Origin of the sequence: Acinetobacter sp. 22512 (assembly GCF_052044755.1) — a bacterium.
Taxonomy (GTDB): domain Bacteria; phylum Pseudomonadota; class Gammaproteobacteria; order Pseudomonadales; family Moraxellaceae; genus Acinetobacter; species Acinetobacter pittii.
Window position 1 is genome coordinate 57,672 of the sequence record NZ_JBQENP010000008.1, and the last position, 57,671, is coordinate 115,342.

Genomic DNA, 57,671 nt, shown 5'->3' on the forward strand with positions numbered 1-57,671 from the left:
TGCGTCACCTGAAAAACGTATTGAGCATAAAACTTTAAGCACGGAGGCAGTATAAAATGGCTTGGTCACGTAATGAAATGGCACAACGTGCTGCAAAAGAACTTGAAGACGGTTTTTATGTCAATTTAGGTATTGGCTTACCTACCCTAGTTGCTAATTATATTCCTGAAAATATTAATGTTTGGCTTCAATCTGAAAATGGTCTATTAGGCATTGGTGAATTCCCGACTGAAGAAACTGTCGATGCCGATTTAATTAACGCCGGTAAACAAACGGTTACTGCTCGCCCTGGTGCTGCTTTTTTCTCAAGCTCAGAATCTTTTGCCATGATCCGCGGTGGCCATGTCAACATTGCAATTTTAGGTGCAATGGAAGTTTCCGAAAATGGTGACTTAGCGAACTGGATGATTCCTGGCAAGAAAGTCAAAGGTATGGGCGGTGCAATGGACTTGGTTGTTGGTGTCCAAAAAGTTGTAGTGCTTATGGAACACTGTGCAAAAGATGGTACGCCAAAGATCGTTAAAAACTGTAGCCTACCTTTAACAGGTAAAGGTGTGGTTCATCGCGTCATTACTGACTTAGGTGTAATGGACATTACACCACAAGGCGTAGAGCTGATTGAACTTGCTAAAGATGTCACGCTTGAACAGATTCAAGCTGCTACAGGTGTTGAGTTTTATAAAACCTTAGTCGCGTAAATTTTAATTTTTAGTAAGCCAGATAAGACTTAAGTTAGAAAGTGAGCTTAAGTCTTAGCCCTTTTAAGCACCGGATGTGCTGTCTATAAATAAGAACGAGAAGGATTTTTTCAGCTATGGAAAAACAGCAAGGAATTTTTGAAAGATTTGCTCTTCGGATTAGTGACTGGTCTGAAAAATGGTTTCCTGATTCATATATTTTTGCATTACTTGGCGTCATTATTGTGTCTATTGCCGCTTTAGGTATTGGTGCGCCTATTCACGATGTCGCGACTTCCTTCGGTAACGGTTTCTGGAGTCTTATTCCCTTTACTCTGCAAATGACGATGCTCATCATTGTAGGTTATGTCGTTTCTGTATCTAAGCCCGTAAAATACCTCATTCAAAAAATGGCACGTATTCCAAATTCTGGACGTGGTGCTATTGTTTTAGTTGCAACCGTCAGCTTGTTAATTTCACTGGTCAATTGGGCAGTAAGCACGATTCTTACTGCACTTTTAGTGATCGCATTAGCGAAACGTAAAGAGCTGAATATGGATTACCGTGCAGCAGCAGCGGCGGCAATCATTGGTATGGGAGCAACATGGGCACTGGGAATTAGCTCTTCGGCAGCACAGCTTCAAGCGAATAAAACTAGTCTGCCTGAGTCAATTTACAACCTAACTGGCGTTATTCCATTTACTGAAACGATTTTCCTTTGGCAATCAATTGCGATGACCATTATTTTGGTGATTGTTTCAATTGCAATCGCCTATTGGTCAGCTCCAAAAGGTAATAATGTTAAAACGATTGATAGTTTTGATGTTCAATTTGAAGAAGACAAACCCCATGATGAAAAATCTAATCGTCCAGGTGACTGGTTAGAAAACTCACCTATCTTAACAATTATTGTGGTCGCATTAGGCTTAATCTGGATGTTTTTTGAATTTTCAAAAAGTAATCCAATCATTGCTATTTCAAGTTTAAACACCTACAACTTTGTGTTCTTAATGCTTGGTCTAGCCTTGCATGGCACACCACGAAACTTCTTAAATGCTGTTTCAAAGGCAGTTCCAGCTGTATCAGGAATCTTAATTCAGTTTCCACTTTACGGAAGCATCGCTTTTATTATGACGCAAGCTTTAAACAGTCAAGATTTATCGCTGTCGCATTATATAGCTGAGTTTTTCGTTTCAATCGCTTCAAAAGAAACCTTTGCAATTGTGATGGGAATTTACTCTGCCATCCTTGGGTTCTTTGTCCCATCTGGCGGTGGAAAATGGATTATTGAAGCCCCATATGTCATGCAAGCAGCAAATGATTTAAAAGTTCATTTAGGCTGGTCTGTACAAATTTATAATGCAGCCGAAGCTTTACCGAACTTAATCAATCCGTTCTTTATGCTTCCAATGTTAGGCATTCTAAAACTAAAAGCAAAAGATGTGATTGGTTTTACAGTCACTCAGCTCGTTGTGCATTTTCCGTTAGTTTTATTTTTATTATGGTTCTTTGGAAGAACTCTTAGCTACACCCCACCTACTTTTTAATTTACTGGCGCCTTTAGTTTCGGCTAAAGGAAAATTTAGCGAATACATCAATAAGAGATATTAAGATGAGTTCAATTGTTATAGTTTCAGGTAGCCGTACTGCAATGGGCGGTTTTCAAGGCAGCCTATCGGCTTTAACTGCACCAGAACTTGGCGCTGCTGTTATCCGTGAATCGATCCGACGTGCAGGTGTTTCCCCTGAACAAGTAGATGAAGTTATTTTTGGTTGTGTATTGAGTGCAGGTATTGGTCAAGGCCCTGCTCGTCAAGCCATGCGTAAAGCTGGCGTGCCTGACCATGTGGGAGCTGTGACCATTAATAAACTTTGTGGCTCTGCCATGAAAGCGGTTTTAATGGCATCAGATACTCTAAAAGCAGGCAGTGCCAATATTATTGTAGCTGGCGGTATGGAATCTATGACCAATGCACCTTATATTTTACCGAAAGCTCGCGGTGGTTACCGTATGGGTCATGGTGAAATTAAGGACCATATGTTTTTAGATGGTCTTGAAGATGCAGAAACAGGCCGCTTAATGGGTTCTTTTGCTCAAGACATGGCAAATACCAAAGGCTTTACCCGTGAGCAAATGGATGACTTTGCAATTTCTTCACTTAAAAAAGCGCAAACTGCGATTACGGAAGGTTACTTCAAAGAAGAGATTGTTCCTGTTGAAGTAAAAACACGCAAAGGTGTTGAAATTATCGATCAAGATGAGCAACCACTAAAAGCGAATCTTGAGAAAATTCCAACTTTACGTCCTGCTTTTAGTAAAGACGGTACAATTACAGCAGCTAACTCAAGCTCAATTTCTGATGGTGCTGCTGCATTAGTACTCACCACTGAAGAATATGCTCAAAGCTATGGTTTAAATACTTTAGCAAAAATTGTTGCAACTTCTACTCACTCACAACATCCAAGCGAATTTACCATTGCTCCAATTAGTGCAATTCAAAAAGTACTTGAGCATGCTGGCTGGTCTGTTGATGAGGTAGATGCTTGGGAAATTAATGAAGCTTTTGCAATGGTAGCAATGGCGCCAATTCATGAACTCGGGATTGACGAAGCAAAAGTAAACGTCCATGGCGGTGCTTGTGCTTTAGGCCATCCAATTGGCGCAACTGGCTCAAGAATTATTCTTTCTCTTATCTATGCTTTAAAACGCCTTGGTAAGAAGAAAGGTGTTGCTGCATTATGTATTGGTGGTGGTGAAGCTACAGCTGTTGCAATTGAAATCTAAAAATTAAAGTGCCCGGAAGATGTAAGAATTTTTCTTACATCTTCTTTTTTTAGACTTTAAAAAGTTCATAACAGGTTTGACGGAACCATTTATGACTACTTTTATGATGGCAAGACATATGCCAATGTTGTTTAACATCATAAGTTGGAAAGTCTAGAGGTGCCGGTAAAATCTGTAAATTTTCTCTCACCAATAAGACTTGGCTTAAATAATACGGTACCGTTGCGATTGCATCTGTTTCTTGTACGACTAATCCCACTCCAAGATAGCTCGGTAATCGAATTAAAATATTTCGATCCAATCCTTTGTTCTGTAATTCATTTTTAATATGGTAATGCCCAATTCCCGCGTCAATATCGATATGATACTCGCGCATATAATCATCTAAAGTAAAATTATTTGGGTCTAAACGAGGATGGCTCTTAGAGCTAATCACAACATAATGTTGTTTAAAAAACTTTTGTTGATAAAAGCCTTCTTCTAATTGGGGTAAAAAACCAATTGCAAGATCAATCTCACCATTTGCCATTTGATAGCTGGTTTCTGGCGTAATCGGCCTAATATTCAAGCGAATTAAAGGGGCTTTCTCTTTTAAATAGTTTGTTAATTGTGGTAATAAAACTAGATGAGATACATCTGTCATCGCAATTGTAAAAAGCTGATCTGAAGTTAGCGGATCAAAATTCACACTAAAATTATTAATGCTTTCCACTTTATCAATAACTTCACTAATGAGTGGAAAAATCTCTTTTGCTAATTCGGTTGGGATCATCTCATTCCCAACACGAATAAAAAGTGGATCATTAAAATGCTGACGGATTTTGTTCAGTCCATTACTAACGCTCGGTTGTGTAAGGCCAATAGCATCAGCAGCCATTGAAACACTTTTAAACCGATAAATATGATAAAAAATATTTAGTAATCTACTATCTAGATCAAACAAAATTGTCTCCGTCTGGATCAAATAATCCATTCAAAAGGAATAAAATCAGGCACAACATATCTAAAAATGCTCACTAGATTTCTGAATTATTGATATATGGACTAAATTAACAAAGAATCTAGACCATGAGCAATGCTTTATAAAGCCTTTAATCACAAAGACAAAGGTATGAGCTCTTTGATTGATTACTTTGTATGTAAATATCTTGAGGACATTACATATCATTATAAATTTTAATCATGTTGAGTTTGGAAGCCCTTCCAGATTTGCTGAACTGATTTGTTATCACTCAAGTTATTTTTAAAAATATAAATATCTTGTGGCAGACAATATTCGTTATGGTCCAACATGACCAATTTTCCGGTAGCGAGATCTTCCTCTACATTAATTTTTGGAATCCATGCTACACCTAAACCTTGTAATACAAGCTCTTTCAAGTTGGTGGCATTGTCAGTTTCATATAAGGTTTTGTAGATCAGTTTACCTTCAATTAATTGATCGACCAATTTGCGCAAATAAGCATGTTTACTATAAGCAAGTAATGAAAAATTACTGTGAATTGTATGCTTAGGCGTATGATCTGCTTCGGTAGCTGAGACTGGAACAATCTCTGTTTCAGCGATCTTGATACCACTTAAAATATCATCGCCAACTCGATTAATATTAGATCGATCTGCATAGCAAATCATAAAATCGCAGGCACCTTCTTTTAAAAGAGATAAGCCTTCACCACTATTCGTTGCGACAATTTCAATTTTTAAATCACGCATAAACGTTGGGAATTTTTTTAAAAAAGTGGTTAAAAAACCTGAGGCTAATGAGTGTACAACACAGAAACGAATCGTAGATTCGGTTTCATTTTTGATGTTTTTAATCAGCTTTGCTGTTTCTTCTACCTGCTTTTCAATATTTTTAGACATCACCAGCATAATCCGCCCAATGTCTGTAAATTCAATATTATTTTTATTATTTCGAATAATAACTTCAGCTCCGATCATCTCTTCTATTTGCTGAATTCTACGCGTAAACGCAGATTGACTAATAAATCGTTTTTCGGCTGCTTTTGAAATAGAACGCTCACGCTCAAGTGTCAAAAGGTCTTCTACCCAACGTACTTCTAAGTTCATTTTATGCATTCCCTTTTTATATTTATGTCCTTAATCTGTCTGGTTGGGAAGCTGAATAAATAGCTGAATAGATGAATAAAAACTATAAAACATGGGAGTACCTGCAAAAATGCGATGGAGGGTTGGCAAAGCCAAACAATAAAAGTAAGTATTTAAATAATTTTGACATAGAAAAGAGCGTAAGAGAATAAAAGACTTTGATTTAACTCAATAACTCATACAAATATAAAATTATTACTCTAAAAATTATTTTAAATCAAAAAGTAAGGAGCATATAACGCAAGTAAATAACAAGTTTTAAGTTAATAAAAAAAAGAAATAATCCTATGCTTTACTCATGTTTTATTTTTTATAAAAAAAGTCCGCACCTTGGGGAAGAATACGGACTGTAAAACTGAAAATGACTATCTAGCTTATTTCAGGAATTAAGCTCTCTGACTCAATAAACTCATTTAAATCAGAAGATATGCTTGCAGTATAGCTCAGTCCATAAAACCTGACTATTCTACTAAAGTATTTAACTTAAGATTGAATAAAAACCGAATTTCTAATATTCGCCAATGAGGTAATATAATTTTCTTGAAATTTCAACCATCATATTAGAAGTATATTGAGTAATTTCAAAAACTTGCTTTTTCTGGGGATTGAACACCATATTGTCATTTTCATCACTAAAAAAGATATAAGTGGTGTATTTATCCATATGGTGGATATGCTCTTTTAAGCTTAATTTTTCCCCAGAATTGGGATCATAGGCGATAAACTTCATTCTCATGAATTTTGTCTCTATACATACAGTCTTTTACCCAAATTTTAAAAAAATCTAGATAAAACAATATTTTGATGGATAATATGAAATAGTTAACCTAAGAACTGAGGCTACTTGTAAGATATGGGCACAATACTATTAGCTTTGTTTACCGAGGTTTCAGCAGAAGCGATTGATTGCTCTGCTTCTTTAAGCAGACGAGAAGTTTTAGACTCACTTTTCTCTTCACCGTGGAAAAGCACATAGTATGTAAAACTTCCCAAAATAATTAATGCGGCTGTGACTTTTAACATAAACTTAAAACTAAGATTTTTTCGTATTATAGTGTTTTTTATGTGAAATGCATCACATTTTTATATGAATTTGTTAGATAAGCTTCACTTTAAAAGCTAATAATAAAGATAATTAAGTTGATATTTCATTTAAATTAATCAGTCTTAATTTTTACAATGGGTTTCTTTCAAAAATTAGATGACCATTCATTGTATCAAGAAAATTTTGAAATTAACTTCATCTCAATATTAAGTTATTAATTTATATATTTAAATTAATATTTTAAAAAGAACCCTCCAAGTTAGTTCACTATAAAATTAAAAAAATGATATGCAAAAAATGCATAATCAACTTGATAAATGCATTAGAAGTGAAGCATTTCGAAATCTAATATGAATTATCTTCTTTACTAATTCGAAGTTTAATGATGAACGCTGAAATTACCACCCGTATTGAGAAGGATCTTATTGGTTATAGAGAGATCAATAATAACGACTACTACGGAGTTCAAACATTACGTGCTCTAGAAAACTTTAATTTAACTCAAAGCAAGGTCGGAAATTTCCCTCACCTTATTAAAGCTTTAGCAATGGTAAAGCTTGCTTGTGCTGAAGCGAACTATAATCTTAAAAGCTTAGATCAGACTAAATTTGAAGCGATTGAATATAGCTGTAATCAACTTATTCGTGGTAATTTTCACGACCAGTTCCCAATTGATATGATGCAAGGCGGTGCTGGTACTTCAACCAATATGAATGCAAATGAAGTATTAGCAAACGTCGCTTTAGAATATATGGGACACGCAAAAGGCCAATATCAATATTTGCATCCTAATAATGACATTAACATGTCACAGTCAACAAATGACGTGTACCCTACTGCGATTCGCTTAGGTTTGTTATTAAGCTTAGATGAACTAAATCTTCCTTTTAACAACTTAATCTTAAGTTTCCGCAATAAATCTCAAGAATTTGCTCATATTCTAAAAATGGGCCGTACACAGTTACAAGACGCTGTGCCAATGACATTAGGTCAAGAGTTTGGTGCTTTTGCAGTAACTTTACAAAAAGACCTTGAACAAATTAACACGCTTATTCCAAATGTTTTAGCGTATATGAACCTTGGTGGCACGGCGATTGGTACGGGAATTACTACTGAATATAGTTACCGTGAACTTGCGATTCAAGCACTTGGAAAAATTTCTGGTAAGAAAATTAAGTCTGCTCCTGACTTAATCGAAGCAACTTCAGATATGGGTGACTTTGTTCTTTTATCTGGTTTATTAAAGCGTACCGCAACTAAACTTTCAAAAATTGCCAATGACTTGCGTTTACTTTCAAGTGGTCCACGTACTGGTATCAATGAAATTAATTTAGAAGCTCGCCAACCGGGTAGTTCGATCATGCCGGGTAAAGTAAACCCTGTTATTCCGGAAGCGATGAACCTTGCTTGTTTCCAGATCATTGCAAATGACTTGGCTGTAACTTTGGCTGCTGAAGCGGGCCAATTACAGTTAAATGCAATGGAACCACTTATTGCATTCAAACTGTTTGAATCTATGGATTTGCTTGGTAAGGCAATGGCAATGTTCCAAAGTAAGTGTATTGATACAATTACGGCGAACCCTGAGCATTGTAAGGCTTTGGTTGAAAACTCGATTGGTATCGTGACTGCACTTAACCCATATCTAGGTTATGAAACTACAACTCGTATTGCTAAAACTGCAAACGAAACTGGACAAAGCGTATTGGCACTCGTTCAGAACGAAGGCTTATTATCAGCACAAGTGCTTGATGATATCTTGTCGATTAATAATATGGTTAAACCAAAAATGTCGGCTTAATTCCTGAAATAAAAAAGGAGCTTTTATAAGCTCCTTTTTTATTTGTTCTATAACTTTTAAAAACTAAAAGTTGTAGAGAACTGAGCTGTACGTGGGTTACCTAAGAATAGATAGTCATCACCCATAAATGCACCTACATCACGCCAATATTTCTTATTAAACAAGTTATCAATATTGAATCTAAAAGTTGTGTCATGCCCAGCAAAATTTGTTTTATAGGCCGCACCAATATTAAAAACGCTGTAACCGCCTACTTTTGCAGTTCCCTCTTTGTTTGCATATTTACTGCTACTGTATTGCATACCACTCAATAATCTTAACCCTTCAACTGACGGAACTTTATAAGATAACTGTGCAGTTGCGCGTACTTTCGGTACATTTTGAGTTTGATGACCTTTGTAGCTGTCATTATCAATATCAACTAGACGAGATTTGGTATAGGTAATACCTGAACTTACATCGAGTGTATCAGTTAAAGCACCTGTTAAACCTAATTCAATACCTTGATTGTGTTGTTCACCTTGTGAAACAAAATCGAAAGTTCCTTCTGCATTCACTTTGCTATATTGATTGTCTTGTTTTAAGTCAAAAATAGCTGCTGTTACTAAGAAGTTCCGAATTTGTTGCTTAATACCAACTTCATATTGTTCAGAGTTTTTAGGAGATAGAACTTCTAGAGCATTATTAGCGAACCACGGTGCTTCACCACCATCTGATAATCCTTTGGCATATGAAGCATAAAGATTAGTCTTAGCAGTTGGGCTATACATAAGCGCTAATTGCGGTAAGAACTTATTTAAATCGGTGTCTCGGCTTTGCTGTCCATCTGACGTATAGGCTTGCTCATCAAGATGAATAAGCTTCCCACCCAATAAAGTTGACCACTGATCGTTAAATTGAACTCGGTCAGATAGAGTAAATGCAGTCTGATCACTTTCTAGCGCTTTGTAACGATCACCTAGGCTTTCCGATGACGGACTATAGTCAATTGTATCTTGATAAATATTGCCTGTTCCTACCGCTACATTCAGTGGTGTATGGTGCTTTAAGGTTTTATATGTACGTTGTAATTCGAAAGCGATTTGATGCTGGATATTAGCAGTGTTGAATTGACCATTTAATCCAGCAGCGAACTGGTTAGTAATACGTGTATCATCTGGGCTGCGGAAGTCATAAATGTCATAATTTCCGTGTTTATCAAAAGTATTGCCCAAACCAGAATATTCACAAATATCGTTATAACATCCCCATGGGAAAGCACTATTATCATCAATCACAACACGGCTTTGCGATGCACTTAAGCTAGCATTCCATTGATCATTAAATGCATATTTATATTTCAAACTTGCATTTACACTGTTATTTACAACAGGTTTACTCCAAGACTGATAACCCAATAAACGGTCTTGATCTACATTTGTTGGTACTTCTTGCCCATCAAGCAGTTGATAACCTGGTACTGAACGTTGACTTTGATGCTGAGCTTCAATATCAAACAATAATTTAGAACGATCATTAATTTTCCAGTCTAAAGCAACTGAACCAAACTCTCGTTTACCATTTGCGTGATCAACATTTGGATGGATGCTTTCATGGGCTAAATTGATTCGATAACCAAAACTATCATTAACAAAGCCGCCGACATCTGTTGCCAGTGTATAGCCGCCTTCTGAATTTGCATCTACAGTAATGTTTTTAACATCGGCAGGTCTTTTGGTGACATAGTTAACAACACCACCTGGTGTCGACATTCCACTTTGAATTGCAGAAATGCCTTTTAAGATTTCAACTTGTTCTTTATTTTCTAAAGCCACATTTTGTTCGCCACGTATAGTATGGCCATTAATAAGATAACTTGAGCCTAAATCAAGCGCAAAACCACGTGCTACAAAATTTGGATAGTAGCCAATTGCAGCGTAGCCATCCCCTAACGAAGAATCGTTTTTAATAACATCAGTTAAAGTTTTTGCGTGTTGGTCTGCTATACGCTCAGAGGTAATGGTTGTAATAGATGCAGGAACTTTCTTTAAATCATCAGTTTGAAAACCTGATAAATTAACTTTCTTTGATGTGTATAGCGCATCATTATTTTGTGTAGCGTTCACAGTAATGGTTGGGAGCTGCGAAACCTCCGCTTCATTTGCATAGACGACAGATGTTATGAGTGCAATAGATGAAGCCAATGCTGTTTTAGAGCATGTCATGAAGTGAAGATTTAACGAACGTCTTTCCATTGAATAACTACCTGCCATACCGTGCATAATTCTAAAGCGCTAGAAATGAGTGCGGAGTCTATTTTTAGCCACGCAAGAATACAGCTACATATATTGAGAAACAATACATTCTGTACTTTTTCGATTAAGTGTATTTGATACAAATTTTATGAACTTATCATTATATAAATTTCATTTATTTTATTAGGAATTGACACTATAACTTTTTAAGTATTACCAAATATTCAAAATAAACTTAAGCTCGAAATGAAACTTAAAAGGAGAAATAAAATAGAAAAGTACCGTTGTAAATTAGCTCACTGATTTTAAATAGAATTAATTATTAAGTTAAATGAAAGGAAGTGTTCGATCATTGGTAAAAATCTCTTTAAATCGAACAAAAGGACGTAATCTTACTAGTAACGAATTTTAAAATTAGAAAAAATGAATGGTTAGGAATTTAAGGAAGTGCTCAGGATTGGGTGATATTTAAAGTTTCATTCTATTTTCTATCCAGCATATCTAAAAATTCCTCATTTTTGTCTGCAAAATGATGGAAGAAATATGACATACACTCAGGAAGAAAAACGTAGCAGAATACGTGGGATTGTAGGCGCAGCCTCTGGTAATTTAGTTGAATGGTTCGACTTTTATATCTATGCAGTATTTGCTGCCTACTTTACTCAAGCATTAACAGCACCTGATATGGATAGTACGACTAAATCTATCTATGTGTGGGGCGTATTCGCTGCAAGCTTTTTTATGCGTCCTATTGGTAGTTGGGTATTTGGACGAATTGCAGACCGGCATGGTCGGAAAAAGTCGATGGTCATCTCAATTTGTCTGATGGCTTTGAGTTCTTTTCTATTTGCAGCCCTACCTACTTATGATCAAGTTGGCTTATTTGCCCCTTTTCTTTTACTGGTAGTGCGCTTACTTCAAGGCTTATCGGTTGGTGGTGAATATGGTGCAGTAGCAACATATATGAGTGAATTGGGTTTAAAAGGCCAACGTGGTTTTTACTCATCTTTCCAATATGTCACCCTCTCTGGTGGTCAGTTACTCGCAAGCTTACTTGGTGTAATTTTATTAACGTTCTTAAGTGAACAACAATTACATGATGGTGGATGGCGTATTCCGTTTGTTATTGGTGGTATTGCAGCAATCTTATCTTTGCTTGCACGTAGTCGTTTAGAAGAAACGCTTTCTCATCAAGACAGCGAACGAAAAGAGTCTGGTAGCTTAAGAGAACTCTTTAAAAAGCACTGGAAAACCTTTTTATTGGTGGTTGGATACACTTCTGCTGGTTCATTAACGTTTTATGTAGAGACCGTTTATTCAAAAACCTATTTAACCAATTTAGGGATGGAGGGAAAAACCGTTGGTTATATCATGACCTTCGCCCTATTTGTCTATATGTGTGCTCAACCTGTATTTGGTGCTATTTCCGACCGTATTGGGCGACGCTCTTCAATGCTGGCCTTTAGCTTATTGTCTGCGATTTTTATCTACCCAGTCATGGTGATCGGGATGCGTGCCTATATTGATTCGCCGATCATTATTGCCTTGCTACTTATTTTTATGATGATGTTACTCAGTTTCTATACATCTATCAGTGGCTTGGTAAAAGCTGAAATGTTCCCACCTCATGTGCGAGCTTTAGGTGTAGGATTTTCTTATGCGGTAGGTAATGCGCTGTTTGGTGGTTCTGCACCTTCAGTTGCCTTACAGTTTAAAGCTGCCGGAATTGAAAATACCTTCTTTATATATGTCATTGTCATGCTGATTATCTGTTTCTTATGTAGCCTTGCGCTTCCGAAAAAACCAGATTATTTAGAACATGATCATTAAAAAGTAAAAGATAGATATTCTTCTAGAGATTTTTTAGAAGAATATCTTTTTAAAATAATAAGAAAGTCATTTTTGTTCTGTATGCTATAGCTGCCTAGCACATCTAACTTATTCAATTAACTAAAAGTTACTAGTTTTTGATGTTCTTGATCCGTATGAATCAATTTTTTGATGGGATAAAAAATGGAAAACGAAAAATCCCCTTTACCTGAAAGTATTATTCAAGTCACCTTCTGGCAAGCCTTCTTATTTTGGCTCAAGCTCGGCTTTATTAGCTTTGGGGGGCCCGCTGGACAAATCGCTGTGATGCATCAGGAACTTGTTGAGCAAAAGCGCTGGATATCCGAAAAAAGATTTTTACATGCCCTGAACTACTGCATGTTGTTACCCGGTCCTGAAGCGCAGCAGTTAGCAACCTACATTGGTTGGCTTATGCATAGAACTGCTGGAGGATTGGTTGCAGGTATTCTATTTGTATTACCCTCCTTATTTATTTTAATTGGGCTGTCTTGGGTTTATATAAAATTTGGAGATGTTCCTGTTATTGCAGGTATTTTCTACGGAATCAAGCCTGCCGTTACCGCAATTGTTTTCCATGCAACGTACCGTATAGGTAGTCGTTCGCTTAAAAATAAGTTTTTATGGATCGTCGCGATTACGGCGTTCTTTGCCATCTTTGTCTTAAAGCTTCCTTTCCCGCTTATCGTTTTATCAGCTGGTATTGCTGGCTATTTAGCGAGTAAAAAGTACCCAGAACTATTTTCCTCCGCGGCTGGACATAAAGCCAGTCAAAAAGATTATGGTCCGGCATTTATTGATGATGAGACTCCAACACCAGAGCACGCTAAATTCCATTGGTTGCGTTTAGCTAAACTTATTTTTGTAGCAATCGCTTTATGGCTATTGCCAATTTTAGCTTTAGGCGCATATTTTGGATGGCATCATTCTTATACTCAAATGGCGTGGTTCTTTACCAAAGCTGCTTTACTTACGTTTGGGGGGGCCTATGCAGTTTTACCTTATGTCTATCAAGGAGCTGTAAATCATTTTGGATGGCTTTCACCTACACAAATGATTGATGGTTTAGCTTTAGGTGAAACTACACCGGGTCCACTGATTATGGTAGTGGCTTTTGTTGGCTTTTTAGGAGGCGTCAATCATTCATTACTTGGCTCTGAGCATCTATTTTTTGCTGGAGCACTTGGTGCAGTCATTGTGACTTGGTTTACCTTTCTCTTTTCATTTGTATTTATTTTTGCGGGTGCGCCCATTATTGAATCTACACATAATGAAATTAAATTTACTGCGCCACTCACTGCAATTACCGCGGCTGTGGTCGGTGTAATTTTAAATCTCGCACTATTTTTTAGTTATCACGTGCTATGGCCACAAGGTTTTTCAGGGCATTTTGATATAGTTGCAGCCCTCATTACTTTGGCTGCATTTATTGCTTTATTCCGCTTTAACGTGAACGTGTTATATGTGATTTTTGCATCAGCGTTGGTTGGACTAGCTGTCACTTTTTTTAGTTAACTATTGATTTAAATATTTTTTAAATTCAAAAAATCTTATCAATAAGGCCGAACAGTTTCTTTTCTGTTCGGCTGTTTATATTTTTAACCTGCTAATTGTGCGATTTGTGCTGCTGCATTATCTAAGGCAGCTTGACGTGCTTCTGGGCCGAAAGCGATCCCTTCCGCGCGCACAAAAGTAATATCAGTCACACCAATAAAATTGAAAAACGCTTTGATATAAGTTTCTTGATAGTCTAAAGCTTCGGCTGGTGAACCTTCTGAGTACACACCACCACGCGAAGAAGCAATAATGACACGTTTCCCCTCTACTAAACCTTGAGGGCCGTTTTCCGTATAACGGAATGTTTTTCCAGCAACAGATAGTCGGTCAAGCCAAGCTTTTAACTGTGATGGGAAGCTAAAATTGTACATTGGCGCGCCGATTACAACGATATCTGACGATAAGAACTCGTCCAAATATTGGGTGTTTCGTGCAACATGTTGCTGCGCTATTTCATTATTAGGTTCAACACCTTGCCATGCCAAAAACTCAGCATCAGACAAATGAGGAATTGGTTCTAAAGCAAAATCGTGATGAATAATTTCTGCATCAGGATAAGCTGCGCTGAGCTTTCCAATAACAGATGAGGTGAGTTGGCGGCTAACAGACTGCTCACCTAAAATACTTGTGTCAATTTGAAGTAGTTTCATCGTTTATACCAACAGTATAAAATTGTTACTTGAACTAATTATGTTACTACTATTATGCTTATGCACAAGAAGGCACATTTAGGGAACCAAGTAATATGACTGTAACCATACCTCACGATATCCAAAGTTCAGATTGCCAGAGAGTCAGTCAAGTATTGGCTAGAGTTGGCGAGAAATGGAGTATACTCATTGTAATGACACTCGCATCACGTTCTCATCGCTTTTCTGAAATTAAAAGAAGTATCAATGGAATATCGCAGCGTATGCTTACCTTATGTTTGCGTGGTTTAGAGAGAGATGGATTAGTTAAACGTACGGTTTATCCTGTAGTTCCACCTCATGTTGAATATGAATTAACCCCACTCGGTCATTCACTTACAGAACCTGTAATTGCTTTAGGCCAATGGGCTCAGCAGCACATTGCGGATATTGATGCGGCAAGAGCTGCCTTTGATGCAGCTCAAGATAAACCAATTACATTAGACGTTTAACGTAACTGTGAAGGACTCATACCATAAAACTGTTTAAAGCGATGACTTAAATGGCTTGCTGAACTAAACCCACATACTAGGGCAATATCTTGCAAAGAAAGCTGAGATGACTGAATTAGCCCTTTGGCCTTGGTTAAGCGTCTTTGCATGACATATTGGTGAGGTGCCATATTCATGGACTGTTTAAACATATGAGCAAAATGGTATTCGCTTAAATTCACAACATTCGCCAAATCAGACAAGGTAAGTGCTTGATCTAGATGCCCTTCAATCCAGTCCTGAATATATTTGAGTTTATGAGGAGCGAGCCCACCCTTGATAGTAGGTTGTTGCCATTGAACACTGCTATATCTTCGAATTAAATGGTTCAGCAATAAACTGGCAGTTGTACTCATTTGTAAATGGTTTGCTGAATCTTTCCAATCACAATCTAGCAAGAAAAACTGATAAAGCGCTCGAATCTTTTCGTCATCGTTAAAAACAACTTCGTTTAGTTCAATTTGATTAGGTTCTTTGTCCCATATTTTTTCGGCAACATCACGCAAATGTTGGTCGGTATAATACAAGTGAACGAATTTAAGCCCACCACGTATGTCCCAAGTCGACTCCTGATGCTCAGGCAATAAGCAAAAACGCCCCGGCCCACCGCCGTTTTTCCAGCCTGCAGGGGTTTTTTGATAGCTTTCATAGCCATCTTGAATATAGAGACTTAAAGTGTGGTGATCGCTACAGACACTTACACGATCTTTCTGATTAGACCAAAATGCAAGTTGCATATTCTCATCAAGCACCACAGTTTCGTGAAGCTTGGCTTTAGATTGCTGTAGCTGTTCTAAAGTTTGATAGGCCATGCAAAATTAAAACGAATATCATTGAGCTTAAGTTAACCATATTCAGCAAAATTCAGCTAGTTTAGATCTATAAAAAACGCAAGATCTTGCATGTGCAACACAAGAATATATACGTGAAAAATGAAGCATTCCTAGATACTTAAGCTTGGTAATCGAGGATGAAGTTATGAATATTTTACTCTATGTTGCGGTGGTGTTGATTTGGGGAACAACATGGATTGGAATTGCCGTTCAAAGCCACTATGCAACGCCCGTTGTCGCAATTTTATGGCGTTTTGCTATTTCAGCCTTATTACTGTGGGTTGTTTTACTATTTTCAGGAAAATTACAGCGGATTGCTTTAAAAGATCATTTGTTCTGTATGCTGCAAGGCCTTTGTGTTTTCGGCCTAAACTTTATTTGTTTTTATACCGCCGTTAAATATGTAAACAGTGGTTTAGAGTCTGTCATTTTTTCGATGGCTGTTTTCTTTAATGCTATTAATGCACTTATCTTTTTTAAGCAAAAACCATCGCCAAACTTTGCCCCAGCCGCAATTTTAGGGCTCATAGGTATTGTTTTACTGTTCTGGCATGACCTGATTAATAGTCAGTTTAATGCACAGTTATTGATGGGTATCGGTCTGTGTGCAGTAGGCACTTACGGTTTTTCTTTAGGGAACATGATTAGTGTTAGACACCAAAAACGTGGCCTAAATATTTTTTCAACAAATTGTTATGCCATGACTTATGGGGCATTGGTGATGTTAAGTCTAGCTTTATTTACTGGCCAAGATTTAATGCCTCCAATGAATTTCCCATTTTTAAGCTCGGTACTTTACTTGGCTGTATTTGGTACGGTTATTGGGTTCTCTGCTTACTTTTCTCTTGTTGGACGAATTGGCGCAGCCAAAGCAGCGTATAGCACATTGCTATTCCCTTTAGTTGCTCTAACAGTTTCTACATTCTTTGAAGGATATGTATGGACTATAAATGCTGTATTTGGAATTTTATTAATCTTACTTGGTAACTACTTAATGTTTAGTAAGTTAGAAATTGGAAAAAAGTTATTTAATAGTCAAAAAAATTGTGAGAAGCAGGCCTAAAAGCCTGCTTTTTTTATAAGTAATAATTCATCTCTAGCAGCCCGTTTTAAGCATCAACTCAAAATCTTTTAAAGCCGCGGCTGCTGTGGCTAAAGGCGCAGATGCCCCTCCACTGACAACAAATTCCCCCATTTCTTGCGTTAACGCCCGAATGCATTTATTGGAACCTTGCAGATGAGCAAAAGGATGATTTGCTGAAACTAATCTTAATTCAACACCGGTTTGAATTTGCTGATTCTTAATATGAATAAAACCGACCAGACGAGGAATTACATTTTCTTTTTTCCAATCACGAATATGATCGGCAGTCACATGACTAATTCCTTGTCTTGGAATATCTTGAATTTTTACATCAGCCCCCAAAACAGTATTGGCTAGTATCGTAATTTTGGCAGCAGTATCCCATCCATCTACATCGAAAGAGCTGTCAGGTTCTGCAATACCTTTTGCTTGAGCTTTTTCAAGAGATTCTGCAAACGCACATTCATGTTGCAACATATCATTCAAAATAAAATTCGTGGTGCCTGTAAACAAACACACCTTCTATTTCTAAAATTTGGCAGCCAGCTAAGTTATATTCAAACAAATCAACAGTTGGTAAGGCAGCAGCTGTTGCACCGCTAAAAAATAGTTTTTTATTGTGCTGAGGTGCCAAGTTAACTAATTTTTTACCATCTACGACTAAAGCACCTTTAGATACCGCAATCGCATTCATGCTATGTGTTAAAGCATAATCTAAATAAAAGAGGCCTTTTCCACCTGTTACATAGTCACTTGGCCCTGTCTCAATAATGACATCTGCTTGAACCTGTTCTAAAAACTTCTGCTCAGTTAGGCCTGCTTGATATTGTGTTTTATCTAGCCACTTTGAAGCTTGTAAACCTTCTTGATCAATTAAGCCTGACGATGAGTTACAGACACCCACTAAACGGGCATCAATTTGATATTTTTGTTTATAGTAGGTCGTTCGATTTAAAAGGAGCTCTGCAATTTGTTGTCCAATCCGTCCAAAACCGCAAATTGCCAAGTTAACTCGCTTCATATCACTTTCTCAAAAATTTATATGGTTTAAATCAAATTTCCAAAGAGAATTTCAACATCTCGTCTTTGGAAAATTGCTAACTACAGAGATAGTTAAAATACTATATTACTTAGATATTTGTTAGATTAACTATCTTAATGACCATATAAATTGCGACAGCAAAAACCATTAAAGCAAAGACTTTTTGCACAATTGCAGACGGAATAAAACGAATAGCTCTGCGCCCTAATAACATACCAACTGCACATGCGAGCGCAAACGCACTAGTAATGCCTACTGGATAGTGAAAACCCTCTGCAATATGCATCACAATACTCACTCCACTAATGAGAAAAATAATCATAAGTGACGTTGCCACAATGCTATGCATATCCAAATTTGTGACTTTTCTAAGCGCTGGTACAATTACAAAGCCGCCACCAACCCCTAGCATGCCTGTTAAAAGCCCAGCAATAATTCCGATGCTGGCAAGAACGCTTCCCGTTTTAAAATTCCAGATAAAGCGCCCCGTACTTGGGTTAACCTGACACGGCGGGTTATGAAAGTCTGATACTCGGTTACTAATAAGTCGATAGCCCACTGTAAACATGACCAAGCTAAACATTAACATGAGCCAAATAGGTGAAATCGTGTTAGCTATTAAAATGCCGATATGTGCCATAGGAGCACCAATTAGGGCAATCCAGATTGCAGCGCGATAACGCACAATCTTTTTAAATAAGCCTTCAATGGTTCCTATGAGAGTAGATAGCGCAACCGCCAACAACCCAATCGGTGCAGCTTGCGCCACACTCCAGCCTTGACTGGTCATAAGCGCGGGTACAGCAAGAATACCCCCACCAGCACCAGTAAGACCAAGTAAAAAACCAATCACGATGCCTTCAACGACAAGTAATAACATATCAAAAGCCTAAAATTGCATATACATTATTTGCAGTAGACTGCTGGTTAATGAGTGAATAAATCTGCGAAGCTTTAGTCGCTTCTTAGAGTAAAGATTATTAATCTCTGCTTATCCTCTTCCGCTCAAACACAGCTTTCGCCTTGCGCTCGTACAAAGCGTTGCTTTGTTTAACCTCTTAACTCGAACATAGTTCTCGTCTTGCGCTCGTACAAAGCGTTGCTTTGCTTAACCTCGCTCAGGTTTGACCATCCACTCGCGGCCCTTGAGCATGCCTTGCCAATAAATCGGCGGTAAAATCTGCTCTTTAAGTAACCATGCCAAACGAGATGGCTTTTGCCCATCAATCACCCATTTCGGAAAGCTTGGGAGTAATTTGCCGCCGTAACCGAACTCAGCCAGAACGATTTTTCCACGTTCTACAGTAAGTGGACATGAGCCATAGCCGTTGTATTCACATAAATTTTGCTCACCGTTCAGTTGTGCGAGAACATTTACTGCAACGATAGGAGCTTGTGCTCGTGCCGCAGCAGCAGTTTTGGCATTAGGCGCATTCATCACATCACCTAAAGCAAAAATATTGGCATGCTGTGTATGTTGTAGGGTTTGAGGATTCACGCTCACCCAGCCTGCTTCATCAGTGAGTGTGCTGGCACGAATAAAGTCTGGGGCTTGTTGCGGTGGAACAACATGCAACATGTCGAAATCAGTCTCGACCAATGCTGCATTTTCATTGTTCACTACCTTAAACCATGCTTTTTTTGCAGGCCCATCTACTTTGACAAGTTGATGGTTAAAATGCAGTTCAGAGCCATATTTTTCGACATATTGCATTAGTGCAGGTACATATTCCTTCACACCAAATAAAACAGCGCCAGTGTTATAAAAATGGATAGAGATATCTTTGAGTTTGCCTTGTCTTAACCAGTAATCGGCTGAAAGGTACATCGCTTTTTGAGGAGCACCGGCACATTTAATCGGCATAGGCGGTTGGGTAAAGATTGCTTTTCCACCATTTAGCTGTTGCACCAATTCCCATGTATACGGCGCTAAATCATAACGATAGTTAGACGTCACCCCATTTTTCCCTAAGGTTTCGACTAAACCTTCAATTCCATGCCAATTCAGTTTTAAACCAGGACAGACGACCAAAGCTTTATATTGAATGGGTTGGCATCCTTCCAAAATAACTTGATTATGCTCAGGGTCGAATCCGGCAACAGCTGCTTTCATCCATTTCACTTTTGAAGGGATCACACTTGCCATTGACCGTGCGGTTACTTGTGGTTTGAAAATACCGCCACCAACCATGGTCCAGCCCGGTTGATAATAGTGGGTATCTGCCGGATCAATAATGACAATATCTAAATGAGGTTCCCGAGACAGTAAGCTTGATGCAACAGAAACTCCAGCTGCTCCAGCGCCCACAATCACAACGCTATAAGAAGGAATTGTCGCTGGTTCATGATCACGTTTTAAAATACGTGGCACCAAGCCTTTCAAATTAAACCCAAGCTTATTACCCGCTTCTACTAACAGCGCTGTATCTTTTGGCTCAACTTCAGCCAAAGCCCACAAACTGATTGCACGCATACCAGAGCGACAATATGCTAAAACGGGCTTCTGAGCATTCTGATAAAGCTGCTTAAACTCGGTAACTTGTTGATCGGTAATTTTGCCACTGGTCACAGGCTGATAGATTACGTTTAGGCTATGCCGCTGAGCTGCTTCTTCAATTTCAATCACATTGGGTTGATCTGCACCTTCTCCATCTGGTCGGTTACATATCAGAGTTTTTATTCCTTGGGCTGCAATTTTTGCAATATCGTTGGCAGTAATCTGGCCAGCAACATAAAAATCTTGATTAACTCGTTTAAGTTCCATATTGCCACCTTATAATTGTGAAATTGAGCCGCAAGCCTGATTGGCAGGAAGTGCTTTATCGATTTGTTTTGGGTATGGCAGATTTAAATTATTCATCAATTTAATAAAATCGTCTCTTGAACGATTCTGACCTAAACGTGAGTTATTTAAACGTTCATTGCCAATCGTTGAAGATAAACGACCTTTGTAGTCGTGTCCTGGATACACAATAGTCTCGTCAGGTAGGCTGAAAAGTTGCTTATGAATACTGTCATAAAGTGTGCCTGCATTACCTTGTTGGAAGTCAGTTCGACCGCACCCATCAATTAATAATGCATCACCAGTGAAAACAATGTTTTCAACCAAATAACTCGTACAAGCATTGGTATGACCTGGTGTATAACGTGCTTCAATACTGAGGTTGCCAACTTTAAGTATGCAACCATCTGTAATTAAAATATCTCCGCAACTTACATCTGAATTACGGTGTAAAACCGATTTGCAATCGAGACGTTCCCGAAGCAAATTCGCAGCGGTAATATGGTCTGCATGAACATGGGTATCTAAGGTATAGATGAGCGTAAATTGATGCTGCTCTAATTCTTTTGTATAAATCGCTATATCTGATGCGACTGGGTCAATTAAAACAACCTCTCGTGTTTCTTCACACCCAAGCATATATGTATAAGTCGAACTTTCTTTTTCAAAAAACTGCTTAAAGAACATGATTTATACCCCAATAATTTATTTCTTTCCTATATTTTGCAAATAAGATGCCAATTATTTAAAATTAAATAATAAATATAAGAATCAAACACTTAATATAAAAAATGAAATTAAAGTTAGAAAACAAACGCAGCTTGATGTTCCTATGAAACTCAAGTATGTTTCAATGAAACGATTGTGAAACATATGAAATGGCAAAGTTAAATTTTGAGTCAGAACAAGATTTTTTTATTTTATTTGAGCAATTAAAAGCTTTATTCCCAAATGCGAGTCTTTTTTTAGCAGATACAACGACTCAAGCAATTCACTATAAATTTAATACAGACGATATTTCTGTAGAGAGTATGGCAGCGCTTACTCAAGATCATCATAATCAGTATCTTGAAATCAATACTCCTAAAATGAGAAAGCGATTCATCTATCAGGAAAATGATATTTACATCGCAGAGCATCGCATTATCGGGAAATTGCATATTCTACAGCCCGTTAGCATAGAGAATGATATTGCTGATCAAGTAGAGCTAACAGAACAATTGCAAGACTTGGCTAAAGTTTTTAATAGTTGTTCACCAGAAATGACTCGCATGTTTTCAATTATTCAAAGAGTGGCAATTACTGAGTTTCCTGTGCTCGTCCGCGGCGAATCTGGTAGTGGTAAAGAACTTGTGGCACAAGCAATTCATGATTATAGCCAACGTAAAAATAAGATTTTTGTAGCGATTAACTGTGCAGCTTTAAATTCTAATATTTTAGAGAGTGAACTCTTTGGGCATGTGAAAGGTGCTTTTACGGGAGCAATTCGTGACCATAAAGGCGTTTTTGAACGTGCCGCAGGTGGAACACTGTTTCTAGATGAAATTGCCGAGATTCCTTTAGAGCTTCAAGCTAAATTATTACGGGTGTTAGAAACAGGTGAATTTACTCCTGTAGGTGGTGAAAAACCAATTCAAGCCAATGTCCGTATTATCACTGCAACGCATAAGGCGTTACGCGAAGAGGCTAAGGCTGGGCGTTTCCGTCATGATTTACTCTACCGTTTACGCGTAATTCCAATTTTTATACCACCACTCAGAGAGAGAAAAGTCGATATTCCTCTTATTGTCGATCAGATTTTAAAAGAAAGCTCCACTCAACTCGACACAATGCCTCGCCATGTTAATCAAAAAGCCATGCAAATTTTATTGAACTATGACTGGCCAGGAAATGTTCGTGAGCTTAAAAACACCCTTCTTTATGCTTTAACCATGGCAAATGGTAAAGATGAAATTGAAGTCGAAGACTTACCAAATGAACTCTTAAATGCGGAGGATTACGTTAAATTACCCGAGACAAATACAGAGCTTAGTCCAGAAAATGTACAAGCAGCTTTAGAAAAATATAACCATAACTTGAATATGGTCGCGAATATTTTTGGTATTAGCCGTACTACTCTTTGGCGATACAGACAAAAGCATAAGCTTTAGCTAGGTATTTAGCTCATCTAAGGCGTATCATATTGCACTTGGTTAGGTTCGTTAGTTCAAAGGCTTTATATGATTGTCCGTGATAAAAGCAATGTATTTAAATTATTATTTGCTTGGAAAGGAACAATTTTGCCGAAGGTTTTGCCTGCACTGAGTTTTGTTGTACTTATTTCAGCATGTGTGGTCTGGCTCTCTTATTATCATTGGATTCAAATTCCTACCGTACCCGCGATCGGATTTACCATCTTTGGTGTGATTCTTTCGATTTGTACGGGTTTTCGAAATAATGCGTGTTATGACCGTTGGTGGGAAGGCCGCAAGCTCTGGGGGGCTTTAATTGCCAATGCCAGACATATTGTCAGAGACAGCCATGTTTTATCTAATGAACAACGTGAACATTTAATCCATCAGGTCTTAATTTTTAGTAATTTATTGCGTGATCGTTTACGTCAACAAACAGTCGAACCCACAAAATTTCTTGAACATGCCTATTTAAATAACTCTTCACTTAATTATTTAAATGAGCATATTAATGCGCCGCAATTTGTACTCGAAAATATTCAAAAAGATTTAGTTAAAATACTCAAAGATGGTGAAATTAGTGACATTATCTATAGCACGCTAAATCGACATATTGTTGAGCTAGGTAATATCCAAGCAGGTTGTGACCGAATTGCTGGGACGCCTTTGCCCTACTCTTATTCAGTACTTTTGCACCGTGCCGTTTATTGTTTCTGTTTCATATTACCGTTTAGCCTTGAAGCAGCTTTAGGCATTTGGACACCACTTATTGTGGGTTTAATCGCTTATATGTTTTTAGGTTTAGATGCCCTAAGTGCTCAAATTGAAGAACCTTTCGGTTTGCAAGAAAATGATTTACCGCTCGATTCTATTGTGCGTTTGATTGAACGTGAGTCTCTAAGCTCTTTAGGGCAGCCATTACCCCCTATTATTGAAGCCAAAAACAACAATTTACTTTAATAAAAAAAAGAGCGAATCATCGCTCTTTTTTTATAGGCTTAAGTGTCTATTTATGGATGTACGATAATCTTAACGGCTGACTCATTGTTATGAATTAAGGTTTCAAAACCTTGTGAAATCAAATCATCAAGTTGAATACGCTGCGTAATAAAAGGTTCCAGATTTATTTTACCTTCTTCAACCAGTTTAATAGTTTCTTGATGGTCATTTACATAGGCAATTGTGCCTCGTACATCAAGCTCTTTCATTACTACACTATGCACATTAATTGATGCTGGATGGCTCCAAATCGAAACAATAACTATAACGCCTGTTGGTTTCACTGCCGCAACCAAAGTATCTAATACCTTGTTAACGCTACTACATTCAAATGCAACATCGACACCATCGCCATTAGTGATTTTCATGACCTCAGAAACAACATCAACTTCTGACGGGTCTAAAATATAATCTGCAACACCCGACTCTTTGGCTTTTTCTTTACGTTTTGCACTTAGCTCAGTAATGATGACCTTAAGCCCTTTCGCTTTTAAAATTGCCGAAAGCAATAGACCAATTGGGCCGGCTCCGCCAACCAGTGCAATGTCACCAGCCTTTGCACCACTGCGCACATAGGCATGATGACCTACCGATAACGGTTCAATTAAGGCCGCCTGATCCAGTGGAATTTTATTGGAAATTGGATGCACCCAACGGCGTTTAACTGCAATTTTCTCCGACAAACCACCACCACGCCCACCTAAACCAATAAAGTTCATATTTTTGGAAAGATGATAATTATCGCCCGGTCCAGTCGGCACATCATCAGCCACAATATAAGGCTCTACGACTACATGCTGACCAATTTCAATATCATCAACACCTTCACCTACGGCATAAACCACACCTGAAAACTCATGTCCCATAGTAATCGGCGCAGATTCGCCTGAAATAGGATGCGGATGCCCACACGGTGGAATAAAAATTGGCCCTTCCATAAACTCATGTAAATCTGTACCACAGATTCCACACCAAGCCACCTTGATACCTACAGTGCCGGGAGTGACTTCTGGTTCAGGGATATCTTCAATACGAATATCGCCTCTGTCATAAAAACGTGCTGCTTTCATTATTATCTCCCTCAAATCAGGATGTCGTTTTAGCGATAGACAATTCCGCCGTCTGTTAAAATGGATTGACCCGTAATATAGTCCGAATCTTCACTTGCCAGAAAAGCAACTAATGCGGCTACATCATCTGGCGTTTGGGCTCTACCTAAGGCAATGCCTTCCACATATTTTTTATAAGTTTCACCAATTGCTGCACCGGTAATTTCAGCAAAACGTTTATCTATTTCCACCCACATATCAGTTCCGACAATTCCGGGGCAATATCCATTTACTGTAATACCGTGACTAGCATATTCTTTTGCCGCAGCTTGGGTAAGTGCTCGTACCGCAAATTTGGTTGCCGAGTAAATACCGAGTAAAGCAAACCCATCGTGGCCTGCAATTGAGCAAGCATTAATGATTTTTCCTTTATGTTGACGTTGCTTAAATTTTGCAGCAGCAGCCTGTATTCCCCACAGCACGCCACCAATATTAATATCAACAATTTTTTGAAATTCATCCGGTGTGATATCCGCAATCGCTTGAACTTGTGCAATTCCAGCATTATTAATTATGACATCAAACCCACCAAGGGTCTTCTCAGCATGATTTATAGCGGCATACACTTGCTCGCGGTCACTTACGTCGGCAATAAATGTACTCGCATTTACGCCTAAAGCCTGAATTTCTTGCTGCACATCATTCAGTCGATCTTGTTTCATATCAACTAATGCGATGTGTGCCCCTTCTTGCGCCAAGCGCAGGGCAATCCCACGGCCAATGCCTTGAGCTGCCCCCGTCACTAAAACGACTTTATTTTTTAATCCCTTAACCATATTCAACTCCTGTAAATGCAGAATTTCTACATATGAATCGCTCGTTGCATTGAAGCCAAAATGGATTCATGCATGGCTTCTGATAATGTTGGATGCGGGAAAATCACTTGAGCTAAACTTTCATCAGTTGCTTCCAAGTATTTGGCAATCGCAAAGCCCTGAATATGTTCAGTCACTTCATGACCTACCATGTGTGCACCAAGTAATTCACCCGTTTCTGCATGAATAATAGTTTTCACAAAACCTGACGCATCTCCAATTGCCAAAGCTTTGCCATTTGCGGTTAAAGAAAACTTGCCGATTCGTATAGGTAGATTCTTAGCTTTTGCTGCATTTTCTGTTAGACCAATACTCGCCACTTGTGGATGAGTAAAAATACAACCCGGAATCTGGCTACGATCGAGTGAATGGACGTTTGTTACACCAGTGATTTTCTTGACACATATCATGGCTTCATGGCTTGCTTTATGGGCAAGACACGGTGCACCAGCCACATCACCAATGGCATAAAGCCCCGCTACGTTGGTTTTACAATAGTCATCAATTGCCACAAAACCTTGTGGGTTGAGTTCTACACCTAAACGTTCTAGTCCTAGCCCCGTGGTATTAGGCTGTACACCAATTGCTGAAAGCACACGGTCGAAAATAATCGTTTGAACGTCATTTGCTGTTTCAATCACACAGTGGACTTGATCATTTTCAATTTGAATACTTTGAACGACAGCATCGGTTAAGACTTTCATTCCTTTTTGTTCAAACTGTTTTCTGACAAATTGAGCAACTTCTGCATCTTCGGTTGGTAAAATTTGTTTAGCCAAATCAATTAAAGTTACCTGACAACCCAAGTCTTGATAAAGACTAGCAAACTCACTGCCAATCGCTCCCGAGCCTACAACCAATAAGCTTTTTGGTAACTGCTCGGGAACCAGTGCTTCTTTATAGCTCCAGACATATATTCCATCGACAGGAAGTTGAGGAACATGTCGGGCTTTAGCTCCAGTTGCCAAAATGATATGTGGCGCACTTAAAACCTGACTGTTACCTTGAGCATCTGTCACTTCAATTTTTTCTTTCGCCGTAAGCTGAGCACGACCATTAAAAACCGTCACCTGATTCTTTTTAAGTAAATAATCGATGCCTTGTACTAACTGAGCTGACACTTGGCGGCTATGTTGCACAAGCTTTTGAATATCAAAATCGAGTTGGGATACCTGAAAACCAAACTGTCCGGCATGTTTAAACTGGGTTGCAAGCTCTGCTCCTGCAAGCAAAGCTTTAGTTGGAATACAGCCCCAATTTAGACAAATTCCGCCTAAATGTTGCTCTTCTACAATTGCGGTTTTTAACCCGAGCTGGGCTGCACGAATTGCAGCCACATACCCACCCGGTCCCGCGCCAATCACAATTAAATCAAATTGAGCTTCTGACATGCGGGTTCTCCTACACCAAAATTAAAGCAGGGTTTTCAACAAACTGCTTAAAGCTGGCCAAGAATTTCGCCCCAACTGCGCCGTCAATGACTCGGTGATCGCATGACAACGTCGCTGTAACAATCTCACGAACCACTACATTGCCATTTTCAACAACAGCACGTGATTCAGAAGCACCTAAGGCCATAATTGCACCTTGCGGTGGATTAATAATGGCATCGAACTGTTTAATGCCTAACATGCCTAAATTTGAAATGCTAAAGCTGCCTCCCTGAAACTCATCAGGTTGTAACTTGCCAGTCTTGGCACGCGTTGCCAAATCACGCATGTCATCGGAAATTTGTGCTAAAGACTTCTGATTTGCAGCTTTTACAATGGGTGTAATTAAACCGTTTGGAATCGCTACAGCCACCGAAATATCCGCTTGAGAGAACTGTAAAATTGATTGAGTCGCCTCATCAAACTGAACGTTTACCTCAGGTACTTTAATCAGTGCCGCTGCCGCTGCTTTAATTAGCATGTCATTAATTGAAAGTTTCACTTGAGGAACCGTTTCATTAATCTGCTTACGTAATTTTTGCAAAGCCTCTACGTTGAGATCGACCACCAAGCGGAAATGCGGTGCGTTACGTTTTGCAGTCTGTAACCGTGAAGCAATCGCTTTACGCATCCCATTCATCGCCACAGTCGTAATTGTAGATTGTGGTTGAGCAACTGCACATTGAGCAGATTGTTCATTTACCGACGTTGGGTTATTACGATAGTAAACTGCCTCAACATCTTCTTTACAGACACGGCCACGAGTACCTGAAACACGGCAGTCATTTAGGTTAATGTCCCACTGCTTTGCTAAACGACGTGCTACAGGCGTCGCTAAAACTTGGCTATCATCGGCCGTAGATTTAACCACTTTAGCTTGAGTTTGCTGCTTAACATCAGGCCATTGACCACCAGCAGCCTGCACAGCTTTCTGGATGTCTTGAACACTAATACGTCCTTCACGACCAGAACCTGTGACTTTTGCCAAGTTCACATTGTGCTTTTCTGCAAGCTTTAACGCATGCGGTGTTGTAAACAATTCATCAGATGTTTGATAGCCTTGTAATGACTCGGGTACAGCGTAGTCACCTTTAGCTACCTTTACAGGAACTGGAGCGCTAGCTGTTGAAGTCTGTGGCTGTTCTGCTTTTTCAGCAACAGGTGCAGATGTTTCCGCCTTACTTTGCTCCGAAGATGCTTCCGGGGCTTTAGCTGCTGAACCACCTAGTGAGGCAATAAACTGCTCAATTTCTGCATCAGAAACTTGGCTTTCAGCACATACGGCAATAAGACCACCGACGGGTAAAGTATCACCATCTTTCGCTAAAATTTTACGGAGCGTTCCAGCAAAAGGCGCTTCTAATACATTGACGATTTTTGTGGTTTCAATTTCACAAATTTCATCGCCCTTATTAAAGCTATCACCCTCTTTAATCAACCATTGGGCGATCGTGCCTTCTTCCATGGATAATCCCCATTTCGGGATCTCCAGCGTTTTAATTTCGCTCATCCTAAGCCTCCAATGTTTTTCGTACAGCTTGCTCAATACGCTCTACACTTGGAATCCATTCTTTTTCTAAAACTGGAGAGAATGGAACAGGCGTATGTGGTGGCGTTACGAGTTCAATAGGTGCTTTCAAATAGTGGAAACCTTTCTGTGCAACTAGTGCAGCAACATCATGTCCAAAACCACAACGTGCAGCTGATTCATCCACAATAACCACACGTCCAGTCGACGCAACAGACTCTAAAATTCCTTCTTCATCCAGAGGTGAAATTGTGCGAGGGTCGACCACTTCAACCGAAATACCATCTTTTGCCAATTTGTCTGCCACTTCATTAGCACGATGTACCATCAAGCCTAAAGCAATAATGGTCACGTCTGTCCCTTCACGGGTGTAATTTGCTACACCAAAAGGAATGGTATAGGCATCATCTGGAACTTCGCCTTTAATGTCATAGAGCATTTTATGTTCACAGAACACCACAGGGTCGTCATCACGAATGGCCTGAATTAATAGCCCTTTCACATCATATGGGCTAGATGGCACTACAACTTTTAAGCCCGGAACCGCAGCAAATACGTTATATGGTGACTGAGAATGCTGGGCTGCCGCAGAAAAACCAGCGCCAATCATGCCACGTACAACCATTGGTGCTTTTGCTTTTCCGCCAAACATATAACGGAATTTAGCGGCTTGGTTATAGAGCATGTCATGGCACACGCCATAGAAATCCATAAACATTAAATCAGCAACAGGACGTAAACCTGTTGCAGCCGCACCGGCGGCCATACCGATAATTGCAGACTCGGTAATTGGTGTATCAATCACACGTTCTGAACCAAACTCCGTCCATAAACCTTTGGTTACACCAAGTACCCCACCGAAGCCTTCAAGCTCGTTCTCTTCGGTATTTTTACCGCCGTGCCCACCACGAACATCTTCACCAACAACAAATACGGTTGGATCACGGCGCATTTCTGATTCAATCGCTTCTTTAATTGCATTACGAAAACTTTTATTTGGCATCTTTACTATTCCTTTAGTAAGAGACATAGACGTCAGTAAGGAGTTGTTCTGGTTTTGGATAAGCCGCAGCACGAGCTTTAGCAACGGCATCATCAACATTTGCCTTAGAAGCTGCATCAATCTCGTCTAGTTTGGCTTCATCAATTTTGCCTTTGACTTTTTCGCGGAAAATTTTCAAAGGATCTTTATTTTCTTTGATGAACTCGACTTCTTCTTTAGAACGAATCAAGCCAGGGTCACCTTCGAAGTGGCCATAAAAACGGTTTGTAATGGTTTCAATCACACTTGGACCTTCACCACGACGTGCACGTTCAATGGCAGTTTGAGCAGCTTCATAGACGGCAAAGAAGTCTGTACCATCAACTTTAACCGCTGTTAAACCAAAACCTGCTGCACGACCAGCAATGTCCTTACTTCCTACAGCGTAATCATGCCCTGTTCCTTCACCAAAGCCGTTATTTTCGAAAACGAAAATTACTGGAAGTTTAAGTACAACAGCCATATTCATCGCTTCAAAAGTAAGGCCTTGGTTTGAGCCACCGTCACCTGTAAAAGACAGTCCGACCCCACCAGTCTTTAAGGTTTTCGCTGTCAACGCCGCACCAATAGCTAAAGGAGGTCCACCACCCACAATCCCATTGGCACCGAGCATACCTTTATCTAAATCGGCAATATGCATAGAACCGCCTTTTCCACGGCATAGCCCGTCATCTTTACCGAAAATTTCCAGCATCATGGCGTGAATGTCACAACCTTTTGCAATACAGTGTCCATGTCCACGGTGTGTTGAAGTGATATAGTCTTTGTCGGTTAAATTTTCGCAAATCCCGACTGCTACAGCTTCTTCACCACTGTATAAGTGAATAAAGCCAGGAATATCACCATTGGTATTTTCTTCGTGAAGTCGATCCTCAAATTCACGAATATCGCGCATGCGTTTATATGCTGCGAGTAATTGCTCTTCCGTTAATTGCATATCCTTTTCCTTTATTATCTTGATTATTAAAAATCAACCAAGTTTCAGCGAGAGTTATATATTTCGCTATAAATAATAAAGCTCAATTTAATTTAATATGCTATTAGACTAAAAAGTTTTAAATGGTTTTTATGGATATTATTTTTTATTTTTCAAAAACTTGTACAGCAAAAATAAAATTAAAAAATTTTAATACATTTCATTGGCTTGTGAAACAAACCTTTAACCAACCTTTATTAATTTATAATATTAGCTGTGTACTACGCTCATTAATAAACTCTATGTCCTTTATTTAAATTATAAGGATTTTTATTATATAGAGTCTAGTTAAATATTATTTAATATAAAATGGAATTTTATATATGGACTTAAAAAGGCAAATAGAAACTGGTATTAAATTAAGAGGAGCGGATAAAGTTGCTCGCATTCCGATTAAAATTTTACCTACAGAAGAGTTACCGACTAAACCTGACTGGATTAGAGCCAAAATAACCGATTTTGAAGAAATTAACCGCATAAAAAATTTGCTACGCCAACAGAAGTTACACAGTGTTTGCGAAGAAGCGGCGTGTCCAAATTTACCGGAATGTTTTGGTGGAGGTACGGCAACATTTATGATTATGGGCGATATTTGTACTCGTCGCTGCCCATTTTGTGATGTCGCTCATGGTCGCCCAAAACCGCTAGATGAAGATGAACCTAAGCATTTGGCAGAAACAGTCGCAAATCTAAACTTAAAGTATGTCGTGATTACCTCTGTAGACCGCGACGATCTACATGATGGCGGTGCTGCACATTTTGTAAAGTGTATTGAAGAAATTAGAAAACATTGTCCAGAAACATTGATTGAGATTTTAGTACCAGATTTTCGCGGTCGTTTAGAGACAGCGCTTTCAACTCTAAGCTTATCTCCTCCAGATGTGTTTAACCATAATATTGAGACGGTTCCTCGTTTATATAAAGCGATGCGCCCCGGTTCAGATTATCAACATTCGCTTGAGTTACTTAAACGCTTTAAAGCATATTGTCCCGATATCAAAACCAAGTCTGGCCTGATGGTTGGATTAGGAGAAATAGAGGCTGAAGTGCTTGCCCTACTCAATGATTTAAAAGACTATCAAGTCGATCTTGTCACGATTGGTCAATATCTTCAGCCTTCAAAATCACATGCGCCTATTCATCGGTTTGTAAATTTACAAGAATTTGAACGATATACCCGACACGGTAAGCGATTAGGTTTTAAAAATATTTGGAGTGCACCTATGGTTCGTTCTAGCTATTTTGCTGATCGACAATATTTCGGAGAAGAAGTGCCAAAGCCTTTCAGCCGACAAGATGTCTTATCTTAATGATTAGGCAATTAACAAAACTTATCCAATAGGATAATGGTCAAGACTTATAAAATTATTTAAGGTAAGGAGATAACTAGGAAATAGTCACAATAAGAAAGTTATAACTGTTGAGCGGCTACGGATACGCCATTTCAATGATAAAGGAATTTCGATATGGATATGTCAGAACAATTATCATCGCCTTTAATAGACACTAGTCCGTCCTTATTTCGGTCGGAATCCTCATCTCATTCTAAACAATTAGGAAAAAAACCATCACTTGACCTTGAAGCAGCACCTTTGTTTGATCTGGGTGAGGAATGGGAACACTCATTATTTGGTCGTTCGATTCACGAGTGCCATCGCAACTTAATGCATATTGCCGAAGATGCCGATATGGCCATTGGTGTGACTGATCCTCATGGTACTCTACTTTGGACATGGAGTAGTCACCCTATGCGCTCATCGGCTGAGCAAGTACACTTTGTTGAAGGTGGTCAGTGGTCTACTCAGGCAGTAGGTCAAAACGCCATTGGTCTAGCATTAAATACACATTCTGCAAGCTGTGTTTACTCACATGAAAACCAAATGAATAGTGTCAGAGACTGGGTCTGTTATGCAGCACCGATTACCGATGCGAATACAGGTCAGTTTTATGGAATTATGAATTTATCGACTAAATATCAAAAACATAATTCACTTGGAGTTTTAGCAGTAGAGCGTTGTGCTGACATTGTTAAACAAGCAATTCAACTTCATCAGAAAAATATCTTATATATTAAAGCCTTCGGTACTCCTAAAGTTCAATATAACCAACACAGCCTTACATTGACTCAACGTCAAATTGAGATTCTGTGCATTCTAACCCTTTGTCCCGAAGGGATTAATCTTGAAGAACTTCACTATGCTTTATATGGTGATCGGCCTGTAAGTACCACCACTTTAAAAGCAGAACTTTCTCAACTCAGAAACTTAATACCCGACGTTATCGAGTCACGACCATATAGACTTAACTGTGAAATTCAATGTGATTTTTTAATGGCCGAACAAGCCTTAAACCTTGGTTTTACATCAACTACGCTTACACTCTATAGAGGAAGTTTCTTAGCTAAATCAGAAAGTCCTTTTTTATGCGCATGGAGAGATTGTTTTGACGCTCGTTTGAGTCATGTGATTTATCAAATTGAAGATATTGATCAATTATTACGAGTGGTCAGTCGTGTACCAGACCGTGTAGATGCCGTTGAACGTTTACTTGAACTATTACCCGAAGAAACACCTTATCGAACTAAACTCTTAAAGTTGCTCGAATAAAATAAAAGGGAGAATATCCATACGATATTCTCCCTTTTTAAGGCTAGATCAAGCAGAGGCTTGAAGCTGTACCCTATAGCAGTCGTCCAAAGCTAATTCATAATATCGCAGCCCTTCTTCAGCAGCATGAAATGCTTTTTGCTGCCAGTCAGGACGGTCATTACATAAGCGTTTAATCAACTCCATAGCTTCATATGGATGAAGATCATCGTAATGTGCATGAGCGCGCAACCAAGCTAAAGAACGTTTATCAATCGTGACTTCAGGATGATTAGTATAGGTATGAATACCTTTATACACCTGAATAGACCAATCTCCAGTTGCCCATTCAATCGCCAAATTTGTTGCAGCCAGACATTCTGCCAAATTGCCTCGATGACTCATATTCCATAGAAAATGGTTTACAGCATTCATAGCAGCAGGTGGTCGTACATGATCAAGTTCTTCAACTGTTAAGCCAAAACCTCCAGCCCAATCGCGATACCATTTTAAGTGTCGCTCTTCTACCTTAATATTTTGAATTAGCCAATCTCGCGCTTCAGTAACTCCCGGTTCAGAAAATCCAGTCGCTTTCCCCAATGCTCCAGCCATATATGACGGGAAATGGGCGACTAATGGATAGAAATTAAGTAAAGCATAACGGAAACTATCTAGGCTCAATCCCCCATTGGCCATTTCCGTAAAAAACGGATGTTTACTCACCCGTTCTTTAGCTGGTAACAGGTCGTCCCAGAACCGTTGTGACCATCCATTATGCGGCGTAATTTCTAAATTCATTCCATATTGATTTAGAGCAGTCATTGCTAATTTTCCTATTTATATGACAGCAATCATCTGTATTTCACGCTATAAGTCTATCCGAAAATGATAAAGATACAATCGTTAATCGACCATTTGTAACTTTTTTCGATGGATTGGGGAACTTTAGATAATTATTAGGCTAATCATTGAAATGTCGTGATTTTTATCACATTTAACATAGATAAAAATCATTACTTTTTTAAAAAATCTGTATTATTATTTTGAATAAACCACACATTATATAATCAATATTTTTAGATGGAACTTTACTTAAAATAAGTCTCATTTTATGACAACTTCCAATATAGAGAGCATTAATTATGAAGTTGCAGGGTTCCAATATATTGGGACAGGAACAAATAGATTTATTAACCACACGAGGATTAAACTTTGTATGGTTTCCAAAGCAGCTTGAAACGATTTATCGTTTTCAATACCAAAACGGTGCTGCCTATGAATTCCGCTACAGAGCGCCTATTATTTTAATATTATATATATTTTTAAGCTTTGGTATATATCAAGTTTTACCAAGTGAACAAGTTTTATCCTGGTTTAGCTATTATTCTTGGGTTGGTGTAATTGTTCTTATCGCTTGGATTTTATCATTTATTAAAAAATTAAATCAGTATTTTGATTATTATGTAGGAGTTGGCTCGGCTTTAGCGGTAGCAATTACTTTTATTTTAATTAACGTTATTGAGAATGGACAAGATAATGTTCTTTTTCATGCTGCGATGATGTATGCAATCGTTATTATTTATGGTGCTGTTGGTATGCGCTTCTATACAGCCATATTTGCTGGATGGATGGGAGGACTAGTTGGAATTTTAGTAAGTAACTACTTAAATGGTGTGATCGACTGGACGTTCTTAAACCGAACTTACACTTTTAGTAGTTTTTTGGGAATGACCCTCGCCTATGCAACGGACCGTCAACATCGAGAAAACTATCTACAAAACTGTATGATTGAGCTGAATCGCATTGAGCTCATGCAACAAGCGCAGCAGTTATCCTTACTTTCTCAGCAAGATGCACTTACTGGTTTAGCCAATCGACGTTATCTAGATGAAACTTTGGATAATGAATGGCGCCGTGCATTACGACATGAAACCCCACTCACTATTATGATGGTCGATATCGATTATTTTAAAGCATACAATGACACGCTAGGACATCTCAAAGGTGATGAATGTTTAAAAGAAATCGCAATTGCTATTTCTTCTATTGCTGCTCGTAGTGGAGATTTAGTTGCTCGTTATGGTGGTGAAGAGTTTTTACTACTATTTCCAATGACAAATTCTCAGCAAGCTTTGATACAAGTCGAACGTTTAATGAATGCGATTAATAAAATTGCGATTAAACACCCATGTAGTGATGTTTCACCACACGTCACTATTAGTGTAGGAGTCGCAACCACAATTCCACGTCTAAACGATTCTATTTCTGCTTTTGTGGCACGAGCAGATCATGCATTATATAAAGCAAAAACCAATGGACGTAATCAATATAAGATTGCTGTAAACGAAGAACAAATTGTAGATTTGACTTAAAATGGAAAATAACTATTGAGGATAACTTTTGACTAGTGATTACATTATTTGCTTTTGATATTAATCTTTTGAATTAAAATAATGAAAGAATTCTCTATTTAGCTTTTCCATCCGTGGTAAAGCTAAATGTAATCTAGATTTAATATGTACCAGATATTGTTGTTTAGTTCTTAATATTAAATTAAGAATGGTTTAGTTAAGATTAAAACATACCTACTCTAAGCTAAAAAATTCCAGTTCTTCAGAATTCTCCTTTTAACTTCTTCCAAAGTTTATTTATAAAATAGAGCAATAAGTTTTGCTCCATCCTTGGAGGTGTTGTCTGAACAACTTCATTTGAAAATGGCAATATCGAGACAATATTCTCATGTATCGTTTCATAGTTCGGATAAGCCTCTTTTTTAATAATCTCTATAATTTTTTGTATTTCATCTACAGATAAGTTCAAGAATTTTTTAATTTCTTGGACTGTCTTTGATTCAATAGATAATAAAGCACAAACTCTAGTTACATTAACAATTTGCTCTGCATGAATATTTTTAAAGTTTGGATAACAAACAAGTTTATATAGAATTTTTGTCTCAAACGGATCTGTAGCAGTTATATTTTCTATTCGTTCTCGATAAGATTTTTTAAAATATTCATTATTTTCAATTTCTAATAAAATTTTTAAAAGCTCCTGATACCTTAAGGGTCTCTTTAATCCATATTGATAACCTTTTAAAAGCTCAGGATTATTACTTAATACAATTTTAATTTTTTTAGGAAGAAGAATATTTGTATAGCCGCTGTCTAAATCAATAATATATATATCTGGATTATCATCACTATATATCCAATTTTCAGATAGCTGAGAGGATAAAGATAAGTCATGAATAACTTTTATCATTGCCTCTAAGTTTTTAGGCAATAGTTTATCCTTTGACATACAGCCAATTCTATATGTACATTGATTCATTGATATTTCCCCAATTTCAATGATGACTTTGAAAATTATTTGTTTAAAGTAATAAAATTTAAATATGTAATAAACTTATATAAAACTAATTTGAATAAAATTAGCTTTAAGATATAAATATCATGAGCAAGTATAAAATTAATAAGACTTTTATTTCTTACTTAAGCAGATAAATATATTCAGAAATAAATCGCGCGTATTATATTTATATAGAGATTATAAGACAAGGAAATAATTTAAAATTTAATAGAGCCCAATGTGATAAAAAATTAAAGCCCCCAAGTTTAAGTTAAATATGGGGGCTTAATTTACTACAGTCAGAATTATGACTATGGTTCAATTGGTGCAAACGGTGGAACAACATCTGCATTTTGTGCACGATGGCGTAGGAAGTGATCCATTAGGACAATAGCCAACATTGCTTCTGCAATTGGAGTTGCTCGTACACCTACACATGGGTCATGACGGCCTTTAGTCAATACATCAGTATCTTCACGGCTTAAATTAATCGTTTTACCTGGTGTTGTAATACTTGCAGTTGGTTTTAATGCAATAGCGACTCGAATGGTTTGACCACTCGAAATACCGCCTAAAATACCGCCTGCATGGTTCGCTAAGAAGCCATTACTCGTCAACTCATCACGTGTTTCATGACCAAATTGCCCAGCAACTGCGAAACCATCCCCGATTTCAACACCTTTTACCGCATTAATACTCATCATGGCATGAGCAATGTCAGCATCTAGGCGGTCAAAAACAGGTTCACCCCAGCCTACAGGGACTTTTTCAGCTAAAATTTCTAGCTTAGCCCCGCAGCTTGTACCTTGTTCACGTAAAGACGTAACCAATGCTTCAAAACGAGGAACAGCATCTACATCGCCACAGAAAAACGGATTATTTGGAACTTCATTCCAATCTAGCTTTTCAGCAACTTCATTACCAATTTGTGTGACATGACCGCGAATTAATACACCAAATTTTTCTGCTAAATATTTTTTAGCAATAGCACCCGCTGCAACACGCATAGCAGTTTCACGTGCACTCGAACGACCACCACCACGGTAATCACGGAAACCATACTTTTGTGTATAGGTGTAGTCCGCATGACCCGGTCTAAAAGTCTGAGCAATATTGCCGTAATCTTTCGATTTTTGGTCAGTATTACGAATGAGTAAACCAATTGGCGTACCAGTAGTTTTACCCTCAAACACACCAGAAATAATTTCAACTTGATCAGGCTCTTTGCGCTGGGTCGCAAATTTTGATGTACCCGGCTTGCGGCGGTCCAGATCTTTTTGTAGATCTTCTTCAGTTAACTCAAGACCAGGTGGCACACCATCAACAATTGCCATTAAGCCAACGCCATGAGACTCGCCACATGTCGTTACACGAAAGAGTTGTCCAATACTGTTCCCTGCCATATGTACAACTCCTTATGCTTGTTGCTGTTCAAATAATTTTCTATAACGACGACATTGTTCTGCGGTTAAAGCAAAAATGCCAGAACCACCTTTTTGGAAAGTAAGCCAGTTGAAATCAATAGTATTGAAGTTTTGGCGCATAGCCCATTCAGAGTTACCCACTTCAATGACAATTAAACCATCTTCAGTTAAATAATCTGCCGCTTGAGCAAGCATTTTACGCACGAGGTCTAAACCATCTTGGCCTGCTGCCAATGCAAGCTCAGGTTCGTGTAAAAACTCTTCCGGTAAGTCAGCCATGTCTTCAGCATCAACATATGGAGGGTTACTTACAATTAAATCGTACTGGTTTTCAGCTGGAATCTTGGCAAATAGGTCTGATTCAAGTAAAGCAACTTGATATTGTTTATTATGGTGTTCAACATTAATCGATGCTACTTCTAAAGCTTCTTTAGAGATGTCCGTTGCATCCACTTCCGCATCTGGATATGCATAAGCCAAAGCTACAGCAATACAACCAGAACCTGTACACATATCTAAAATACGCTGTGGAGTTTTAGGTTTAGCATTTTCTGGCAGGTTGTTAAGTGCTTCACGCATTTGACCATTTTCATCTAAGCAATATGGTGCAAAACGTTGTTCAATTAATTCAGCAATTGGTGAACGCGGAATAAGTACGCGCTCATCCACATAAAATGGCTTATTAAAGAAGTAAGCTAAATTTAATAAATAAGAAGTCGGAATACGGTCATTAATACGACGTTCTAACAAACTTAAGAATTCTGCTTTTTCACTTGGCAAAAGCTTAGCATCTAAAATCTCTGAGTCTGCTGACCATTCAAGAGATAAGGTTTGTAAAACTAATGCAGAACTTTCTGCAAAATAATCTTCAGTACCTTGTCCTAAATGTGCATCATGTTGACGTAATGCTGATACCCCAAAGCGAATAAAATCTCGAATTGTAGATAAATTTTCAGCAGCTTCCTGTAAATGTTCAGGGCTAATCGTCGGTCGCTCCACTTAGGCGTCTCCAAAGGCAAATTTTGCAAAGTGACTATTCTACTGAGTGAGACAAAGCAACGCAACGCTTTGCCTTGTGAAGCAGTGTTTTACACACCTATCTCTAACAATCACAGCTTAAAATCAGAATACTTTGTTTTAATTAAGAAATAATGAACTTTTAACAAGGTATAGATTTCGTCTATGAAATAAAAAAGCGGTCTTTGAAGTTTGACCGCTTTTGATGTTTAGTGGGTTTAAATCTTAAGTTTTTCTGCCACATAATCCGAATCTTTATCTCCACGACCAGAAAGATTAACCACAATCATGGTTTCTTTCGACAGCTTTGGCGCTTCTCGTATTGCCCATGCGACAGCGTGTGAGCTTTCAAGCGCAGGAACAATTCCTTCTACACGAGATAAGGTCATAAAAGCATCCAAACATTCTTGGTCAGTTGCAGTGCTATATTCCACACGGCCTAAATCTTTTAAGAAACTATGCTGTGGCCCAACACCAGGATAGTCCAATCCTGAAGCAATAGAATGCACGGGTAACGGTTCACCAGCTTCATTTTCAAGCACGTAACACGCCATACCATGAATTTGACTTGGTTTACCTAAGGTTAAAGTTGCCGAATGCATGTGAGTTTCTAAACCATGTCCTGCTGGTTCAACCCCTACCAATTTCACATCCGAATCATTTAGAAATGCTGTAAAGGCACCGATTGCATTTGAACCGCCACCAACACATGCGACAACATAATCTGGGTTTTTACCAAAACGATGATGCGTCTGCTCTTTAATTTCATTGCCAATAATCGATTGAAAATCTCGGACCATTTTTGGAAATGGATGTGGTCCAACCACAGAACCAATCGCATAAATAAAATTTTTAGGGTCTTTTAAATATTCCTCAAACGCGCTATCTACAGCATCTTTTAAGGTTGCTGTACCACGTGTTACTGAAACTAAATGAGCACCCAAAATTTTCATTTTGACCACATTAGGGTGTTCTTTTTCAATATCGACTTGTCCCATATGAATTTCACATGGAATACCAACTAAAGCACAAGCCGTGGCTAAAGCAACGCCATGCTGTCCCGCACCTGTTTCAGCAATAACTTTCTTTTTGCCCATATATTTGGCAAGAAGAGCCTCACCTAAACAGTGATTAATTTTATGGGCACCCGTGTGATTTAAGTCTTCACGTTTTAAATAAATTTGTGCACCGCCTAACTGCTCAGAAAGACGTTTTGCGTGAAATAAAGGACTTGGACGACCTACATAATTTGTAAAGAGGTCTGATAGTTCATTTTGAAATTCTGGTGTATGGCGAATTTCCTCATAAGCAACATTAATTTCATCCATTGCTTCTTTTAAATGCGGAGGAATAAATTGGCCTCCATATTCACCAAAAAATCCCTGTTCATTTGGCAAAGCAATACCATTAATTTGATGTTGCATATCATCCCTCTTTTTAAATTATTAAAGTTATCAAGTTTATCGAGAAAGGTAGCGTGTTAAGTCCTCAATGCCTTTTAGGGTCATTGGATACATATGGTTTTCAAAAATCTCTTTAATCCAACCAATGGTTTGAGTGTAATGCCAATACCCTTCAGTTTCAGGGTTTAACCATGCTGTTTTATCAAAATGTTGACGTAGGCGACGTAACCAAACCTCACCTGTTTCATCATTCATATATTCAACCGAGCCACCTACCGATTTCAGCTCATACGGTGCCATACTGGCATCACCCACCACAATTACACGATAGTCGCGTCCGTAAGTATGGAACAGATCCCACGTATTCATGCGGGTTGCTGTTCTTCGGTAGTTATCTTTCCAAACATAGTCATAAAGACAGTTGTGGAAATAAAAGTACTCAAGCGTTTTGAATTCGGTTTTAGCTGCGCTGAAAAGCTTTTCACATTGGGCAATGTGTGCATCCATCGAACCACCCACATCGAACAACATCAGTACTTTGATTCGATTGCGACGCTCTGGCACCATCTGAACATCCAAGATACCTTGTTTGGCTGTTTCTCGAATAGTTCCATCAACGTCTAACTCTTCAGCTGCGCCTTGGCGAGCAAATTTGCGTAAACGTCGTAACGCAATTTGCATCTGACGAGTTCCAAGAACTTGGTCATCATCTAGATTTTGGTATTTCCGCTGTTCCCAGACTTTAACCGCCGAACGTTTACGCCCCGGCCCACCAATTCTGACGCCTTCTGGATGGTCACCAAAAGCTCCAAAAGGTGAAGTTCCACCTGTGCCAACCATACGGTTACCACCTTGGTGTTTCTTATGCTGTTCGCGTAAACGCTCTTCTAGCATTTTCATCAGTTCTTCTAAAGAACCTGCTTTTTGAAGTTCAGCTCTTTGCTCTGGTGTTAAATGCTTTTCGAGAAGTTCTAAATCGAACCAGTCTTTTGGTAATTTATGAACTTGCTTAAGCAACTCATCGATATCAAAAGTTTCAATGCCATCAAAGTAATCTTTCATGGCACGATCAAACTTATCAAAAAATCGCTCATCTTTAACTAAAATAGTTTTAGCAAGCTGATAGAACTCTTCTTGGTCGGCAAAAACCAAACCTTCACTCACCGCACGGTTTAGATCAATGAGTTCACGAGTGGTAACTGGAACACCATATTTACGTAAGGTGTAAAATAACCGCACAAACATGGGTTACTCCCTCCCTTAACGTCGAGACATGAAAGCCAAGCGTTCGAGAAGTTGTACATCTTGCTCGTTTTTGATGAGAGCACCATATAAAGGTGGAATAGCTTTAGAGGTATCTCGATTACGTAATACATCTTCAGGCATATCATCTGCCATGAGCAAGCTTAACCAATCAATTAACTCAGAGGTTGATGGTGGTTTCTTCAAATTAGGAATTTCACGTAGTTTAAAGAAAACCTGTAAAGCTTCGTTCACCAATGTTGCAGAGATATTTGGGAAATGAACCGCAATGATTTCTCGCATTGTGGCTTCATCTGGAAACTCAATATAGTGGAAGAAGCAACGACGCAAGAAAGCATCTGGCAATTCTTTTTCATTATTTGAAGTAATAATTACAATTGGGCGTTGCGTTGCCGTAATTGTTTCATTCGTTTCATAAACATAAAAAGACATTTTATCGAGTTCATGCAACAAGTCATTTGGAAACTCGATATCGGCCTTATCAATTTCATCAATTAATAATACGCAACGCTCTTCACTGGTGAAAGCTTCCCACAATTTACCGGGTTTAATATAGTTCTTAATATCGTAAACTCGGTCATCACCTAACTGGCTATCTCTTAAACGAGAAACTGCATCATATTCATACAACCCTTGCTGTGCTTTAGTTGTAGATTTGATATGCCAAGTAATCAGTTTTAAACCTAAACTTTGTGCTACTTGTTCAGCAAGTAAAGTTTTACCCGTGCCCGGTTCACCCTTAATCAGTAAAGGCTTTTGCAAAGCACGAGCTGCTTTTACAGCAAGCTTAAGACTATCAGTCGCGATATATTGATCTGTACCGGTAAAATGTTGGGTATCAGCAGACATGTAAAGACCTTATTTTTCTATTTCAATGGTTAGATGGAACGCATGATTTTGTTTGTTGAATATTTTGACCAACAATATCCAATTACCAAACCTAGACCAACTACAAACAGAATTAAAGATAAATTTGACCAAATCAACGGACTATCTTTAGTTAAAACACCAAAAAGGAGTCCAAAAATAGCAGGTGCTACAGATGCATTCGGTCCTTCAGACACTGTTGGTGTAACTAAAATAGCAAATACAATCAGCCAGCTAATTGCACCAAAGGTGGTAGGAAGTCGGCGCATTAATCGCCACCAACACCACAAAGCAATAATAGCGCCTATTCCATAAGCTGTTAAAGCAATAACACCTTCAGGAATAACATCCAAAAAAGAGAATAATTGATTCATTATTCTAGTTTGATCTTCACGCACCACGTAAGCCCTCTGGTTCAACTGCATTCGGGTTAATTAACCCTTCTGGCGGCATCTGAATAAAGAAACCTTTTGTTTGTAATGAGTCTAAAACATGTAAAACATTAACACGCGCCAATTTACGTGTTGGAGCCAACTCTAAATGCATGACAAACGTTGCACGACCAAACGCTTGTAAAACAGCTTCAGGAACATTTTCAAACGGATCAGCTTGTTCCGTATTGTCAGGATAGTTTGGACGAGCAATATACATGTACATTTCATCTTTTTTGCTCGATCTATAAATATCACAGTGCATTTCAAATCAACTCTTGAACTAAGGACAGCATACATGAAAAAAAACGACACACACACGCAGGTTTGTTTACGCATCAGTCGTTTTTTTAATTCTTGAGAAATATTAACCTACAACATTGATTAAGGTCGATAATAACTTTGTTCCAAACAGGAGTTATATTTCACAAAAATAATATAAGTTTTTGATTTTAAATATTAAAACACAAAATCTATTTTATTAAAATAAAAGCAGTTCTTGGATTTTAAAAAAGTATTCATCATCAAAGATTTGATAATAGTGTTCTTGCAAGATTTATACTTAAGCTATCAAAATAATAAATTTCTTTTTCACCTATTTAAGAATACACACTTGAGTAAAACTTTTAACTACTTCACTACACATCACCAGACGTTACTTAACTCGTTTAATAGCGAGATATGTTTCAATAATAAGTATATTGTTCATAGATATGGAGGACGAAATTATGCCTCGTGGTGATAAAACTGCTTATACAGCAAAGCAAAAACGTCAGGCCAAACATATTGTTGAGAGTGAAGTAGATAGAGGCCATTCTCAAGAAGAAGCCGAACGAATTGCATGGTCTACCGTCAACAAACAAGATGGTCGCGGTAAGAAAAAGTCCCATTAATATATAAAAATAAATACTTCTTTAGCCCAAACTAAAGAAGTATTTTTTTATTTAAGGACGTGTTAATTTTTTTCTAGAAGACGCGAGAGCTTTTTATATAGTCATCGCTTACTTGATTTAAGGCACTCAAAATAGCGCTATCATCTTGACTTAATAAAGCATCATTAAGACTTTCCATATAAGTGATGAGTTGGGTTTTAGAAGTATGGGCAAATTCGGTCGTTACAGCTTCATCTTCATATAAGATTACATAACTACGTGCGAAACCGTAGATTAGGTAAACTGCTGCTTTTTCTTTTGTATCTTGAGATTCTTTAAGAGACTGCTCACATGCATTTTTTAAGTCTTTAAATGCATCTGTACCAGTAGATTGATTTTTGAAAGATAAAAGTATTGTTTGGAAGTTCATATCCATATTCCACTCAAAAAGTAAAGCTACAGAACAAGATAGAACCTGTCAAATAATATCCTGATTAATATAAATTTAATTGTAAATAAATTTATATTTAATTTCTTTTAACTCACAATATATCATGCAATAAAAAACCACTCTTTTTTAAGAGTGGTTTAGTTAAAACAATCATTCATTAGAAGCTTATTTCAATTGTAATCGTGGTACCGGAGTGCTCAATATCAGTTGAGACATTAAAACCTCTGCTTCTAAGCTCCTCTTCAACCAGTGTAAGATGATCAGGGCTTATAGCATCAACAGGAAACCAGAAAGTTGCTTTTCGTTTCCCCTCCTTAGATTCAGACTCAGTACCAGTTAAAATTTTTTCCAATATGACGTCTTGATTTATTTTAAAGTTTTTAGCGTTTTGACGAGCTTGTTCAGCATTAAAGTTGTTAAGCATATTTATCTCTCTAATTATTAATTTATCTAATTTTATATCATAAAAACGCTATATAAGTTTTAGTGTTGTGTAGTTAAAACCAATCAGAGATATAGGTTTATTGATTGAATAAACTTTCCACCCATTCGATAAATTTTCTGGCATTTCTATTTTTAAGATCCTCCTTATTTGGAATGTAGTAACACAGCTTTGATTGAACAGCTTTAGTTTTAAACTCCCGTAAAAGATTTGCCTTAACAAACCTTTGGGAAAGTGTAGTAGAACAAAATACCAATCCATTGGCAGATAAAGCCTCGTGTATCCCAAAAATTTCCTGATCAAATTTCTTAATCGTCACCCTATCTTGGTTCCATTCATTTTCCTCAAGCCAAGCCTCTAATGGTGGGCTTGGTAATGCCTTATTTTTCCATTCTGTCGAAAATAAAGTTATTGGTTCACTAGAACATTTAAGCAGATCAAGTTTGGATGAACCAAATACATTAAAAGACTCATATTTAACGATATCTTGAGACTGGACCAAAGATACGTCGCCATATCGAATAGGTAATGTATATAAGTGATTGTCTAAAGTTTCACCTGTAGAAAACTCAACTGATATATTGGGATGCAATTGATAAAATTCATTTATGGAAGGAATTAGCAGCATTGCAGCTAGTGAAGACGTACTAGCGACTCTCACTACGTTTCCATTTACTGTTATTTCATCTAGTGCATCTTCAATCTTACGAAACCCCTCAGAAATTGCTGCAGCAAGTCTTTGCCCTGTCGTTGTAAGCGTTATTTTCCTTACCTGTCGATGAAATAAATCAACATTTAATCTGCTTTCTAGATTCGCAACATGATGTGAAATTGCAGTCGGTGTAAGCGAAAGTTCTTCAGCAGCCAACTTAAAACTACCCAATCGAGCGGCTGATTCAAATGCTTTAAGTGCTTGCAAAGAAACTTGCATGCTTCCTCCCCATTTACATTTATGAATGAATTAAAATCATCTATAAATGTAATTTTCTCGTTTGTCTACTTATGTTTTAAAACTCAAAATAAATTAAATCCTAACCTTTTTGGAATTAATGATGAGTAAAATATTACATATAGATGCTAGTGTCAGAGCTGCGATTAACCCCAACTCAAATCATAATTCTATTTCAAAAAATATTGCCAGTCGGTTGATCAACTCTTGGAAACAACAATTGCCTATAGATGAGTATATTTATCGTGACGTAGGAATGAATCCACCACCCTTTATTAATCAAGACTGGATTGATGCTGTATTCACACCTGACAATAAAAGGACCGAAGCTCAACGTGATGTTTTATCTATATCAGATCAATTAATAGCAGAAGTTTCGAGCTCAGATATTCTTGTAATTTCTTCACCTATGTACAATTACGGCATGCCTGCTCAACTGAAAGCATGGTTTGATCAAATTATTCGTATCAATAAAACCTTTGATTTTGACCTAGCTCGTGGAGACTTTCCCTTACAGCCTCTTTTAGCTGGAAAAATTTTAATTATTATCACTTCCAGCGGTGAATTTGGCTTTGAGAAAGATGGGATTCGGCATGATATGAGTCATCTTGTACCCCACATTCGTACACTGAGCAAATATTTAGGCGTAGAAAAAATTTATGAAATTACTTCTGAGTATCAAGAGTTTGGAGATCATAGGCATATAGAATCATTGGAAAATGCTTTCCAAAAAGCTGAAGAAGTTGTTTCTAAACTTGCTGATTCATTTAGATAATATCTGTAGATTTTAATACTCATTTTTAAATTTCATAAAATTAAGTTACTTTAACTAAGCCATATCATTAAAAATAAAAAAGCCTACCCAATTGGGTAGGCTTTTCATTTCTGCACCGAAACAAACTTATAGTTATATATTATATAAATTGAAGTTGTTTTTCTTAAATCCAAGAATATACAGACCTGTATGTTTAATCAATTGAATTTTTCTCATTATATAAGTTAATTTAATTCATTATTGAAATTTCAAATTATATTTACTTTATTACATTATTTTATGAATTTTATTAGACTAAATAATTCTTTAGATAAACTACAGAAAATCTATTTTTTGTATACTTAGATATTATAATTAGCTCATTTTAAATAGTAATTAATTAAAAATTTAACAGAATGGTTATGCTTTAGTTAAAAAGGCTCATCATATGATGAGCCTTTAAATTTCTAATTATTTATTGCATTTTAAATAGATAAACTTTGTTTTTCTTCTTGAAACAACTGGATTAATGGTTGCGTTAATAACTCATAACGCCATCCTAATAGATAGTCAGGTAAATCCTGTTCATCCCCTTGAGATAGAACATGTTGATGAATGGCGTTTAACCATTTTTTTCTCAGCAACACTTCTTTAGGAATAGAAGTCTCATTTATTGCATGAGCAAGCACCATATCCATTTTATTTAAAGTCTCTTTAGACGTAATCTTAAATGGTTTTGCAATCTTTGATGGCCATTTGCTTTCGACTGGCAAATCTTTAAGAAGTTCTAAAATCGTTTTGCCGTACTCGCGAACTACGTTTGGACGAATATCTTTAACTTGCGAAAGTTGAAAGCTATTGCGAGGGTTTTTTTCAACCATATCAATCATGGTTGAATTTCTAAGAATAAAACTGCGTGGCTGATTCGTTGCTTTCACAATGTATTCACGCCATTCACTTAAATTTTGTAATTGCATTAGCTGACGACGTGAGTGACGATAATTTCCCACATCGGTATATAGTAATTCGTTAGGGGTTTCACTAATGATTTCTTTAGTTAGACTACTACAGTCCTCAAGAACATAGTTATAAAGCCCTTTCTGCTTAAGCTGTTCTTGAATATGATGAGCTAACTTCATTAGATACAAAACATCGTTAGCAGCATAACAAAGTTGTTGAGGCGATAAAGGTCTAGCTAACCAATCAGATCTGGTCTGATCTTTTTCAATATCAATATCAAGACAAAGTTTTAAAGCACCTTGGTAACTCACTTGCAGGCCATGACCTAAAAAAGAAAGGCCCACTTGAGTATCAAATACATTAAGCAAATCTTCTTGATCAGCATAATGATAGATTAAATCAATATCTTCTCCACATGCATGAAAAATGTTTTGCTGCGCGAGGAAAATCTTTTTCCAAAACTGGCTTAGATCTAATGAAACACCATCCAACAGATAGACATCACCATTTACATTGACTTGGCATACTCCAAGTTTAGGCCAGAGTGTGTCAACCTTAATAAATTCTGTATCAAGTCCATATATTGAACATTGATCCATTTTTTGAAGAACATCAACCAATTCGGTTTGCTGTTGGATAAACTGAAACATGCTTTCTCAAGTATTGCAAAGAGTGCTTTAAACTCTGGTATATATAACATAGAAGCAGAAAAATGCTACTTAATCCTTTATGAATACTCTATTTTTGAACAATTTTTCGAAAATAGATAATTTTTTGATCTTTTAATTGTACTTTTTAAATTTATCTCCAAATGTTCTTTATTTAAAATTTATAAGACCTTTTTCATTCTTATATTCATATTTTATTTAAACTATCTTTAATAATAAAAGACAGAATAATATTTATGTTTAATAACTGAATTTAATTAATAAATTTAATCAAATTGATAGTGCATTCATTAATGAAATAAGCATCGCAATGCTTATTTCATTCTCATACGGTTATGCACTGCCTGACTTAAGGTATGGCTATCGACATACTCGAGTTCACCACCCTGAGGTACGCCCTGAGCAATACGTGTCATTTGTATTGGTAAGTGCTTAGTCGCCTCTACCAAATAATGAGCCGTTGCCTGTCCTTCTACAGTTGCATTCGTTGCCAAAATGACTTCTTCAATCTTACCTTGGCTTAAACGCTGAATGAGATAAGGAATACCAATTTCTTCCGGACCAATACCATCTAATGGAGAAAGATGGCCACCTAAAACATGGTATTTTCCACGAAAGCTACCGCTTTGCTCAATCGCCATCACATCCGCTGGTGATTCAACCACACACAATAACTGATCATCTCTGTCAGTTGAGGCGCAAATATCACAAATTTCATGTTCAGTCAGAGAATGGCAGACACTACATTCATGTATATAACTTGAAGCCTCATGTAAAGCATGCGCTAATGCAAATGCCCCTTCTCGATTTTTCATCAAAAGATGTAAAGCCATACGTTGAGCCGACTTCGGACCAACGCTTGGCAATATACGTAAAGCTTGAACGAGTTGTTCAAATCTATCGCTAAACACTGAATTTCCTTAGAACATGCCCGCTAAGCCAGGTGGTAAACCCATACCAGAATTTGCTTTTTGCATTTTTTCTTCAGAAATCACTTCTGCTTGACGCACAGCATCATTTACAGCAGCAGCAATTAAGTCTTCAATCATGTCTGGTTCATCTTGAAGTAATTCTGGATTAATTTCGATACGTTTTACGATATAACGGCCAGTCATTGTAACTTTAACCAAACCACCGCCCGCTTCAGCATGTACTTCAGTTTGAGCAAGCTCTTCTTTAGCCTTTTTTATATTTGATTCCATATCTTTTTGCATGCGCTGCGCTTGCTGCATAAGCATATTGATATTCATAAACCTAACTCCGTATCTCTATCAAATATTTCAAGTATTATTGATAGTCACATAACACTGCAAAACTTAAACTCTTTCTATTCCCCTATTGATCTTCAAGATCATTGAGGTTAGTACGTTTAAATCAAAATTAATCCGTAATTCTGACACAATAAATCAATGTTTTCTATTGGTATCTATGAAACTATTTTCTATGGTTAATCCACTATAAAGCTTTTATATAAAAAACTTTTGTTGAATTGAAAAAAGTAAAATTTAGAAAAGTTACTGTGCAGCCTGTAGACTTTTATTGTTTGTTTTATATTCACTTAAGGGAACATTCTTGAAAGAAGTATTGGCTTTTTCTATTGAAAGATCAGCATCTTGAACAGATTTGTTTGCATCATTAATTAATAATACAGTTTCACTGATCTGTGTTGGTTCATCTTTTTGGGCAAATACTCTATATCCAACCAGACCAATTGCCCCTATTGCAACTAAAATAATTATTGGTTTAAGCATGACTAAAGACTCTCTTTGTTATTTTTATTAAATTTAGAACTTTTATACGTTGAAATTTTAGACTGATTTATAACAAAACGTAGACTTTTTATTGCTATTGTTGCTTATTAGTAACAAAAAAAGCCACATTAAAATAAATGTGACTTTTCCCTAACTAACAAAATTTAATTAGATTAAATCCAACCCACGTGAGATATCACCAATAATGTCATTAATATCTTCTAGACCAACAGAAACACGAATTAGACCTTCTTGAATACCAGCTGCTTCTTTTGCTTCAACAGAAAGTTTGCCATGAGTTGTGGTTGCTGGGTGGGTAATCGTCGATTTTACATCACCTAGATTACCAGTAATCGAGATAAACTTTGTATTATCAATAACCTTCCATGCATCTTCACGCTCGCCTTTAACAACGAAGGATACAATACCGCCAAAGCCATTTTGCTGTTTAGCAGCAAGTTCATGACCTTCATGAGCTGGTAAACCAGCATAGTAAACCTTCTCTACCTTTTCATGTGTAGATAACCATTCTGCAAGAATCTGAGCACTCTCACAGTGTGCTTTCATACGTAAACGTAAAGTTTCTAGACCTTTTAAGAAAACCCATGCATTAAATGGGCTCATTGATGGTCCAAGCGTACGAACAACACCAAAAACTTCTTCTAACAACTGATGATTGCCAACAACAGCACCGCCTAATGCACGGCCTTGGCCATCTAAGTATTTAGTCGCAGAGTAAATCACAAGATCCGCACCAAACTTGAGTGGTTGCTGCAAAACAGGTGTACAGAAACTGTTATCAACCGCAAGTAATGCGCCATTCGCATGGGCGATATCTGCTAGCGCTTGTATATCTGCAATCTCAGCTAGAGGGTTAGACGGTGACTCAACAAAGAAAAGTTTGGTTTCAGGACGTACAGCATTTTTCCATTCGTCTAAATCACACAAATCAACAAATGTAATGTCTACACCAAACTTGGCAATATATTTTTCAAACAAAGCAACAACTGAACCAAAAACTGCTCTTGAGCAAATAACATGATCACCCGCTTTTAGATATGCCATAGCAACTGACAAAATTGCGCCCATTCCAGAGCTCGTCGCTACAGCTCGTTCAGCACCATCTAAAGCTGCTAAACGTTTTTCGAACATCGATACAGTCGGATTAGTAAAACGAGAATAGATATTTCCTTGAACTTGACCAGAAAATTTTGCTGCAGCTTCAGCCGCATTTTCATATACAAATGATGAAGTCAAAAAAATCGGTTCGCCATGTTCGCCTTCAAAACTACGAGTATGTCCGGTACGAATGGCTAAAGTATCAAGTTGGTATTCTAAATCATCAGACTGGTTCATTAAATGTTCGCCTTTACTGGTCATGTACTAAAAAACTATCATCATTTTGAGTGTCTAGGGTATTTAAGGTCAAGGTAAACCTTAAAATTATCGCTTAGACTTTATTCAACTTTAGTAAATAGTTGGTAAAAGCAAGATGAAACGCTTAAAGTCCCTTGTCTCTGAACAAAGTCAAATCAAGCACCTCTCTACCCGACTATTTCGCCCAAAAACATTGGTTTTGTCACAAAGCACTCCGTTCGAAGTGATTGGTGAATTTAATCAAACCCGTATACGTTATTACGCAGCTACTCAAAAACAATTCAAAGAACCTTTAGTATTCGTTGCTCCACTCGCTATTAATATGGCGATATATGATTTATATCCTTATCGCTCTCTTATTAAATACTTCCAAAATGCAGGTTTTGACGTATATCTTGTGGATTGGGGCCGCTTAAATTTTAAAGATAGACATCTTAACTTTTTATCATTTATTGAAGATTTCATTCCTAAAGCCATACAACTTGTCAGAACACACTCAGGAAGTGAACAAATCTCGCTTCATGGATGGAGTATGGCAGGTATATTCGTCACTTTATATACAGCGCATAATCATCCAAATTATGTTAAAAACCTTATAGTACTTGGTAGTCCAATAGACAGTTATGCTTCTGGCTATATTGGGAAACTCTATCGAACCATAAACAACGCGATTGGTCGCAATAAAAAAATTCAAGAACGTATTTATTCTGGATTGCCAAAACGTTTGATTCATAGCCCAGGAATTTTAAATTCTTTAGGTTTCAAAATTCTTGACCCTAAAGGCTGGTTCGATGGTCATATTCAACTACTAAAAAATCTTAATGATCTTCAGTTCGTACAAGAGCATGCCACTCTAAGTAGCTTTTTAAATAATATGATTGATTACCCTGGTGGAATTAATCAGGACATGTTGTTCAATGTTTGGTTGCAAAATCCATTGAAGCGCGGCTTTATTGAGTTAAAAGATAAAAAAATTGAATTAAAAAATATCGACTGCTCTCTCTTAGTGGGCGCGGGTCGTAGTGATCAACTGGTTACCGCTGATGCAGCTCAACCATTAAGCCAGTTAACCAGTAGCCAAGATGTTACGTTTACTCTCATCCCTGGCGGACATTTGGGTCTCATGTCGAGTCAGGCAAGTGCATTGGAGTTCTGGCCACAACTAGCAAAATGGCTCACCGAACGATCAACGCAAATTTAAGAATAAGGTCATGATTCAACCTATTGCTTTTATTCGGTTGGGTGGAATAAACCCTCTTATAACAGTGCATTTACCAATAATATTATTGTTTTAATAGAAAATTATTATTTTCACTATGAAGGCACTTTGTTAACTTTTTTATAATCGGATGATTTAAAGTAATTTACAATCATCTGTGCACTTTTTTCAGAAGAGGCCTTGGCCTGCTCCAGTTTTGTTACATAAGGATTAGTCACTATACAGCTCGGAAGTAAACTATTTGTAAGCGGTGGAAACTTTTCTCTTCCACCTAGAGTAATTTTTTCGATAAAACTCGCTAACCACATAATGTATTCACTTTTATTCTTATAAATTGGCATTAAGCTGATATCGAGTTTAACTGAACATTTCTTTGCAGGTTTATTTAAACATTCTTCAAAATCAATAAAGTTATATTTTAGTTTGTATGAAGTGTCTTTTATCTCTTGCCGGATAATACTAACTAAGCTATTCAAGTGCCCAATTACATCCTCGGAGAAAAGCTTTTCTTCTTCGAACTTTTTATAAACTTTTTCAGCAATTAGTAAAAATTGTGACATCACCTATTCCTTTAATATTTAGTCTTAACGAATGACTAGATCCATTAAGGAAGTATGATGAATATACTATTACTATGTGTAAGGGTATGAGGGTAGAAAGTAACTATCAGGGCAATTATGAAAACAACATTTATACTATGTCACAAAATCCAAATATAAGGCGAACTTATTCTCAATATAAAATACTAAATTTTAATGATTCGAAATAACTTTAATAAAAAAAGCCCATTTCATTTGGAGAAATGGGCTATAAAAACAAAAACTATCAAACGCAGCAATTATGGGCCATATAATAAGACTTTAAATATGTAAAATCAATGCATCTTTCAGGTGAATTTTAATCTTAAATAAAAGTCGAAAATAATTTTATCTCTGTTTCAATAAGAGAAGCCCATTTCCGTCTAAAATAAATGGGCCTAGTGAATTCCACCTAATCCTAAAATACAAAATGTGATAATTATCACGCTTTGTTCTTTGATCATGTCATTAATATCTTTCTTTTCCATTGACCAAAATTCAAACTAAAGCTGTCTTTTCAGCAAAAGATGAGTCATGAATATGGCTTTTCTACGAACTTTTTGATTTTTTATTTAATAGAAGCAAGTCCCCTATTTCATTCATTATGAGCAATTACAAGGTATTAGATAGTAGTTAAGTTATGGAAATATATATATAAATTTAGTTAAGTTTTTGTTTTTATTGTTTATTTTTAAAACATTGATATATAAAGATTTTATTCATTTTTTGCCCAAAATTCAAACCAAAATGACACTTGAGTAATTAATAGTCATTGAAATATTGGTAAGAAACCTTATATTGAGTACAGGTTCATACCTTTAACTGAGGAAAAGCTCATGAATAAATTTATGGTTGCAGTCTTTACTGGCATGGTGAGCATTGCTAGTTTAGGCGTACAAGCTGCAACACCTGAGCAAGAATGTCAAAAATTGCAAGATGATTACAATTTGATTTATGCGTCAAAAGGCTTTTGTTTTAAAGATCCTGATGCTAAAGAAAAATATGGTAATGAAAACTGTCATACGACAAAACCAAAGTTTTCTGACAAAGAGCAACAACGTCTTGACGCTATTAAAGAACGTCAAAAAGAATTGAAATGTAAATAATTTTAAAGGAATAATACATGGCATATGATGATCAAAATATCTTCGCAAAAATTTTACGTGGAGAACTTCCAGCGATAAAAGTCTATGAAGATGATCAAGTTCTAGCTTTTATGGATATTATGCCTCAAGCCGATGGTCATACATTAGTTATTCCAAAAACACCTGCTGTAACACTGCTGGACTTACCTGCTGAAGCATCAGCCTATACTATACAAATTGTTCAAAAGATTGCTAAGGCAATGGAAAAAGCACTCAATTTGGAAGGTATTGTATTGATGCAACTTTCTGGAGCAGCAGCAGGACAAACTGTTCCACATGTTCATTTTCACCTAATTCCAACAAATGTGCATCATCTTGGACGCCATGCTGTTGAGTTAGGGGATCAAGAAAAAATTAAAGAATTAGCTGAAAAAATTAAAGCAGCTCTTTGATTTTTATATGGTTAAAGCGGAGTTTAGACTCCGCTTTTTTTCGTCTAAAAACTATAAAAAATGAAAAAAACTAATTTATTTCTAAATTTTAAACGTCATAAAACTGTCATTTATTCTTCACTTCTCTGTCACAAAATTTGCCGATACTGCTTAGCAAGTTGGTGAGCTTTTGTAACTTTTTGTACATAAGTCAACTACAAAATAAATAGTTAGCTAGGCATACGCCATTTTTAAATACCTTTTGGAGAAATCTCAATGAAGAAATTGCTACTCGCTGCCGCAGTTGCAACTTTGAGCATAAACGCGGTGCAAGCAGCGCCAACTTTGTATGGCAAACTAAATGTTTCTATTAACCAAGTTGATAATAAAAATTTCGATGGTAAAAGTGACGTTACCGAAGTTAACTCAAACTCTTCTCGTATTGGGGTAAAAGGCGAAGAGAAATTAACTGACAAGTTATCTGCTGTTTATTTAGCTGAATGGGCAATTTCTACTGATGGTTCAGGCTCTGATACTGACCTTAGTGCTCGTAACCGTTTTATCGGTTTAAAAACTGAAGGTGTTGGTACATTAAAAGTAGGTAAGTATGATTCTTACTTCAAAACAGCTGCTGGTGGTAACCAAGACATCTTTAATGACGATACACGTTTAGATATTACTAATATCATGTACGGTGAAAACCGTTTAGACAACGTGATCGGTTTTGAATTAGACCCTAAATTATTAGCTGGTTTAACATTCAATATCATGGCTCAAACTGGCGAAAGCACCTCTGATAGCAAACCGGGTGAAACTGGTAAAGATAGCAAAAATGATAGCTTTGACTCTGTATCAACATCGCTTGGTTACGAAAACAAAGATATCGGTTTAGCAATTGCCGCTGCTGGTGACTTTGGTATTAAAGGTAAATATGCAGCTTACGGTCTAAAAGATGTTTATACCGATGCTTACCGTGTAACTGGTTCTTATGATATTGCTAAATCTGGTTTTGTTGTAGGTGCTTTATGGCAACACGCTGAACCTACTGATGACTTGACTGCTTATAAAACGTCAAAAACTACGCGTGTAGATGGTGTTGATAAAACTACAGATACCTATACAAACTACAAAGGTTTAGAAGAAGAAGCATATGCAGTAACAGCTGCTTATAAAATTCCTAACACTAAACTTAAAGTGAAAGCAGAATACGCTTCTGCTGAAACACAAGTAAGCGGTAAACAAGATCGTAAAATTGACTTATACGGTTTAGGTCTTGATTACCAAATCAACAAACAAGCTCGCTTCTACGGTATCGTTGCTCAACAAAAACGCGACTGGATTAAAGAAGACGACAAACAAACTGTTGTAGGTACTGGTATCGAATATAACTTCTAATCAGTTATGTTTGATTCAGATCTAAAATAAAAGGGCTTATGCCCTTTTATTTTTTGTCCTGAGTAAAAAAAGCCGATATAAAACTTATCGGCTTTTTTAAGATTTATATCTTATTTTAAAAAACCACTTACAAGATTCATAACGTTTTGAATGTCTTGATTTGCTTCTTGATGATCGGTACTTTCACCCTGAGGTGTTAAAGAGTCAATGACCTGAGGTAAGACGGATGCGATTGCACCGTAAACTTGCTCTTTTGGCGCTTGGGCTTGCTCAGCAACTTGTTCAATGTCAGCTGGATTAAATAAACTCTGTAATTGCTGAGTCGGAACTTCGCTATTACTTTGATTTGGATCAACCCAGCTTTGAACCTGGCTTCCTAAACCCGCACCTTTCAACTTTTCTAATGCAGCCTGTAAACCACCTTGTTGCTGCACCCAACCTAAGATTAAAGGCACAACTGCAATTAATAAACTTTGTACACCGCCACCTGCTTGAGGTGTGTTGTTATTGCCAGTCACTTGCCCTAATACAGAACCTAGTACGCCCCCAAGACCACCTTGGGTACCAGATGAAGTATTACCCCCCATTTGTCCTAGCACTGAACCTAAAATTCCACCTAAACCACCTTGACCTGACGCTTGCTGATTCCCACCTAAAGCCTGCTTAGCCAAAACTTCTACAATGTTGCTTAAATTAGTCATGTGTAACTCTTATGTATGGTTTATACATGAGCATACGCGGATTCTTGTTAAGACAGCAAAAACCAAATTGTTAAATTTTGAAAGAGATTTAAGGCCCTTTTACCAGCGGAATTTATTCCAGTTTTCCGGGTTCGCCCAGAACTTTGAATTAAACCAGTCTGGAACATGTTTATAAGTCAATATATTAAATTGCCATAAAGCAAAATCACTATCATATGAAGTTTTATCAATAAGTTGAGTAAAACCTAAAGAACGTAATAACTGCTCATCACTGCGTTTACTTACCACTACAATTCGTTTCGCTAATAAATCTCTTAGCTTTACTAATAATTGTGATTTTTGTACATCGCTGATGTTTTGCATTTCATCAGTATCAAACAATACAAAACCCAAGTCATAACGCTGAGTAAAAGGCAGACTTAAAAGCTCAGTTACGGTAAAATAGTGCCATTGAATTGCGTTATTCTGGTCAATTTTCTGGCCAATACAAAGTGCAGTATGAATGGGCTGTTCGTTTGATAAATCGTCTAGCATAGAAGTGATGACATTTTGTTCAGCCATAACTGCAACCCTTAATTGAAAGATGTGAGTTTAAACTTTATGGAACTACAAGGCATTTGCCATAAAATGCATGCAGGCCTAAAAGATGCTAG

Annotated in this window: 57 protein-coding genes and 1 pseudogene (2 of these 58 cut by a window edge); 21 read left to right on the plus strand and 37 right to left on the minus strand. The window is 37.4% G+C overall.

The window, feature by feature from the left end:
* From ACTJJG_RS10525 to ACTJJG_RS10540, 4 genes are all read left to right on the plus strand, one after another.
* On the plus strand, nt 1–55 hold the final stretch of the coding sequence (locus ACTJJG_RS10525; protein WP_032057457.1) for a CoA transferase subunit A. It extends 650 nt beyond the left edge of the window; the window shows 55 of its 705 coding nt (coding positions 651–705); its start codon lies beyond the left edge, outside the window; its stop codon occupies nt 53–55.
* Between the two features lies 1 nt (nt 56).
* The gene (locus ACTJJG_RS10530; RefSeq protein ID WP_014206696.1) at nt 57–698 is read left to right on the plus strand and encodes a 3-oxoacid CoA-transferase subunit B; all 642 of its coding nucleotides are present in this window, start codon (nt 57–59) and stop codon (nt 696–698) included.
* Nucleotides 699–814: 116 nt separating this feature from the next.
* Nucleotides 815–2,224, plus strand: coding sequence for a short-chain fatty acid transporter (locus ACTJJG_RS10535; protein ID WP_032057458.1), 1,410 nt, complete (start codon nt 815–817; stop codon nt 2,222–2,224).
* 65 nt (nt 2,225–2,289) lie between these two features.
* A complete protein-coding gene (locus tag ACTJJG_RS10540; protein WP_032057459.1) occupies nt 2,290–3,462 on the plus strand; it encodes a thiolase family protein in 1,173 nt (390 codons plus the stop codon).
* Nucleotides 3,463–3,511: 49 nt separating this feature from the next.
* On the opposite strand, the gene ACTJJG_RS10545 is transcribed toward ACTJJG_RS10540, so the two are convergent.
* The 4 genes from ACTJJG_RS10545 to ACTJJG_RS10560 form a co-directional block, all read right to left on the minus strand.
* On the minus strand, nt 3,512–4,405 hold the full coding sequence (locus ACTJJG_RS10545) for a LysR family transcriptional regulator (protein ID WP_003651675.1): 894 nt from the start codon (nt 4,403–4,405) through the stop codon (nt 3,512–3,514).
* Between the two features lie 233 nt (nt 4,406–4,638).
* Nucleotides 4,639–5,532 carry a LysR substrate-binding domain-containing protein gene (locus ACTJJG_RS10550; protein ID WP_032057462.1) on the minus strand — a complete coding sequence of 298 codons (894 nt, stop codon included), beginning with the start codon at nt 5,530–5,532 and terminating at the stop codon, nt 4,639–4,641.
* A 547-nt stretch (nt 5,533–6,079) separates the two neighbouring features.
* The gene (locus ACTJJG_RS10555) at nt 6,080–6,301 is read right to left on the minus strand and encodes a hypothetical protein (RefSeq protein ID WP_014206692.1); all 222 of its coding nucleotides are present in this window, start codon (nt 6,299–6,301) and stop codon (nt 6,080–6,082) included.
* A 110-nt stretch (nt 6,302–6,411) separates the two neighbouring features.
* The gene (locus ACTJJG_RS10560; RefSeq protein ID WP_002113649.1) at nt 6,412–6,594 is read right to left on the minus strand and encodes a hypothetical protein; all 183 of its coding nucleotides are present in this window, start codon (nt 6,592–6,594) and stop codon (nt 6,412–6,414) included.
* Nucleotides 6,595–6,998: 404 nt separating this feature from the next.
* Here ACTJJG_RS10560 and ACTJJG_RS10565 point away from each other — a divergent pair, with 404 nt between their 5' ends.
* Nucleotides 6,999–8,417 (plus strand): aspartate ammonia-lyase, encoded by a 1,419-nt coding sequence (locus ACTJJG_RS10565; protein WP_081320126.1) that lies wholly within the window; start codon nt 6,999–7,001, stop codon nt 8,415–8,417.
* Nucleotides 8,418–8,473: 56 nt separating this feature from the next.
* Here the strand turns inward: ACTJJG_RS10565 and ACTJJG_RS10570 are convergent, their stop codons facing one another.
* Nucleotides 8,474–10,678, minus strand: coding sequence for a TonB-dependent siderophore receptor (locus tag ACTJJG_RS10570; RefSeq protein WP_069140429.1), 2,205 nt, complete (start codon nt 10,676–10,678; stop codon nt 8,474–8,476).
* A 516-nt stretch (nt 10,679–11,194) separates the two neighbouring features.
* Between ACTJJG_RS10570 and ACTJJG_RS10575 the strand changes: the two genes are divergently transcribed.
* Nucleotides 11,195–12,481 (plus strand): MFS transporter, encoded by a 1,287-nt coding sequence (locus ACTJJG_RS10575; protein WP_069140428.1) that lies wholly within the window; start codon nt 11,195–11,197, stop codon nt 12,479–12,481.
* Nucleotides 12,482–12,664: 183 nt separating this feature from the next.
* Nucleotides 12,665–14,014 carry a chromate efflux transporter gene (gene chrA / locus ACTJJG_RS10580; protein ID WP_233752331.1) on the plus strand — a complete coding sequence of 450 codons (1,350 nt, stop codon included), beginning with the start codon at nt 12,665–12,667 and terminating at the stop codon, nt 14,012–14,014.
* Between the two features lie 83 nt (nt 14,015–14,097).
* On the opposite strand, the gene ACTJJG_RS10585 is transcribed toward chrA, so the two are convergent.
* Complete coding sequence (locus ACTJJG_RS10585; protein WP_017399574.1) at nt 14,098–14,706, minus strand: FMN-dependent NADH-azoreductase; 609 nt, start codon at nt 14,704–14,706, stop codon at nt 14,098–14,100.
* Between the two features lie 95 nt (nt 14,707–14,801).
* Between ACTJJG_RS10585 and ACTJJG_RS10590 the strand changes: the two genes are divergently transcribed.
* On the plus strand, nt 14,802–15,197 hold the full coding sequence (locus ACTJJG_RS10590) for a winged helix-turn-helix transcriptional regulator (RefSeq protein WP_080759654.1): 396 nt from the start codon (nt 14,802–14,804) through the stop codon (nt 15,195–15,197).
* On the opposite strand, the gene ACTJJG_RS10595 is transcribed toward ACTJJG_RS10590, so the two are convergent.
* Nucleotides 15,194–16,048 carry a helix-turn-helix domain-containing protein gene (locus tag ACTJJG_RS10595; RefSeq protein ID WP_233752330.1) on the minus strand — a complete coding sequence of 285 codons (855 nt, stop codon included), beginning with the start codon at nt 16,046–16,048 and terminating at the stop codon, nt 15,194–15,196. The genes ACTJJG_RS10590 and ACTJJG_RS10595 overlap by 4 nt on opposite strands.
* Before the next feature lie 166 nt (nt 16,049–16,214).
* On the opposite strand from ACTJJG_RS10595, the gene ACTJJG_RS10600 reads away from it, so the two are divergent.
* A complete protein-coding gene (locus ACTJJG_RS10600; protein ID WP_005069324.1) occupies nt 16,215–17,132 on the plus strand; it encodes a DMT family transporter in 918 nt (305 codons plus the stop codon).
* Nucleotides 17,133–17,165: 33 nt separating this feature from the next.
* Here the strand turns inward: ACTJJG_RS10600 and ACTJJG_RS10605 are convergent.
* The 4 genes and pseudogenes from ACTJJG_RS10605 to ACTJJG_RS10620 all read right to left on the minus strand — a co-directional run bounded on the left by ACTJJG_RS10605 (nt 17,166) and on the right by ACTJJG_RS10620 (nt 21,664).
* Nucleotides 17,166–18,174 (minus strand): annotated as a pseudogene (locus tag ACTJJG_RS10605) (homoserine dehydrogenase).
* Nucleotides 18,175–18,283: 109 nt separating this feature from the next.
* Nucleotides 18,284–19,075 (minus strand): sulfite exporter TauE/SafE family protein, encoded by a 792-nt coding sequence (locus tag ACTJJG_RS10610; RefSeq protein ID WP_005076117.1) that lies wholly within the window; start codon nt 19,073–19,075, stop codon nt 18,284–18,286.
* 228 nt (nt 19,076–19,303) lie between these two features.
* Nucleotides 19,304–20,959: a bifunctional protein tyrosine phosphatase family protein/NAD(P)/FAD-dependent oxidoreductase gene (locus ACTJJG_RS10615; RefSeq protein WP_032057469.1), complete on the minus strand. Its 1,656-nt coding sequence runs from the start codon at nt 20,957–20,959 to the stop codon at nt 19,304–19,306.
* A gap of 9 nt (nt 20,960–20,968) precedes the next feature.
* Entirely contained in the window at nt 20,969–21,664 is a 696-nt protein-coding gene (locus ACTJJG_RS10620) for an MBL fold metallo-hydrolase (RefSeq protein ID WP_032057470.1), read from the minus strand.
* Between the two features lie 191 nt (nt 21,665–21,855).
* Here ACTJJG_RS10620 and ACTJJG_RS10625 point away from each other — a divergent pair, with 191 nt between their 5' ends.
* Nucleotides 21,856–23,127: a sigma-54 interaction domain-containing protein gene (locus ACTJJG_RS10625; protein WP_032057471.1), complete on the plus strand. Its 1,272-nt coding sequence runs from the start codon at nt 21,856–21,858 to the stop codon at nt 23,125–23,127.
* Nucleotides 23,128–23,196: 69 nt separating this feature from the next.
* A complete protein-coding gene (locus tag ACTJJG_RS10630; protein WP_000637008.1) occupies nt 23,197–24,108 on the plus strand; it encodes a bestrophin family protein in 912 nt (303 codons plus the stop codon).
* A gap of 50 nt (nt 24,109–24,158) precedes the next feature.
* On the opposite strand, the gene ACTJJG_RS10635 is transcribed toward ACTJJG_RS10630, so the two are convergent.
* The 6 genes from ACTJJG_RS10635 to ACTJJG_RS10660 are packed head-to-tail and all read right to left on the minus strand — an operon-like array spanning nt 24,159 to nt 31,008.
* Nucleotides 24,159–25,217 (minus strand): 2,3-butanediol dehydrogenase, encoded by a 1,059-nt coding sequence (locus tag ACTJJG_RS10635; protein ID WP_000642319.1) that lies wholly within the window; start codon nt 25,215–25,217, stop codon nt 24,159–24,161.
* A 29-nt stretch (nt 25,218–25,246) separates the two neighbouring features.
* Nucleotides 25,247–26,032 (minus strand): acetoin reductase, encoded by a 786-nt coding sequence (locus ACTJJG_RS10640; RefSeq protein WP_104074564.1) that lies wholly within the window; start codon nt 26,030–26,032, stop codon nt 25,247–25,249.
* A 26-nt stretch (nt 26,033–26,058) separates the two neighbouring features.
* Complete coding sequence (lpdA, locus tag ACTJJG_RS10645) at nt 26,059–27,462, minus strand: dihydrolipoyl dehydrogenase (RefSeq protein WP_372552512.1); 1,404 nt, start codon at nt 27,460–27,462, stop codon at nt 26,059–26,061.
* A 10-nt stretch (nt 27,463–27,472) separates the two neighbouring features.
* Nucleotides 27,473–29,011: a 2-oxo acid dehydrogenase subunit E2 gene (locus ACTJJG_RS10650; protein ID WP_204084924.1), complete on the minus strand. Its 1,539-nt coding sequence runs from the start codon at nt 29,009–29,011 to the stop codon at nt 27,473–27,475.
* 1 nt (nt 29,012) lies between these two features.
* Complete coding sequence (locus ACTJJG_RS10655; protein WP_063098779.1) at nt 29,013–30,032, minus strand: alpha-ketoacid dehydrogenase subunit beta; 1,020 nt, start codon at nt 30,030–30,032, stop codon at nt 29,013–29,015.
* A gap of 13 nt (nt 30,033–30,045) precedes the next feature.
* On the minus strand, nt 30,046–31,008 hold the full coding sequence (locus tag ACTJJG_RS10660; protein WP_440608940.1) for a thiamine pyrophosphate-dependent dehydrogenase E1 component subunit alpha: 963 nt from the start codon (nt 31,006–31,008) through the stop codon (nt 30,046–30,048).
* A gap of 362 nt (nt 31,009–31,370) precedes the next feature.
* Here ACTJJG_RS10660 and lipA point away from each other — a divergent pair, with 362 nt between their 5' ends.
* On the plus strand, nt 31,371–32,357 hold the full coding sequence (lipA, locus tag ACTJJG_RS10665) for a lipoyl synthase (RefSeq protein WP_032003587.1): 987 nt from the start codon (nt 31,371–31,373) through the stop codon (nt 32,355–32,357).
* A 156-nt stretch (nt 32,358–32,513) separates the two neighbouring features.
* Nucleotides 32,514–33,653 carry a transcriptional regulator gene (locus tag ACTJJG_RS10670; protein WP_069119330.1) on the plus strand — a complete coding sequence of 380 codons (1,140 nt, stop codon included), beginning with the start codon at nt 32,514–32,516 and terminating at the stop codon, nt 33,651–33,653.
* Between the two features lie 48 nt (nt 33,654–33,701).
* Here the strand turns inward: ACTJJG_RS10670 and ACTJJG_RS10675 are convergent, their stop codons facing one another.
* Nucleotides 33,702–34,454 (minus strand): TenA family transcriptional regulator, encoded by a 753-nt coding sequence (locus ACTJJG_RS10675; protein ID WP_002113940.1) that lies wholly within the window; start codon nt 34,452–34,454, stop codon nt 33,702–33,704.
* A gap of 320 nt (nt 34,455–34,774) precedes the next feature.
* On the opposite strand from ACTJJG_RS10675, the gene ACTJJG_RS10680 reads away from it, so the two are divergent.
* Entirely contained in the window at nt 34,775–36,004 is a 1,230-nt protein-coding gene (locus tag ACTJJG_RS10680; protein ID WP_017386898.1) for a GGDEF domain-containing protein, read from the plus strand.
* 241 nt (nt 36,005–36,245) lie between these two features.
* Here the strand turns inward: ACTJJG_RS10680 and ACTJJG_RS10685 are convergent, their stop codons facing one another.
* The 8 genes from ACTJJG_RS10685 to ACTJJG_RS10720 form a co-directional block, all read right to left on the minus strand.
* Nucleotides 36,246–36,962, minus strand: coding sequence for a hypothetical protein (locus ACTJJG_RS10685; protein ID WP_032057484.1), 717 nt, complete (start codon nt 36,960–36,962; stop codon nt 36,246–36,248).
* A gap of 329 nt (nt 36,963–37,291) precedes the next feature.
* Complete coding sequence (gene aroC, locus ACTJJG_RS10690) at nt 37,292–38,383, minus strand: chorismate synthase (RefSeq protein ID WP_002113712.1); 1,092 nt, start codon at nt 38,381–38,383, stop codon at nt 37,292–37,294.
* 12 nt (nt 38,384–38,395) lie between these two features.
* Complete coding sequence (gene prmB, locus ACTJJG_RS10695) at nt 38,396–39,403, minus strand: 50S ribosomal protein L3 N(5)-glutamine methyltransferase (RefSeq protein WP_002113580.1); 1,008 nt, start codon at nt 39,401–39,403, stop codon at nt 38,396–38,398.
* A gap of 236 nt (nt 39,404–39,639) precedes the next feature.
* Nucleotides 39,640–40,845, minus strand: coding sequence for a tryptophan synthase subunit beta (trpB, locus tag ACTJJG_RS10700; RefSeq protein ID WP_032057485.1), 1,206 nt, complete (start codon nt 40,843–40,845; stop codon nt 39,640–39,642).
* 36 nt (nt 40,846–40,881) lie between these two features.
* Entirely contained in the window at nt 40,882–42,069 is a 1,188-nt protein-coding gene (locus tag ACTJJG_RS10705) for a vWA domain-containing protein (protein ID WP_000498060.1), read from the minus strand.
* A 15-nt stretch (nt 42,070–42,084) separates the two neighbouring features.
* Nucleotides 42,085–42,936, minus strand: a complete 852-nt coding sequence (locus tag ACTJJG_RS10710; protein ID WP_002113662.1) for an AAA family ATPase — start codon at nt 42,934–42,936, stop codon at nt 42,085–42,087.
* Nucleotides 42,937–42,965: 29 nt separating this feature from the next.
* Complete coding sequence (locus ACTJJG_RS10715) at nt 42,966–43,352, minus strand: hypothetical protein (protein ID WP_032057487.1); 387 nt, start codon at nt 43,350–43,352, stop codon at nt 42,966–42,968.
* Entirely contained in the window at nt 43,345–43,650 is a 306-nt protein-coding gene (locus ACTJJG_RS10720) for a YcgL domain-containing protein (RefSeq protein WP_005069366.1), read from the minus strand. The genes ACTJJG_RS10715 and ACTJJG_RS10720 overlap by 8 nt, the downstream gene beginning before the upstream one ends.
* A 463-nt stretch (nt 43,651–44,113) precedes the next feature.
* On the opposite strand from ACTJJG_RS10720, the gene ACTJJG_RS10725 reads away from it, so the two are divergent.
* On the plus strand, nt 44,114–44,278 hold the full coding sequence (locus tag ACTJJG_RS10725) for a hypothetical protein (RefSeq protein WP_372552513.1): 165 nt from the start codon (nt 44,114–44,116) through the stop codon (nt 44,276–44,278).
* Between the two features lie 73 nt (nt 44,279–44,351).
* On the opposite strand, the gene ACTJJG_RS10730 is transcribed toward ACTJJG_RS10725, so the two are convergent.
* The 3 genes from ACTJJG_RS10730 to ACTJJG_RS10740 form a co-directional block, all read right to left on the minus strand.
* Nucleotides 44,352–44,687 carry a hypothetical protein gene (locus ACTJJG_RS10730; protein WP_032057488.1) on the minus strand — a complete coding sequence of 112 codons (336 nt, stop codon included), beginning with the start codon at nt 44,685–44,687 and terminating at the stop codon, nt 44,352–44,354.
* A gap of 178 nt (nt 44,688–44,865) precedes the next feature.
* Entirely contained in the window at nt 44,866–45,132 is a 267-nt protein-coding gene (locus tag ACTJJG_RS10735) for a hypothetical protein (protein ID WP_014206661.1), read from the minus strand.
* 97 nt (nt 45,133–45,229) lie between these two features.
* A complete protein-coding gene (locus tag ACTJJG_RS10740; RefSeq protein ID WP_032070425.1) occupies nt 45,230–46,081 on the minus strand; it encodes a LysR family transcriptional regulator in 852 nt (283 codons plus the stop codon).
* Nucleotides 46,082–46,199: 118 nt separating this feature from the next.
* On the opposite strand from ACTJJG_RS10740, the gene ACTJJG_RS10745 reads away from it, so the two are divergent.
* Complete coding sequence (locus tag ACTJJG_RS10745) at nt 46,200–46,874, plus strand: FMN-dependent NADH-azoreductase (protein ID WP_081038763.1); 675 nt, start codon at nt 46,200–46,202, stop codon at nt 46,872–46,874.
* Nucleotides 46,875–47,338: 464 nt separating this feature from the next.
* Here the strand turns inward: ACTJJG_RS10745 and ACTJJG_RS10750 are convergent, their stop codons facing one another.
* The 5 genes from ACTJJG_RS10750 to ACTJJG_RS10770 form a co-directional block, all read right to left on the minus strand.
* Complete coding sequence (locus tag ACTJJG_RS10750; protein ID WP_017386890.1) at nt 47,339–48,463, minus strand: ribonuclease D; 1,125 nt, start codon at nt 48,461–48,463, stop codon at nt 47,339–47,341.
* Between the two features lie 332 nt (nt 48,464–48,795).
* On the minus strand, nt 48,796–49,392 hold the full coding sequence (recR, locus tag ACTJJG_RS10755; protein ID WP_032054989.1) for a recombination mediator RecR: 597 nt from the start codon (nt 49,390–49,392) through the stop codon (nt 48,796–48,798).
* A 9-nt stretch (nt 49,393–49,401) separates the two neighbouring features.
* Nucleotides 49,402–49,731 (minus strand): YbaB/EbfC family nucleoid-associated protein, encoded by a 330-nt coding sequence (locus ACTJJG_RS10760; RefSeq protein WP_002113538.1) that lies wholly within the window; start codon nt 49,729–49,731, stop codon nt 49,402–49,404.
* A gap of 264 nt (nt 49,732–49,995) precedes the next feature.
* Complete coding sequence (locus tag ACTJJG_RS10765) at nt 49,996–50,232, minus strand: hypothetical protein (RefSeq protein ID WP_032057492.1); 237 nt, start codon at nt 50,230–50,232, stop codon at nt 49,996–49,998.
* Nucleotides 50,233–50,400: 168 nt separating this feature from the next.
* Nucleotides 50,401–51,588 carry an O-succinylhomoserine sulfhydrylase gene (locus ACTJJG_RS10770; protein WP_032057493.1) on the minus strand — a complete coding sequence of 396 codons (1,188 nt, stop codon included), beginning with the start codon at nt 51,586–51,588 and terminating at the stop codon, nt 50,401–50,403.
* Nucleotides 51,589–51,724: 136 nt separating this feature from the next.
* Between ACTJJG_RS10770 and ACTJJG_RS10775 the strand changes: the two genes are divergently transcribed.
* A complete protein-coding gene (locus ACTJJG_RS10775; protein WP_032057494.1) occupies nt 51,725–52,810 on the plus strand; it encodes an alpha/beta fold hydrolase in 1,086 nt (361 codons plus the stop codon).
* Nucleotides 52,811–52,923: 113 nt separating this feature from the next.
* Here ACTJJG_RS10775 and ACTJJG_RS10780 read toward each other — a convergent pair whose 3' ends face one another.
* Nucleotides 52,924–53,388 carry a hypothetical protein gene (locus ACTJJG_RS10780; protein WP_032057495.1) on the minus strand — a complete coding sequence of 155 codons (465 nt, stop codon included), beginning with the start codon at nt 53,386–53,388 and terminating at the stop codon, nt 52,924–52,926.
* Nucleotides 53,389–54,242: 854 nt separating this feature from the next.
* Here ACTJJG_RS10780 and ACTJJG_RS10785 point away from each other — a divergent pair.
* The 3 genes from ACTJJG_RS10785 to ACTJJG_RS10795 all read left to right on the plus strand — a co-directional run bounded on the left by ACTJJG_RS10785 (nt 54,243) and on the right by ACTJJG_RS10795 (nt 56,317).
* The gene (locus tag ACTJJG_RS10785; RefSeq protein WP_002122146.1) at nt 54,243–54,512 is read left to right on the plus strand and encodes a YARHG domain-containing protein; all 270 of its coding nucleotides are present in this window, start codon (nt 54,243–54,245) and stop codon (nt 54,510–54,512) included.
* A 17-nt stretch (nt 54,513–54,529) separates the two neighbouring features.
* On the plus strand, nt 54,530–54,943 hold the full coding sequence (locus ACTJJG_RS10790) for an HIT family protein (RefSeq protein ID WP_372552514.1): 414 nt from the start codon (nt 54,530–54,532) through the stop codon (nt 54,941–54,943).
* 255 nt (nt 54,944–55,198) lie between these two features.
* Nucleotides 55,199–56,317: a porin gene (locus ACTJJG_RS10795; RefSeq protein WP_069119317.1), complete on the plus strand. Its 1,119-nt coding sequence runs from the start codon at nt 55,199–55,201 to the stop codon at nt 56,315–56,317.
* A 110-nt stretch (nt 56,318–56,427) separates the two neighbouring features.
* Here the strand turns inward: ACTJJG_RS10795 and ACTJJG_RS10800 are convergent, their stop codons facing one another.
* Nucleotides 56,428–57,018, minus strand: coding sequence for a YidB family protein (locus ACTJJG_RS10800; protein WP_347923540.1), 591 nt, complete (start codon nt 57,016–57,018; stop codon nt 56,428–56,430).
* 99 nt (nt 57,019–57,117) lie between these two features.
* Nucleotides 57,118–57,579 carry a DUF6231 family protein gene (locus tag ACTJJG_RS10805; protein ID WP_032057497.1) on the minus strand — a complete coding sequence of 154 codons (462 nt, stop codon included), beginning with the start codon at nt 57,577–57,579 and terminating at the stop codon, nt 57,118–57,120.
* 39 nt (nt 57,580–57,618) lie between these two features.
* On the opposite strand from ACTJJG_RS10805, the gene ACTJJG_RS10810 reads away from it, so the two are divergent.
* On the plus strand, nt 57,619–57,671 hold the beginning of the coding sequence (locus tag ACTJJG_RS10810) for a DUF2797 domain-containing protein (protein ID WP_004708933.1). Its footprint extends 817 nt past the window's final position; 53 of the gene's 870 nt are visible here — the first part of the coding sequence; the start codon lies at nt 57,619–57,621; the stop codon falls past the right edge of the window.

Bases quoted from the DNA above. Each gene is read 5' to 3' on its own strand.
- ACTJJG_RS10685 (WP_032057484.1), bottom strand. From the start codon at position 36,962: ATGAATCAATGTACATATAGAATTGGCTGTATGTCAAAGGATAAACTA.
- lpdA (WP_372552512.1), bottom strand. From the start codon at position 27,462: ATGTCAGAAGCTCAATTTGATTTAATTGTGATTGGCGCGGGACCGGGT.
- ACTJJG_RS10575 (WP_069140428.1), top strand. From the start codon at position 11,195: ATGACATACACTCAGGAAGAAAAACGTAGCAGAATACGTGGGATTGTA.
- ACTJJG_RS10600 (WP_005069324.1), top strand. From the start codon at position 16,215: ATGAATATTTTACTCTATGTTGCGGTGGTGTTGATTTGGGGAACAACA.
- lipA (WP_032003587.1), top strand. From the start codon at position 31,371: ATGGACTTAAAAAGGCAAATAGAAACTGGTATTAAATTAAGAGGAGCG.
- ACTJJG_RS10615 (WP_032057469.1), bottom strand. From the start codon at position 20,959: ATGGAACTTAAACGAGTTAATCAAGATTTTTATGTTGCTGGCCAGATT.
- ACTJJG_RS10720 (WP_005069366.1), bottom strand. From the start codon at position 43,650: ATGCACTGTGATATTTATAGATCGAGCAAAAAAGATGAAATGTACATG.
- ACTJJG_RS10640 (WP_104074564.1), bottom strand. From the start codon at position 26,032: ATGGTTAAGGGATTAAAAAATAAAGTCGTTTTAGTGACGGGGGCAGCT.
- ACTJJG_RS10540 (WP_032057459.1), top strand. From the start codon at position 2,290: ATGAGTTCAATTGTTATAGTTTCAGGTAGCCGTACTGCAATGGGCGGT.
- ACTJJG_RS10650 (WP_204084924.1), bottom strand. From the start codon at position 29,011: ATGAGCGAAATTAAAACGCTGGAGATCCCGAAATGGGGATTATCCATG.
- ACTJJG_RS10780 (WP_032057495.1), bottom strand. From the start codon at position 53,388: ATGTCACAATTTTTACTAATTGCTGAAAAAGTTTATAAAAAGTTCGAA.
- ACTJJG_RS10775 (WP_032057494.1), top strand. From the start codon at position 51,725: ATGAAACGCTTAAAGTCCCTTGTCTCTGAACAAAGTCAAATCAAGCAC.
- ACTJJG_RS10785 (WP_002122146.1), top strand. From the start codon at position 54,243: ATGAATAAATTTATGGTTGCAGTCTTTACTGGCATGGTGAGCATTGCT.
- ACTJJG_RS10725 (WP_372552513.1), top strand. From the start codon at position 44,114: ATGCCTCGTGGTGATAAAACTGCTTATACAGCAAAGCAAAAACGTCAG.
- ACTJJG_RS10590 (WP_080759654.1), top strand. From the start codon at position 14,802: ATGACTGTAACCATACCTCACGATATCCAAAGTTCAGATTGCCAGAGA.
- chrA (WP_233752331.1), top strand. From the start codon at position 12,665: ATGGAAAACGAAAAATCCCCTTTACCTGAAAGTATTATTCAAGTCACC.
- ACTJJG_RS10790 (WP_372552514.1), top strand. From the start codon at position 54,530: ATGGCATATGATGATCAAAATATCTTCGCAAAAATTTTACGTGGAGAA.
- ACTJJG_RS10740 (WP_032070425.1), bottom strand. From the start codon at position 46,081: ATGCAAGTTTCTTTGCAAGCACTTAAAGCATTTGAATCAGCCGCTCGA.
- ACTJJG_RS10670 (WP_069119330.1), top strand. From the start codon at position 32,514: ATGGATATGTCAGAACAATTATCATCGCCTTTAATAGACACTAGTCCG.
- ACTJJG_RS10635 (WP_000642319.1), bottom strand. From the start codon at position 25,217: ATGAAAGCAGCACGTTTTTATGACAGAGGCGATATTCGTATTGAAGAT.
- ACTJJG_RS10550 (WP_032057462.1), bottom strand. From the start codon at position 5,532: ATGAACTTAGAAGTACGTTGGGTAGAAGACCTTTTGACACTTGAGCGT.
- ACTJJG_RS10750 (WP_017386890.1), bottom strand. From the start codon at position 48,463: ATGTTTCAGTTTATCCAACAGCAAACCGAATTGGTTGATGTTCTTCAA.
- ACTJJG_RS10630 (WP_000637008.1), top strand. From the start codon at position 23,197: ATGATTGTCCGTGATAAAAGCAATGTATTTAAATTATTATTTGCTTGG.
- ACTJJG_RS10765 (WP_032057492.1), bottom strand. From the start codon at position 50,232: ATGCTTAAACCAATAATTATTTTAGTTGCAATAGGGGCAATTGGTCTG.
- ACTJJG_RS10710 (WP_002113662.1), bottom strand. From the start codon at position 42,936: ATGTCTGCTGATACCCAACATTTTACCGGTACAGATCAATATATCGCG.
- ACTJJG_RS10535 (WP_032057458.1), top strand. From the start codon at position 815: ATGGAAAAACAGCAAGGAATTTTTGAAAGATTTGCTCTTCGGATTAGT.
- ACTJJG_RS10680 (WP_017386898.1), top strand. From the start codon at position 34,775: ATGAAGTTGCAGGGTTCCAATATATTGGGACAGGAACAAATAGATTTA.
- ACTJJG_RS10730 (WP_032057488.1), bottom strand. From the start codon at position 44,687: ATGAACTTCCAAACAATACTTTTATCTTTCAAAAATCAATCTACTGGT.
- ACTJJG_RS10800 (WP_347923540.1), bottom strand. From the start codon at position 57,018: ATGACTAATTTAAGCAACATTGTAGAAGTTTTGGCTAAGCAGGCTTTA.
- ACTJJG_RS10705 (WP_000498060.1), bottom strand. From the start codon at position 42,069: ATGTTTGTGCGGTTATTTTACACCTTACGTAAATATGGTGTTCCAGTT.
- ACTJJG_RS10625 (WP_032057471.1), top strand. From the start codon at position 21,856: ATGGCAAAGTTAAATTTTGAGTCAGAACAAGATTTTTTTATTTTATTT.
- ACTJJG_RS10770 (WP_032057493.1), bottom strand. From the start codon at position 51,588: ATGAACCAGTCTGATGATTTAGAATACCAACTTGATACTTTAGCCATT.
- ACTJJG_RS10805 (WP_032057497.1), bottom strand. From the start codon at position 57,579: ATGGCTGAACAAAATGTCATCACTTCTATGCTAGACGATTTATCAAAC.
- ACTJJG_RS10655 (WP_063098779.1), bottom strand. From the start codon at position 30,032: ATGCCAAATAAAAGTTTTCGTAATGCAATTAAAGAAGCGATTGAATCA.
- ACTJJG_RS10675 (WP_002113940.1), bottom strand. From the start codon at position 34,454: ATGACTGCTCTAAATCAATATGGAATGAATTTAGAAATTACGCCGCAT.
- ACTJJG_RS10735 (WP_014206661.1), bottom strand. From the start codon at position 45,132: ATGCTTAACAACTTTAATGCTGAACAAGCTCGTCAAAACGCTAAAAAC.
- ACTJJG_RS10595 (WP_233752330.1), bottom strand. From the start codon at position 16,048: ATGGCCTATCAAACTTTAGAACAGCTACAGCAATCTAAAGCCAAGCTT.
- ACTJJG_RS10560 (WP_002113649.1), bottom strand. From the start codon at position 6,594: ATGTTAAAAGTCACAGCCGCATTAATTATTTTGGGAAGTTTTACATAC.
- ACTJJG_RS10745 (WP_081038763.1), top strand. From the start codon at position 46,200: ATGATGAGTAAAATATTACATATAGATGCTAGTGTCAGAGCTGCGATT.
- ACTJJG_RS10570 (WP_069140429.1), bottom strand. From the start codon at position 10,678: ATGCACGGTATGGCAGGTAGTTATTCAATGGAAAGACGTTCGTTAAAT.
- ACTJJG_RS10565 (WP_081320126.1), top strand. From the start codon at position 6,999: ATGATGAACGCTGAAATTACCACCCGTATTGAGAAGGATCTTATTGGT.
- ACTJJG_RS10585 (WP_017399574.1), bottom strand. From the start codon at position 14,706: ATGAAACTACTTCAAATTGACACAAGTATTTTAGGTGAGCAGTCTGTT.
- ACTJJG_RS10760 (WP_002113538.1), bottom strand. From the start codon at position 49,731: ATGAATATCAATATGCTTATGCAGCAAGCGCAGCGCATGCAAAAAGAT.
- ACTJJG_RS10555 (WP_014206692.1), bottom strand. From the start codon at position 6,301: ATGAAGTTTATCGCCTATGATCCCAATTCTGGGGAAAAATTAAGCTTA.
- ACTJJG_RS10620 (WP_032057470.1), bottom strand. From the start codon at position 21,664: ATGTTCTTTAAGCAGTTTTTTGAAAAAGAAAGTTCGACTTATACATAT.
- ACTJJG_RS10610 (WP_005076117.1), bottom strand. From the start codon at position 19,075: ATGTTATTACTTGTCGTTGAAGGCATCGTGATTGGTTTTTTACTTGGT.
- trpB (WP_032057485.1), bottom strand. From the start codon at position 40,845: ATGCAACATCAAATTAATGGTATTGCTTTGCCAAATGAACAGGGATTT.
- aroC (WP_002113712.1), bottom strand. From the start codon at position 38,383: ATGGCAGGGAACAGTATTGGACAACTCTTTCGTGTAACGACATGTGGC.
- ACTJJG_RS10530 (WP_014206696.1), top strand. From the start codon at position 57: ATGGCTTGGTCACGTAATGAAATGGCACAACGTGCTGCAAAAGAACTT.
- ACTJJG_RS10660 (WP_440608940.1), bottom strand. From the start codon at position 31,008: ATGCAATTAACGGAAGAGCAATTACTCGCAGCATATAAACGCATGCGC.
- ACTJJG_RS10795 (WP_069119317.1), top strand. From the start codon at position 55,199: ATGAAGAAATTGCTACTCGCTGCCGCAGTTGCAACTTTGAGCATAAAC.